At 66.1% G+C, this 56,638-nt stretch carries 52 protein-coding genes (1 of these 52 cut by a window edge); 24 read left to right on the forward strand and 28 right to left on the reverse strand.

Annotated elements, in window-relative coordinates; all coding sequences use genetic code 11:
* On the forward strand, positions 1–540 hold a 540-nt coding region (locus tag ABIA70_RS16750), incomplete at its 5' end, for a BCCT family transporter (protein ID WP_354148711.1).
* Between the two features lie 99 nt (positions 541–639).
* Here ABIA70_RS16750 and ABIA70_RS16755 read toward each other — a convergent pair.
* The gene (locus tag ABIA70_RS16755) at positions 640–2,268 is read right to left on the reverse strand and encodes a helix-turn-helix domain-containing protein (protein WP_354148712.1); all 1,629 of its coding nucleotides are present in this window, start codon (positions 2,266–2,268) and stop codon (positions 640–642) included.
* A gap of 107 nt (positions 2,269–2,375) precedes the next feature.
* On the opposite strand from ABIA70_RS16755, the gene ABIA70_RS16760 reads away from it, so the two are divergent.
* From ABIA70_RS16760 to ABIA70_RS16775, 4 genes are all read left to right on the forward strand, one after another.
* Entirely contained in the window at positions 2,376–3,905 is a 1,530-nt protein-coding gene (locus ABIA70_RS16760; RefSeq protein ID WP_354148713.1) for a purine-cytosine permease family protein, read from the forward strand.
* Between the two features lie 18 nt (positions 3,906–3,923).
* Positions 3,924–4,883, forward strand: a complete 960-nt coding sequence (locus tag ABIA70_RS16765; protein WP_354148714.1) for a polysaccharide deacetylase family protein — start codon at positions 3,924–3,926, stop codon at positions 4,881–4,883.
* 121 nt (positions 4,884–5,004) lie between these two features.
* Positions 5,005–6,600, forward strand: coding sequence for a succinic semialdehyde dehydrogenase (locus ABIA70_RS16770; RefSeq protein WP_354148715.1), 1,596 nt, complete (start codon positions 5,005–5,007; stop codon positions 6,598–6,600).
* Positions 6,601–6,664: 64 nt separating this feature from the next.
* Positions 6,665–7,546, forward strand: coding sequence for an SDR family oxidoreductase (locus ABIA70_RS16775; RefSeq protein WP_354148716.1), 882 nt, complete (start codon positions 6,665–6,667; stop codon positions 7,544–7,546).
* Positions 7,547–7,548: 2 nt separating this feature from the next.
* On the opposite strand, the gene ABIA70_RS16780 is transcribed toward ABIA70_RS16775, so the two are convergent.
* Positions 7,549–8,178 carry a cation efflux transmembrane domain-containing protein gene (locus tag ABIA70_RS16780; RefSeq protein WP_354148717.1) on the reverse strand — a complete coding sequence of 210 codons (630 nt, stop codon included), beginning with the start codon at positions 8,176–8,178 and terminating at the stop codon, positions 7,549–7,551.
* A complete protein-coding gene (locus tag ABIA70_RS16785; protein ID WP_354148718.1) occupies positions 8,175–9,182 on the reverse strand; it encodes a ribokinase in 1,008 nt (335 codons plus the stop codon). The genes ABIA70_RS16780 and ABIA70_RS16785 overlap by 4 nt, the downstream gene beginning before the upstream one ends.
* A gap of 100 nt (positions 9,183–9,282) precedes the next feature.
* Here ABIA70_RS16785 and ABIA70_RS16790 point away from each other — a divergent pair, with 100 nt between their 5' ends.
* The 3 genes from ABIA70_RS16790 (at position 9,283) to ABIA70_RS16800 (ending at position 13,140) form a co-directional block, all read left to right on the forward strand.
* Positions 9,283–10,392, forward strand: a complete 1,110-nt coding sequence (locus ABIA70_RS16790) for a GTP pyrophosphokinase (RefSeq protein WP_354148719.1) — start codon at positions 9,283–9,285, stop codon at positions 10,390–10,392.
* Between the two features lie 65 nt (positions 10,393–10,457).
* The gene (locus ABIA70_RS16795; protein ID WP_502917225.1) at positions 10,458–11,852 is read left to right on the forward strand and encodes a glycosyltransferase family 87 protein; all 1,395 of its coding nucleotides are present in this window, start codon (positions 10,458–10,460) and stop codon (positions 11,850–11,852) included.
* Positions 11,853–11,913: 61 nt separating this feature from the next.
* Positions 11,914–13,140, forward strand: coding sequence for a glycosyltransferase 87 family protein (locus ABIA70_RS16800; RefSeq protein ID WP_354148720.1), 1,227 nt, complete (start codon positions 11,914–11,916; stop codon positions 13,138–13,140).
* A gap of 30 nt (positions 13,141–13,170) precedes the next feature.
* Here the strand turns inward: ABIA70_RS16800 and ABIA70_RS16805 are convergent, their stop codons facing one another.
* Entirely contained in the window at positions 13,171–13,473 is a 303-nt protein-coding gene (locus ABIA70_RS16805) for a DUF4193 domain-containing protein (protein WP_354149032.1), read from the reverse strand.
* A 167-nt stretch (positions 13,474–13,640) separates the two neighbouring features.
* On the opposite strand from ABIA70_RS16805, the gene ABIA70_RS16810 reads away from it, so the two are divergent.
* On the forward strand, positions 13,641–14,372 hold the full coding sequence (locus ABIA70_RS16810; RefSeq protein ID WP_354148721.1) for an SDR family NAD(P)-dependent oxidoreductase: 732 nt from the start codon (positions 13,641–13,643) through the stop codon (positions 14,370–14,372).
* A gap of 355 nt (positions 14,373–14,727) precedes the next feature.
* Here ABIA70_RS16810 and ABIA70_RS16815 read toward each other — a convergent pair whose 3' ends face one another.
* A complete protein-coding gene (locus tag ABIA70_RS16815; protein WP_354148722.1) occupies positions 14,728–14,907 on the reverse strand; it encodes a hypothetical protein in 180 nt (59 codons plus the stop codon).
* Between the two features lie 227 nt (positions 14,908–15,134).
* Between ABIA70_RS16815 and ABIA70_RS16820 the strand changes: the two genes are divergently transcribed.
* A complete protein-coding gene (locus ABIA70_RS16820; protein WP_354148723.1) occupies positions 15,135–15,821 on the forward strand; it encodes a peptidoglycan-binding protein in 687 nt (228 codons plus the stop codon).
* A 35-nt stretch (positions 15,822–15,856) separates the two neighbouring features.
* Positions 15,857–18,271, forward strand: coding sequence for a hypothetical protein (locus ABIA70_RS16825; protein ID WP_354148724.1), 2,415 nt, complete (start codon positions 15,857–15,859; stop codon positions 18,269–18,271).
* 18 nt (positions 18,272–18,289) lie between these two features.
* Here ABIA70_RS16825 and ABIA70_RS16830 read toward each other — a convergent pair whose 3' ends face one another.
* The 8 genes from ABIA70_RS16830 to ABIA70_RS16865 form a co-directional block, all read right to left on the reverse strand.
* Positions 18,290–19,273 carry a cyclase family protein gene (locus ABIA70_RS16830; RefSeq protein WP_354148725.1) on the reverse strand — a complete coding sequence of 328 codons (984 nt, stop codon included), beginning with the start codon at positions 19,271–19,273 and terminating at the stop codon, positions 18,290–18,292.
* Complete coding sequence (locus ABIA70_RS16835; RefSeq protein ID WP_354148726.1) at positions 19,270–19,524, reverse strand: hypothetical protein; 255 nt, start codon at positions 19,522–19,524, stop codon at positions 19,270–19,272. Before ABIA70_RS16835 ends, ABIA70_RS16830 begins: the two co-directional genes overlap by 4 nt.
* A gap of 13 nt (positions 19,525–19,537) precedes the next feature.
* The gene (locus tag ABIA70_RS16840) at positions 19,538–20,875 is read right to left on the reverse strand and encodes a TRAP transporter large permease subunit (RefSeq protein ID WP_354148727.1); all 1,338 of its coding nucleotides are present in this window, start codon (positions 20,873–20,875) and stop codon (positions 19,538–19,540) included.
* A gap of 79 nt (positions 20,876–20,954) precedes the next feature.
* Positions 20,955–21,734 carry an NAD(P)-dependent oxidoreductase gene (locus ABIA70_RS16845; protein WP_354148728.1) on the reverse strand — a complete coding sequence of 260 codons (780 nt, stop codon included), beginning with the start codon at positions 21,732–21,734 and terminating at the stop codon, positions 20,955–20,957.
* A 19-nt stretch (positions 21,735–21,753) separates the two neighbouring features.
* Positions 21,754–22,383 carry an RraA family protein gene (locus ABIA70_RS16850; RefSeq protein WP_354148729.1) on the reverse strand — a complete coding sequence of 210 codons (630 nt, stop codon included), beginning with the start codon at positions 22,381–22,383 and terminating at the stop codon, positions 21,754–21,756.
* 35 nt (positions 22,384–22,418) lie between these two features.
* Positions 22,419–23,426: a tripartite tricarboxylate transporter substrate binding protein gene (locus ABIA70_RS16855; RefSeq protein WP_354148730.1), complete on the reverse strand. Its 1,008-nt coding sequence runs from the start codon at positions 23,424–23,426 to the stop codon at positions 22,419–22,421.
* Between the two features lie 58 nt (positions 23,427–23,484).
* Complete coding sequence (locus ABIA70_RS16860; protein ID WP_354148731.1) at positions 23,485–24,987, reverse strand: tripartite tricarboxylate transporter permease; 1,503 nt, start codon at positions 24,985–24,987, stop codon at positions 23,485–23,487.
* A gap of 2 nt (positions 24,988–24,989) precedes the next feature.
* Positions 24,990–25,493 carry a tripartite tricarboxylate transporter TctB family protein gene (locus tag ABIA70_RS16865; RefSeq protein WP_354148732.1) on the reverse strand — a complete coding sequence of 168 codons (504 nt, stop codon included), beginning with the start codon at positions 25,491–25,493 and terminating at the stop codon, positions 24,990–24,992.
* A gap of 120 nt (positions 25,494–25,613) precedes the next feature.
* On the opposite strand from ABIA70_RS16865, the gene ABIA70_RS16870 reads away from it, so the two are divergent.
* Entirely contained in the window at positions 25,614–26,417 is an 804-nt protein-coding gene (locus ABIA70_RS16870) for an IclR family transcriptional regulator (RefSeq protein ID WP_502917226.1), read from the forward strand.
* A 39-nt stretch (positions 26,418–26,456) separates the two neighbouring features.
* On the opposite strand, the gene mptB is transcribed toward ABIA70_RS16870, so the two are convergent.
* Entirely contained in the window at positions 26,457–28,082 is a 1,626-nt protein-coding gene (mptB, locus tag ABIA70_RS16875; RefSeq protein WP_354148733.1) for a polyprenol phosphomannose-dependent alpha 1,6 mannosyltransferase MptB, read from the reverse strand.
* 214 nt (positions 28,083–28,296) lie between these two features.
* Here mptB and ABIA70_RS16880 point away from each other — a divergent pair, with 214 nt between their 5' ends.
* The gene (locus ABIA70_RS16880) at positions 28,297–29,832 is read left to right on the forward strand and encodes a SulP family inorganic anion transporter (RefSeq protein WP_354148734.1); all 1,536 of its coding nucleotides are present in this window, start codon (positions 28,297–28,299) and stop codon (positions 29,830–29,832) included.
* A 7-nt stretch (positions 29,833–29,839) separates the two neighbouring features.
* On the opposite strand, the gene ABIA70_RS16885 is transcribed toward ABIA70_RS16880, so the two are convergent.
* The 3 genes from ABIA70_RS16885 to ABIA70_RS16895 are packed head-to-tail and all read right to left on the reverse strand — an operon-like array spanning position 29,840 to position 33,013.
* The gene (locus ABIA70_RS16885) at positions 29,840–30,982 is read right to left on the reverse strand and encodes a GGDEF domain-containing protein (protein WP_354148735.1); all 1,143 of its coding nucleotides are present in this window, start codon (positions 30,980–30,982) and stop codon (positions 29,840–29,842) included.
* A gap of 49 nt (positions 30,983–31,031) precedes the next feature.
* Positions 31,032–31,685, reverse strand: a complete 654-nt coding sequence (locus ABIA70_RS16890; RefSeq protein WP_354148736.1) for a response regulator — start codon at positions 31,683–31,685, stop codon at positions 31,032–31,034.
* Positions 31,685–33,013 (reverse strand): sensor histidine kinase, encoded by a 1,329-nt coding sequence (locus tag ABIA70_RS16895; RefSeq protein WP_354148737.1) that lies wholly within the window; start codon positions 33,011–33,013, stop codon positions 31,685–31,687. The genes ABIA70_RS16890 and ABIA70_RS16895 overlap by 1 nt, the downstream gene beginning before the upstream one ends.
* A gap of 163 nt (positions 33,014–33,176) precedes the next feature.
* Between ABIA70_RS16895 and ABIA70_RS16900 the strand changes: the two genes are divergently transcribed.
* The 3 genes from ABIA70_RS16900 to ABIA70_RS16910 are packed head-to-tail and all read left to right on the forward strand — an operon-like array spanning position 33,177 to position 36,276.
* Positions 33,177–34,346 carry an FtsX-like permease family protein gene (locus tag ABIA70_RS16900; RefSeq protein ID WP_354148738.1) on the forward strand — a complete coding sequence of 390 codons (1,170 nt, stop codon included), beginning with the start codon at positions 33,177–33,179 and terminating at the stop codon, positions 34,344–34,346.
* A gap of 38 nt (positions 34,347–34,384) precedes the next feature.
* On the forward strand, positions 34,385–35,152 hold the full coding sequence (locus ABIA70_RS16905) for an ABC transporter ATP-binding protein (RefSeq protein WP_354148739.1): 768 nt from the start codon (positions 34,385–34,387) through the stop codon (positions 35,150–35,152).
* 32 nt (positions 35,153–35,184) lie between these two features.
* On the forward strand, positions 35,185–36,276 hold the full coding sequence (locus ABIA70_RS16910; RefSeq protein ID WP_354148740.1) for an SDR family oxidoreductase: 1,092 nt from the start codon (positions 35,185–35,187) through the stop codon (positions 36,274–36,276).
* Here the strand turns inward: ABIA70_RS16910 and ABIA70_RS16915 are convergent.
* The 7 genes from ABIA70_RS16915 to ABIA70_RS16945 form a co-directional block, all read right to left on the reverse strand.
* Entirely contained in the window at positions 36,266–37,399 is a 1,134-nt protein-coding gene (locus ABIA70_RS16915) for a Gfo/Idh/MocA family protein (RefSeq protein ID WP_354148741.1), read from the reverse strand. The two genes, ABIA70_RS16910 and ABIA70_RS16915, sit on opposite strands and share 11 nt — an antisense overlap.
* On the reverse strand, positions 37,384–38,082 hold the full coding sequence (locus ABIA70_RS16920) for a ThuA domain-containing protein (RefSeq protein WP_354148742.1): 699 nt from the start codon (positions 38,080–38,082) through the stop codon (positions 37,384–37,386). The genes ABIA70_RS16915 and ABIA70_RS16920 overlap by 16 nt, the downstream gene beginning before the upstream one ends.
* Before the next feature lie 96 nt (positions 38,083–38,178).
* The gene (locus ABIA70_RS16925) at positions 38,179–39,681 is read right to left on the reverse strand and encodes a pectate lyase family protein (RefSeq protein ID WP_354148743.1); all 1,503 of its coding nucleotides are present in this window, start codon (positions 39,679–39,681) and stop codon (positions 38,179–38,181) included.
* Positions 39,653–41,653 carry a pectinesterase family protein gene (locus ABIA70_RS16930; protein ID WP_354148744.1) on the reverse strand — a complete coding sequence of 667 codons (2,001 nt, stop codon included), beginning with the start codon at positions 41,651–41,653 and terminating at the stop codon, positions 39,653–39,655. Before ABIA70_RS16930 ends, ABIA70_RS16925 begins: the two co-directional genes overlap by 29 nt.
* 99 nt (positions 41,654–41,752) lie before the next feature.
* Positions 41,753–42,649 (reverse strand): carbohydrate ABC transporter permease, encoded by an 897-nt coding sequence (locus ABIA70_RS16935; RefSeq protein ID WP_131684218.1) that lies wholly within the window; start codon positions 42,647–42,649, stop codon positions 41,753–41,755.
* Positions 42,650–42,659: 10 nt separating this feature from the next.
* Entirely contained in the window at positions 42,660–43,613 is a 954-nt protein-coding gene (locus tag ABIA70_RS16940; RefSeq protein WP_131684217.1) for a carbohydrate ABC transporter permease, read from the reverse strand.
* A gap of 47 nt (positions 43,614–43,660) precedes the next feature.
* Entirely contained in the window at positions 43,661–44,965 is a 1,305-nt protein-coding gene (locus ABIA70_RS16945) for an ABC transporter substrate-binding protein (RefSeq protein WP_354148745.1), read from the reverse strand.
* A gap of 297 nt (positions 44,966–45,262) precedes the next feature.
* Between ABIA70_RS16945 and ABIA70_RS16950 the strand changes: the two genes are divergently transcribed.
* From ABIA70_RS16950 to ABIA70_RS16960, 3 genes are read left to right on the forward strand one after another with little or no spacing between them, the layout of a single operon-like run.
* Positions 45,263–46,180 (forward strand): DUF6807 family protein, encoded by a 918-nt coding sequence (locus ABIA70_RS16950; protein WP_354148746.1) that lies wholly within the window; start codon positions 45,263–45,265, stop codon positions 46,178–46,180.
* Positions 46,177–47,751, forward strand: coding sequence for a glycoside hydrolase family 43 protein (locus ABIA70_RS16955; RefSeq protein ID WP_354148747.1), 1,575 nt, complete (start codon positions 46,177–46,179; stop codon positions 47,749–47,751). Before ABIA70_RS16950 ends, ABIA70_RS16955 begins: the two co-directional genes overlap by 4 nt.
* A 17-nt stretch (positions 47,752–47,768) precedes the next feature.
* A complete protein-coding gene (locus tag ABIA70_RS16960; protein ID WP_354148748.1) occupies positions 47,769–48,788 on the forward strand; it encodes a LacI family DNA-binding transcriptional regulator in 1,020 nt (339 codons plus the stop codon).
* An 18-nt stretch (positions 48,789–48,806) separates the two neighbouring features.
* On the opposite strand, the gene ABIA70_RS16965 is transcribed toward ABIA70_RS16960, so the two are convergent.
* From ABIA70_RS16965 to ABIA70_RS16975, 3 genes are all read right to left on the reverse strand, one after another.
* Positions 48,807–50,234, reverse strand: a complete 1,428-nt coding sequence (locus ABIA70_RS16965) for an MFS transporter (RefSeq protein WP_354148749.1) — start codon at positions 50,232–50,234, stop codon at positions 48,807–48,809.
* A 91-nt stretch (positions 50,235–50,325) separates the two neighbouring features.
* Positions 50,326–51,630 (reverse strand): MFS transporter, encoded by a 1,305-nt coding sequence (locus ABIA70_RS16970; RefSeq protein WP_354148750.1) that lies wholly within the window; start codon positions 51,628–51,630, stop codon positions 50,326–50,328.
* On the reverse strand, positions 51,627–52,085 hold the full coding sequence (locus ABIA70_RS16975; protein WP_354148751.1) for a MarR family winged helix-turn-helix transcriptional regulator: 459 nt from the start codon (positions 52,083–52,085) through the stop codon (positions 51,627–51,629). The genes ABIA70_RS16970 and ABIA70_RS16975 overlap by 4 nt, the downstream gene beginning before the upstream one ends.
* 173 nt (positions 52,086–52,258) lie before the next feature.
* Here ABIA70_RS16975 and ABIA70_RS16980 point away from each other — a divergent pair, with 173 nt between their 5' ends.
* On the forward strand, positions 52,259–52,963 hold the full coding sequence (locus ABIA70_RS16980; RefSeq protein ID WP_354148752.1) for an alpha/beta fold hydrolase: 705 nt from the start codon (positions 52,259–52,261) through the stop codon (positions 52,961–52,963).
* Position 52,964: 1 nt separating this feature from the next.
* Complete coding sequence (locus tag ABIA70_RS16985) at positions 52,965–53,570, forward strand: hypothetical protein (RefSeq protein ID WP_354148753.1); 606 nt, start codon at positions 52,965–52,967, stop codon at positions 53,568–53,570.
* On the opposite strand, the gene ABIA70_RS16990 is transcribed toward ABIA70_RS16985, so the two are convergent.
* Complete coding sequence (locus ABIA70_RS16990) at positions 53,530–54,762, reverse strand: multidrug effflux MFS transporter (protein ID WP_354148754.1); 1,233 nt, start codon at positions 54,760–54,762, stop codon at positions 53,530–53,532. The genes ABIA70_RS16985 and ABIA70_RS16990 overlap by 41 nt on opposite strands.
* Before the next feature lie 135 nt (positions 54,763–54,897).
* Here ABIA70_RS16990 and ABIA70_RS16995 point away from each other — a divergent pair, with 135 nt between their 5' ends.
* The 3 genes from ABIA70_RS16995 to ABIA70_RS17005 all read left to right on the forward strand — a co-directional run.
* Positions 54,898–55,812, forward strand: coding sequence for a helix-turn-helix transcriptional regulator (locus tag ABIA70_RS16995; protein ID WP_354148755.1), 915 nt, complete (start codon positions 54,898–54,900; stop codon positions 55,810–55,812).
* A 139-nt stretch (positions 55,813–55,951) separates the two neighbouring features.
* Positions 55,952–56,173 (forward strand): hypothetical protein, encoded by a 222-nt coding sequence (locus ABIA70_RS17000; RefSeq protein ID WP_354148756.1) that lies wholly within the window; start codon positions 55,952–55,954, stop codon positions 56,171–56,173.
* 213 nt (positions 56,174–56,386) lie between these two features.
* Positions 56,387–56,638 carry the 5' portion of a trypsin-like serine peptidase gene (locus ABIA70_RS17005; protein ID WP_354148757.1) on the forward strand. Its footprint extends 735 nt past the window's final position, so 252 of the gene's 987 nt are visible here — the first part of the coding sequence; its start codon is at positions 56,387–56,389; its stop codon lies beyond the right edge, outside the window.

The raw sequence follows: 56,638 nt of genomic DNA on the forward strand, positions 1-56,638 counted from the left end.
AAAAACCTCGGCATGCCCGGCTGGCTCACCGCCGCCGTCATCGTCCTGGCCATGGTCCTGGTCGCAATCTTCTTCATCACCGGCGCCGACGCCGCTTCCATCGTGATGGGATCACTAAGCTCCAACGGCGCCGAACACCCCCGCCGCGGAGTAGTGATCTTCTGGGGCACCCTCACCGGCGCCGTCGCCGCAGTCATGCTCCTCGCCGGCGGCGACGAACCCTCCGAAGCCCTCGCCGGCCTGCAACGCATCACCATCGTCGCAGCCCTGCCCTTCATCCTCGTCATGCTCCTGCTCTGCTTCGCCCTCACCAAAGACCTGCGCCGCGACCCCCTCTCCCTCCGACGCCGCCTGGCCACATCCGTCGTCGAACGCGCCATCAAAACCGGCATGGAACAACACGGCGGCATCCAATTCGACCTCGTCACCAAACACGACTGCGCCGACACATGCCCCGACCCCGACTCCCACCAAGGCGGCACCCACACAGGCACCATCCTCACCACCACGCCCCCGCAACCAAACCCGAACACACACTAAACCCACCACCAACAAACACCCCGCCCCGGTGGCACACGGCCCCCAGCCCGTGCCACCGGGGCACACCCCCACCCCCACGCATGGTAAACAAATCCACGTTCACCCGCGGACCGGAAGCGTGGCGCTGGTTGCCTGCTGCGCGCCCTGGTTGAGGCCAGAAGTTACCGGGCCGGGCAGCCGCACAAGCCTCGTCGCGAGGTGCAGCGCCGCCAGCCTGCCGGTGCCGCGGGGGTCGCCGCCGCAGAGTGAGAAGATGCGCTGCAGACGCTGGTGCATCGACTGGCGCTCCAGATGCAGTTCCCGCGCAGCCTGCGCCGTGTTGCAGCCTGAATCCAGCCAGACCCTGAGCGTCTCCACCAGCAGGGACCGGCGCTGGGCATCGTAGTCAAGGACGGCGCCCAGCTGCTGGCGGACGAAGTCGGTGCGCAGTCCTTCGCCCAGGGAATGGAAGGCGAGCCGTTCCACGGCGAAGGCCTCGGCGTCGAGGGCAGCGCCGGACTGTCCGGGCCGCGCGCGGCCCGGCCCGCCGTCGGCAGCCAGTTCCAACGTGAGCCGGGCCTCCGTGAGGGACCACGGCGCGGTGGAGATGCCCGAGGCCACCGGCCCTACCGCACTGACAATCCCTTCCGCCGCGGCAATCGACTGCAGCCCGGCCACGATCGCGTTCCGGTCCTCCTGGACGTTGTCCGGGTGCAGGGCAACCAGCGCAAGCAACTCGGCGTTGTCCGCGTAGCTGACGCTGTGCTGCCCCACACGGTCCAGCAGGTGTTCCACGTTCGTGCGGATCTGCCGGGACCCCGCGGAACGGACAACAACCGCCACGAGCTGCGCGTACACCGCGATGCCCGCGGCCGGCGCGAGCTGCTGGAGCCGCCAGTTCTGTGTTCCGGAATCGACGGCGCGGATCAGCGCCGCACCCGCCATCTCCTTGAGGCCGGGCGGCATCCGCTGCAGCAGGGCAAGCGCCAGGATGTCCACCGAGCGGGATCCCGCGATCCGGGCCAGGTTGACGTCAGCTTCACCGCGGACGAAGAGGGTAAGGCGCGCAGAAGGTATGCCCCGGACAGCGACGTCAACATGGATGTCGCGGACATGATCCTGCCCGGCCCCGGCCGGTGCATCGTTTTGGGACTGCCCGGCTTGGGCCTCCTCAGAATGACCGGCCGGCAATGCGCTGGCAAGGGTAACCCCCGCGGTGGACGTCAGGACCACTTCCGAACCGGTGGCATCCGCCAGCACGGCCAGGACCCGGTCGAGGCTGCTGCCATGGGCCAGCTCCACCGCCATCGCATGGCTGGTCTGGTCCGCCTGCTGCAGCTGGCCGGCGGATTCGCTCACCAGCAGTGAGTTGATGGCTTCCATGACACCCACAAAGGGCACCTGCTTGCGAAGCTCCACGAGCGGAAGCCCGGCGGCCTGCGCTGCTGAAACCATCGACGACGGGATGGAGGGCAACGCCGCCCCCGTCTCTATCGCGAGCGCGGCCACCCCCCGCTCCGCGAGCTCCCAGATGTAGCCGATCCGCCTTTTATCAGTTGCCGAGGCCAGCGCCTGGCCGCCGGTGAGCAGCAGTTCCCCGCCCCCAAGTAACGGGGCGATGTCCAGAACCTCACTGGAGTGGATCCAGCGGAGCTGCGTCTCTGCCGCGATCGCCGCGCTGGCGCGGATCACGGGATCGGCGGGGGTGAGGGTGGAATGTTTCAAAACATCCAGCAACCGTATAGACATGACACTCCGTCAGGCAGAACAACAGATTTTAATACACATGGTATATGGCAGTTGTGGCATGGGCCACATAATCTGGATCTATCCCTTTTACTCATGGAGGCTCCCCCATGCACGACAACCTCTCCGCAACACAGTCCGGGCCGGCAACGACGCCGACCGAAGACTGCGAAGCCTGGCTTCAGCCCATTCCCGAGTCCCAGCGCACGCACAAAGTTTCCGGCCAGTTCTGGATCTGGGCCGGCGCGAACCTTGCACCGATCAACTGGGTGCTCGGTGCGCTCGGCATCCATCTCGGCCTCGGCTTTGCCGACACGGTCACCGTCCTGGTTCTGGGGAACCTGATCGGCATGCTGCTGTTCGGCTGCTTTGTCCTGCTCGGCCAGAAGACCGGCGCCACCGGCATGGTCCTGGCCCGCGCCGCCTTCGGACGCCGCGGCAACTACCTCCCCGCAGCCATCCAGGCGCTCCTGGTGATCGGCTGGTGCGCGGTCAACACCTGGATCATCCTGGACCTGGTCATGGCCCTCTTCGGAACACTCGGCTGGGTTGATCCCGAAGCCCACAACTACGCCTGGAAGATCGGTGTGGCCACCGCCATCATGGCCGCACAGGTTGCCATCGCCTGGTTCGGCTACAAGGCCATCGCGGCCTTCGAAAAGTGGACCGTACCGCCCACCATCATCATCCTCGCCGTGATGTCCGCAGTGGCATGGTTCGGCATGAAGATCGACTGGGGCTACGCCGGCCCTGCCGGTCAGATCCTCGAAGGTTCAGACCGGATCGCGGCCATGAGCGCCGTGATGACGGCAATCGGCATCGGCTGGGGCATCACCTGGTTCACGTACGCCGCCGACTACTCCCGGTTTGTCAGCACCGAAGTTCCCAAGAAGAAGGTCTACCTGGCCTCAGTATTGGGCCAGTTCATCCCCGTGGTGTGGCTGGGCATCCTCGGCGCCAGCCTGGCCACCAACAGCGGTGAGATCGACCCCGGAAAACTCATCGTCCAGAACTTCGGAGTCATGGCACTGCCCGTCCTGCTGATGGTGCTGCACGGACCTATCGCCACCAACATCCTGAACATCTACACCTTCTCTGTGGCCACTCAGGCGCTGGATATCACCATCAGCCGCCGCAAGCTCAACCTGTTCGTCGGCGTCTTCTCGCTCGCCGCCGTCGTGTTCTTCATCTTCCAGGAAGACTTCGCCGCCGTCCTGGACGCCTGGCTCATCGGGCTGGTGGCATGGGTTGCCGCCTGGGGCGGAGTCATGCTGGTCCACTACTTCTGGATCGATAAGAAATGGCCGGGCAACCCGGAGCGGCTGTTTGACGCGGTCGGTACCAAGCGCCTCCCCGGCGTCAACTGGGCAGGGGTCATCTCCCTCCTTGTAGGCATCTTCGCTACCTGGCTGTTCATGTACGGACTCGTTCCGGCAATGCAGGGCCCCATCGCCGTGGCCCTGGGCGGCTGGGACCTGTCATGGCTCGCAGGCGGCCTGGCCAGCGCCGGCTGCTACGCCCTCCTGGGCCCGGCGTACCACCGCAGGCACCTGGACTCCGCACTGCCGGCCGCCACCGTTGCCCAGGCCACGGCAGACCTGCGCTTCACCACCCGGTCCAGCGCACCTGCCGAAATCTGAACCATAGGAACCCCTGATATGACCTTCGACGCATTCGCCGACTCCGCCCACCCGATCACCTGGCCCGAGGGCAAGCAGGCAGCCGCCTCCTTCACCTTCGACGTCGACGCCGAATCCTGCACCATCGCGCACGATCCGAAGAGCACCAAGCGGATGTCCCTCATGACCCACCAGTCCTACGGACCCAAGGTTGCCGTTCCGCGGCTGCTGCAGATCCTGCAGCGGCAGGACATCCGGGCCACGTTCTTCGTCCCCGGCTTCACCGCCGAGTGCTACCCGGACACCGTCCGCCGCATTGTGGACGCCGGGCACGAGGTGGCGCACCACGGCTACCTGCACGAACCGATGCAGGGCATCGACGCCGAGACGGAGGGCCGGTACATCGACCGGGGGCTGGAGGCACTGGCCAAGGCTGCCGGCGTCGAGCCTGTTGGCTACCGCGCACCGTGGTGGGAACTGAACTGGCACTCCCCCGCACTGCTCGCGGACCGCGGTTTCCTCTACGATTCGAGCCTGCTCGACGGCGACGCCCCCTACCGCTTCAGCGTCGCCCCGGGTGACAGCCGGGACATCGTGGAGATCCCGGTGGACTGGGCCCTGGACGACTGGGAGCAGTACGCCTTCTATCCGGGCGTGACCGGCAGCGGCGTCATTGAGAGCCCGGCCAAGGTGCTTGAGATGTGGACCCTCGAGGCCGAGGCCCACCACGCGCAGGGAAGCTGCTTCGTCCTGACCAACCACCCGTTCATCTCCGGCCGGCCCTCCAAGGCAGTCGCCCTGGAAAAGCTGATTGAACGGGTCAAGTCCATGGACGGCATGTGGGTCACTACCATGGAGGAGATCGCCCAGCACACCCGGCGCACCGTCCAGGAGGTCCACGGGCACGCCCGGATCGAGGTCCCGTCCTTCCCGGACACGGGTGCAAGGTTCACGCCGTCCACGCTCCGCCAGACAAAACCAACCGCCAGCCTCGGCTGAGCTGCCGGGACACGAAAACTCCCGTCGGATTCCTTCCGGCGGGAGTTTTCCTGTTTCCGGCCCAGGACGCGGCGTGGCGGTTAGGCTCAGGAGTGTTATTGCCGGATGAGGGGAACGCACCATGACCAGCACGACGGAACCGGGCCCGACGTCGGCGCTTGAGAGCCGCGGGTGGCGCGCCCCTGCCAGCGCTTCCGGTCTCGCCTCACTCGTGACCGCCGCCCGTGGCCGGCCCACCCAGGCATCGCACGCTCCGTTCGACGGCAATCTGGTGGGCGAAGTTCCAGCCTGCACAGCGGACGACGTCGATGCCGCCGTCGTCAGCGCCCGAACTGCCCAGCGCACATGGGCAGCGGTTCCGCTGAACGAGCGCCGCGCGGTCATCCGGCGGTTCCGCGACCTCCTCCTGGAGCGGGAGCCGGAGGTCCTGGACATGGTCCAGGCCGAAAGCGGAAAGTCACGGCTCAGTGCGTTCGAGGAACTTGCGGACGTCGCCCTGACCGCCAGCTACTACGAGCGGACTGCCCCGCGGTATCTCCGGCCCGCCCGCCGGAAGGGGGCTGCGCCCCTCCTGACCAGCACGGTGGAACACCGCCTGCCCAAGGGCGTGGTCGGGATCATCAGCCCCTGGAACTATCCCCTGACCCTCGCTGTTTCGGACGCCCTTCCCGCCCTCCTCGCCGGCAACGGCGTTGTGCTCAAGCCGGATTCGCAGACGCCCTTCACTGCGCTGCTCGCCCTGGAGCTGCTGCGGGAGGCAGGGCTTCCGCAGGACCTGTTCCAAATCGTCACGGGGCCCGGGCCGTTGCTGGGTTCGGCCATCATCGAACGCGTGGACTTCGTCATGTTTACGGGCTCTTCGGCCACCGGAAAGATGGTGGCCACGCAGTGCGCCGGGCGGCTCATTGGGTTTTCGGCCGAGCTTGGCGGGAAGAATCCGATGCTGGTCCTTGCCGACGCGGACGTTGCCAAGGCAGCCCGGGGCGCCGTGCATGCGTGTTTTTCCAACTCCGGCCAGCTGTGCGTCAGCATTGAGCGGATTTACGTCCACCGCGACGTCTTCGAGCCGTTCCTGGCAGCCTTCACAGCCGAGACCCGGGGAGTGCGCCTTGGTGCGGGGCCGGATTGGGACGTCGGGATGGGGTCTCTGATCAGCACCAAACAGCTGGAGACGGTCAACGCCCATGTCCAGGACGCGGTGGCCAAGGGGGCGCGGCTCGTCACCGGAGGCCGCGCGCGGCCGGATCTCGGTCCGTTGTTCTACGAGCCCACCATCCTCACCGGCGTGACCGACGAAATGCTCCTCGCGCGGGAGGAGACGTTCGGGCCCGTTGTTGCTGTGTACGCGGTGAAGGACGACGCCGAAGCCGTGGCCCTGGCCAACGACTCCGAGTACGGACTCAATGCCAGCGTGTGGTCTGCCCGCCACGGCGTCTCGATGGCCCGGCGCCTGCTGGCCGGGACGGTCAACGTCAACGACGGGTACGCCGCAACCTGGGCGTCCCATGATGCCCCGATAGGCGGCATGAAGGAATCCGGAACGGGGCGGCGCCACGGCCGGGAAGGCATGCTCAAATACACGGAGGCGCAGACCGTGTCCCTGCAGCGGCTGCTCCCGGTGGGCCCTCCTCCCGGAATGAAGAACGAGAAATACGCCCGGATCATGAAGGCAGCAGTTAAGGTCATGAGCCGGTTCCCCCTGAGCGGCATGAGTTAAGGCATGAGTTTCCCACGGCCGCATACACCGGCGCCGTCCCAAACGAACCACCAGGAGACCTGATATGGCCCATGGAACCAAGCTGTCCGGCAGCACCGTACTGGTCACCGGCGGCGGGAGCGGACTGGGCCGCCGCATGGCCCTGTTGGCCGCACGCCGCGGCGCCCGCGTGGTGATCTGGGATCTGGCGGCCGACGGCGGCAGGAATGTCCGCGATGAAATCCGCGCCGGGGGCGGCGCAGCCGAAGCGCAGACGGTCAACATTGCGGACAAGGAGGCCGTGCAGACCGCAGCCGCCGAAGCCGGGCCCGTTGACGTGCTGATCAACAATGCGGGTGTGGTCAGCGGCCAGCTTCTTCTTGACGCTGCCGACGAGGACATCGAACGGACCTTCAACGTCAACGTGCTTGCCCTCTACTGGGTGACGCGGGCTTTCCTGCCGGGGATGACCGGCCGTGGAAGCGGAACGGTGGTCACCATCGCGAGCGCGGCAGGGCTGGTGGGGGTGGCCAGGCAGACGGATTACTCAGCCAGCAAGTTCGCGGCGTTCGGATTCAACGAGTCGCTGCGCGCCGAACTTCGCGCGGAGCTGCGCAGCGGGGGGAGCGACGGTGCCGGGGTCAGGACCATGGTGGTGTGCCCCTACTACATCGATACCGGCATGTTCGACGGCGTGAGGACCCGGTTCCCGCTGCTGCTGCCCATCCTCAAGGAGGAAGAGGTGGCGGCGAAGATCCTGGACGGGATTGAGGCCGGCCGCGAGAAGCTGGTTTTCCCGCCGCTCGTGAACCTGGTTCCGGCGGCCCGTATCCTTCCGGTCGCAGGCTTCGACCGGCTGATGGATTTCCTGGGCATTAACCGGACCATGGACCATTTCACCGGCCGGCCCGGGGACAAAGGCCCCGCAGTTGAGCAGCCGGTCAAGACCGGCCCGAACGTGGAGTAGTTTCAGTCGATTTCCTCCCCGGCCAGCGCCTTTGCGGCCAGCCGTTCTTCCTCCGCCGTTTCCCAGACCTCTTTTGCCGCGCGGATATTGAGGAGGACGATGACCGTGCCCAGCACCAGATCGGGCCAGCCGGAGGCCGTCCAGATGGTCAGGACGCCCATGGCGATGATGGCCACATTGATCAGCACGTCGTTGCGGGCTGAAAGGAACGCCGCCTTGGACATCGAGCTGCCGTGGTGCCGGAACCGGGCCAGGACGAGCGAACACGCCAGGTTGACGATCACCGCACCGCCAGCGGTCACCATCAGCGACAACGGGTCCGGGGGCTCCGGATCGGTGAACTTGATGACCGCCTGCCAGCCCGCCGCCAACGCCGGGACCAGGATGAAGAGAGCCATCGCCTTCCCGGCAAGTGCTTGGCGGTGCAGTGACCAGCCCAGTGCCAGGAAGATCAACAGGTTGATCGCAGTGTCTTCGAGGAAGTCCACGCTGTCGGCAAACAGGGATACCGAGCCGATCGCCAACGCCACCGTGAACTCGACGAAGAAATACGCGAGGTTCAGCCCGGCGACGAGCAGAACCGCGCGTTTAAGCCGCCGGCTAAGGTCCTGGGCGTCCTGGTCAGTGGTCATCGTGGCCCTCTCTCGAAGAACGTTTGTACATCAGCCGCCTCCGGATATGCCGCCTGGGTCCCTTTGCTGGTGGTGGCCAGGGCCGCCGCAACGGAGGCGAAAGCAGCCGCGTCGGCCAGCGTCGCGCCGGCCGCCAGCCTGAAGGCAACGGCTCCGGTGAAGGCGTCACCGGCGCCCGTGGTATCCACGGCCTTCACCTCTGGGGAGGACACCCGGAGCACGCGCCTGTCCTCTGTCGCCAGGGAATCAAGCACCACCGATCCCTGTGGACCCAGCGTCACCACGGCCTGCCTGATTCCCCGGTCGGCGAACCGCTCCCGCACGTTATCCCATTCGGCACCGGCGGCATCAGGTCCGGGGAAGGCGCCGTCCCCGAGGAAAAGTGTGGCCTCGTGGGTGTTGACCAGCAGGACGTCGGTCAGTTCTGTCACGGCTGACGGAACCCCGGCGTAGGGTGAGAGGTTCAGCAGCACTGTTGCGCCGGCGTCGTGCCCTGCCTGTGCAGCCGCCAGGACAGTGGCCATGCTGACTTCGAGGCAGAGGCAGACGACGGCGGCGCCGTCCAGTACGTCCGCTGCCGCCGCCACGTCCGCCGGCGACAGGGTGCCGTTGGCGCCGGCCGAAATGATGATGGTGTTTTCGCCGTTGGCGTCGACGGCGATGACCGCGACGCCCGTCTCCGTTCCGGCACGTCGGACGTGCCCGACGTCGACTCCCGCACCGACCGCGGAGGACAGCAGCAGGTCAGCGTTGGCGTCATCCCCCACTGCCCCGACCAGGCTCACGTCGCCGCCCAACAGGCTGGCAGCGACGGCCTGGTTGGCGCTCTTTCCGCCGGGACTGACAGCGAATCCGCGGCCGCGGACCGTCTCCCCCGGACGTGGAAGACGCTCGCAGTAGACCGTGAGGTCCGCATTCAGGGATCCGACGACGACGATGCGCCCGGCCCCGACTGCGGCGGCGTGTCCGTCGGAGGACTGGGCGGGGCCGTGACCGTTGCGCATGAAGTCGACCGTACCGCACGGTGCGCGGCGGAACGGTCACACCTCCACCAAGACGTCGCCGTCACGCGTTCCTGTCACACCCCCGCCGTAAGCTGGGGACATGCCGAGTAACTGGGACAGCCTGGACGTCAGCCTCCGGGAATCCGTGGAGGAGAACGTCGCCACCTATGAGCGCGTCCGCCCTGCCCTGAAACTGGTCACGCGTGATGTCCTCCATATCCTCCGGGGCATGCTCAAGGACACCGAGGTCACGCCGCTGTTCGTCACCGGCCGCACCAAATCGGTGGAGTCGTTCCGGGAGAAGATCTCAAGGATCGAGGAGCCGCTGGAGCCCGGCGGGCCGCCGGTGCTGAAGTTCCCGGACCCGTTCCGCACCCTGAACGACATGGTGGGGGTCCGCGTCATCACCAAGCTGCCCACGGAGAACGCCCTGGTGGCAAACATCATCAAACGCCAGCGCCAGGTGTTCGACTGCCGCGGGGACCGGGAAAAGGACATCGGCTCCATCGAGTCAGGCACGTACGGCTACTCCAGCCGGCACCTGATCCTGCGCACCATCCAGAATGAGGCCGTCAAGGAGTACCAGTCCGTCTTCAACCCGGATGTCCAGCCCAACGGCAGCTATTTCTTCGAGTGCCAGATCCGCACGGTCTTCGCGCACGCGTGGAGCGAGATCGAGCACGACATCCGCTTCAAGGCCGAGGACCCGCGCGCCTGGACACCGCACTTCGACCGGCAGTTCACCGCCACCGCGGCCATGCTGGAAACGGTGGAAAGCGCCTTCGCGGACCTGCACGAACGCTACGAGGAAGTCCGCAGCTACTGGGACATGGAAGGCGAGGGTGCGGCGCCGCTTACCCCCAACCGGATCCGCGATGTCTGGCGCACGCTGCTGCCGCACGTGGACCGCAAAGTCGATGACGACTGGGGGTGGGCAGCTGAACTGATGGCGGCCCACGGCCTTAACCAGACCATGCAGCTGGCCGCCCTGCTCAGCGCCCAGCGGATCACGGAAGTCCGCAGGGCGCTCGATCACCGCTACTCCCCCGGCCCTGACCGCCTGCTGGATGACCTGCTGCTCTGGCAGTACGGCACCAGGCACATCGACCTCACCGCCGAGGCGCCCGACGTCGTCCCGCACCCGCGGCGCGACAGCCTCCTGCGGCGGCTCAAGCAGATCGAGCGGTACCGGCACTCCAAGTCACCGTAGGGCGGGATTATTGGGCACTGCCGGCATTCAACTACCCTTGACACAGGGCTGTTGCAACGGACCCGATGCTCCCGGTTCCAGCCCAGCGGCAAGATCCGGCACCTGTTCTGCCCCTCTCTGACAAGGATTCCGCCATTTCCACGGACGCATTCTTCGGTACGCTCACCCGGATCCGCAACGTCATCCTTCCGCCCGCCGCACGGTCCTGGCTTAACACGCCGCGGGGCCTGCTGGTGGGCTACATCGCCGTGCACCTGGGCTTCCTGATATTTGCAGCCCTGCTCTCGTCACGCGGCGAAGCCTTCAGCGACACCTTCATCTACCGCGAGTGGGCGCTGGCCGGGTTCAACGAGGCAAACCTCAGCGGCGGGCCCAGCCCCTGGGTCTACCCCATCCTGGCGCTGATCCCCATGGCCGTCGCCGGCCTGGCCGGGCCCGGCCCCTTCTTCTTCCTCTGGGTCTTGATGACCAGCCTGCTCAACGGGTGGGGCCTGCTGAAGCTCACGGACCGCGGCCGCAACCAGGGCGCAATCCCCGCCGGCTGGTGGTGGCTCGTGTTCACCCTGCTCCTGGGCTGGCTGGGCTTCGCCCGAGTGGACGGCCTGACAGCGCCGATCGTGCTGGTGGCCCTGGCCTACGGAGTGCAGCGCCCGTTCATCGCGTCCGTCCTGCTCAGCATCGGCACCTGGATGAAGGTCTGGCCGGCCGCCATCATGCTGGCGCTCTTCGCCGTGGTCAAGAACCGGCTGCTGGTGGTGCTTGCCGGCGTCGTGACCTCCGCGGCCGTCGTCGCCCTGGCCGCCGTCCTTGGCACTGTGCCCAGGCTCCTGAACTTCCTCACCCAGCAGGGTGACCGCGGCATGCAGCTCGAGGCCACCTTCACCACCCCGTGGCTGTGGCTTGCCGTGCTGAACGTCGGCGATTCCCGGATGTATATGAACACTGACATCAACTCCATGCAGGTGGACGGGCCCGGTACGGCCGTCATGTCCTTCCTGATGCAGCCGCTCCTCATCCTGGCCGCCCTCCTCGTTGCCGGCCTGACGTTCTGGGCACTGCACAACGGCAAAATCAACGGCAGCAGCCAGCCCGACGGCGGCGTAGACCGCACGGAACTGCTGCTCGCCGGGGCCCTGACCCTTGCCACCGCTTTTGTGGTGTTCAACAAGGTGGGCTCCCCCCAGTTCATGGTGTGGCTGGCCCCTGCCGTGGCGGTCGGCCTGGCGCACAGCTGGCGCGAATGGCGGGTTCCGGCGGCAATGCTGATCGCCATCGCCGTGGCCACGTTCTTCATCTACCCGCTGTTCTATGACGCCCTCAGCCACAACAACCCGCTCATGGCCGGGGTTCTGACCATCCGCAACGTACTGCTGGTGGTCCTGTTCCTGTGGTCGGTGCGCCGCCTGTATTCACTGGGCAAAAAAACTTCCGTGTCAGTCCCCGCGCTCAAGGAGTCCTGACATTTCCACGAAGTTCTTTGACCGGCTGGTCCGCGTCCGCGGCACCCTCCTGCCCGCGCGCGTGGTGGACTGGTTCGCCCGCCCGTCCAGCGTGTGGTGGGGATTTGCCGTGGTCCACCTGTACTTCCTGGGCTGGATGGCGTCCTTCTTCCTCAACGGCGACACGTTCAGCGATACCGAGCAGTACCGCCAGTGGGCCCTGGATGGTTACAACCCGGAAAGCCTCGACGGCAAGATCAGCCCCTGGGTCTACCCGGTGCTGGCACAGATCCCTATCCTCCTCGCCGGCATCGCGGGTCCGGACCTGTACCTCCTGGCCTGGTTCCTGATCATCACGGCCCTCAACGCCGTCGGCCTCGCTTTCCTGACCCGCGGACGGCGGAAGGTGCGGGCCATTGCCCCGGCGTGGTGGTGGCTGTTTTTCACCGTCTTTATGGGTTACCTGAGCTTCGCGCGGGTGGAGGGCATCACGGCGCCCATCGTGCTGATTGCCCTGCTCTACGCCGCCGAGCGCCCCGTGGTGGCCGGGATCCTGCTGAGCGTTGCCACGTGGATCAAGGTGGCTCCGGCGGCTGTCCTGGTGCCCATCATCATTGCCAGCCGGAAGCGCCTTCAGGTGCTGGCCTCCGGGGTGGCGGTCACCGCCGTCGTCGGTCTGGGCACCTGGCTGACCGGCGGCCTGCCGCACATCCTGGACTTCCTGACCAACCAGGGCGAGCGCGGCATGCAGCTCGAAGCCACGTTCTCCACGCCCTGGGTGTGGCTCAGCGTGTTCCATATTGCGGGCTCCAGGATGGCGGACAACACGGCCATCAACTCCACCGAGGTCTACGGCCCGGGCGCGTCTGTGGCGGCTTTCCTGATGCAGCCGCTGCTGATCCTCGCGGCGGTGGTGGCCGCTGTGCTGCTGATCCGTGCGCTGAAGCGCGGAGCCGAGCGGGAAGAACTTTTCCTTGAGGGTGCCCTCATGATGACCACCGCGTTCATCGTGTTCAACAAGGTGGGGTCGCCGCAGTTCATCATCTGGCTCGCGCCGGTGATCATCGCCGGCCTCACCCACGACTGGGACCGCTGGAAGGTCCCGGCCGCCCTGCTGATGGGCATCGCCGTCACCACGTTTGTGATCTATCCGCTGTTCTACACACCGCTCATCCACGCGCACCCGGTCATGGCTGCCATCCTCACCACCCGCAACGTGCTCCTGGTGGTGCTGCTGTGGTGGTCGGTGAAGCGGACCGCGGAGCTGGGGCGGAAGACGCCGGTTGCGCCGGAGGCCAAAGCTGCCTGAGCCTGCGGGGCCCGGCTGGAGGCGTGGGTCTTAGCCCTCGCACTCGATGCAGTACTTGTGGCCGTTGCTCTCCCGCGCGAGCTGGGACCGGTGCCGGACCAGGAAACAGGAATAGCAGGTGAACTCGTCCGCGGCCTGGGGAATGACCTGGACGATGAGCTCTTCGTTGACAATCTCTCCCCCGGGGGTCATGCCTTCATCGAGTGCATCGGCCTGGTCCAGTTCGCTGACGACGCTGCGGGCATCCGGCGCGTTCGCGGACTGCAGTGCCTCCAGGGAACGGTCCTGGGATTCCTTGACGTCGGAACGGACTTCGTCGTAATCGGTTGCCACTTGGGTGATTCTCATTTCTGACGTATTTGTTTTTCTTTTCTGACGAGACTGCAACGTACACCACCCCGCCGTTGTTCCCGTACCGGAGAACCGGGTGCGACGCAGGCGGTTGCGCCGGATTGTCCGGAAAGTTGTGCTGCCAAACTTACTGGGGAGAAGAAGGAGAGATGATGCGTGTTTTCATTACAGGCTCCGCGGACGGACTCGGGCGGGCCACGGCGCAGTCCCTCGTCGACGACGGCCATGAAGTCATTGTGCATGCCCGAAGCGCCGTCCGGCTGGCTGCAATGCAGGATCTCCTTGACCGCGGGGCCACGGGCGTGGCCGGTGACCTGTCGGACATGGAGGAAACGCGCGGGGTCGCAGCCCAGGTGAACCGCGGCGGCCCTGTGGACGCTGTAATCCACAATGCGGGCGTTTACAACGGCCCTCACATCTTCCAGGTCAACGTGGTGGCCCCCTACCTTCTCACCGCGCTCATCCACCGCCCTCGCCGGCTGATCTACGTCAGCAGCGGCATGCACCGCGGCGGCAGCGCAGCCCTGCCCGGAAGCGGGCACACCGGACAGTCACAACGAACCACCTACTCCGACAGCAAGCTTTACGTCACCGCCTTGAGCGCCGCCGTCGCCCGTTTATGGCCTGACGTACTCAGCAACTCCGTGGATCCTGGCTGGGTGCCCACCAAGATGGGCGGTCCCGGCGCTCCGGATGACCTGCGGCTGGGCCACCTCACCCAGGAATGGCTCGCCACGAGTGAGGACCCGGAGGCGCTGACGAGCGGCGGCTACTGGTATCACCAGCACCGGCGGAAAGCGCACCCCGCGGTTTACGAGCTGGGGTTCCAGGACACGCTGCTGAATCACCTGGCCGGCGTCACGGGCGAGCGCCTCAGCTGAGTCGGCTCTTTCGGGGGAAGAAGCGCCTGGCAAAAGTCCAAACTCAACCTTTTGACTGGCCGCCGAACCCGCCTGCTTCGGCGCGGTTGTGGCCCCCCCAATTTTGGGCCACAACCGCCGGTTCACCCCAGCCCCGTAGGGACTGCCACAGATTCCCCCTCACCTGCCCGACGACGCAGTTCCTCTTCAACCAAGGAGAGAAGCTGCCCCGCCTCCTCTAACTCAATGAAGCCCTGGGACCACTGCAGCGTCTCGTAAAGGCTGAGAAGACTGGCTGTAGGGACAACGCATCTTCCGGCGTCTGACGGGCGGTTCTCTGGTTCTTGAGCGGTGTGGTGGTCCACTCGAACCGGCCTCACGTCGGGCATACAAGCACCGTCCATGCCTGGTGGTCGCCCGCAAAGGACGCCGGGTGGTCGCCTGCAAAGGACAAGGTGATGAGGTGGTTGCCGTCCTTGACGGTGCCGGCAGGTACCCGAGTGAAGGCCCGGACGGCAAGGCCCAAGGCAACAGTCATGGCTTTGGTTGGAGTCACGAAGGCTGGATCCCAAGACAGAAGGGGACGGCCGTTTCCTGACCCACTGTCAGGCTAGCAGGACACCCTGATCCAGGAAAGGCTTCGCGTCCGGAAGACGGGCCCTGAAGGCCTGCGAAGCCCCGATATATCCACGAATGATCATCATGCTTAGTATTGTGTTGTTCTAGGCACATGGGAGATCTGCTCACTGGGGGCAGCGGCGACTGTGCCGGATGGAGTTATGCATGAGCACCGAACAGGGATTGACCCCGCTTACTGATGAAGAACTGATGGCTCAGGGCGGCACGGCACTGCCGGACAAGGAAGTCGCTTCTGTCCTGGACCTGAACGCCGACCTGGACCTGGGCATTAACGCAGCGGCACCGATCGATCTCGCTGTGGCGGCCAATGCCAACGTCGCAGCCCCGATTGATGCGGCTGCCTCTGCGAACATCCTCTCCTTCGGGTCCGAATCGCAGGCCCTTGCTGACCAGGGAGTGATCATCGATCAGGGCATCACGGCGGATGCCACAGCAGACTCCGCGCAGGACAGCACTATTGACCAGGGCACGGATACGGCTGCCGGAGACGGCACCGCCGCTGACGCCGGAACCACCGATGGCGGGCTCCTTCCCGAGGACGGAGCGGCGGGTGTTGGCGCGTTGCCGGTGGATCCCTCCGCCGCCCTGGACGGGGACCTGCTGAACGTCAATGTGGACCTGGCCGCTCAGGCTGACATTGCAGCGCCGATCAACGGCGCTGTGGCAGCCAATGCCAACGTGGCGGCACCGATCGATGCCGCTGTTGCGGCCAACATCGGTTCCATCGACAGCGACGCCTTTGCTGTGGCGCAGCAGGACGCCATTATCAGCCAGCACATCGACGGCAGCGCAACCGCCTCCGCCGACCAGCAGTCCGATCTCCGGCAGTAGAGAACTGACGCCACCTCCCACGTGAACAAGCATCCATGAGCACAGTGCACGGCGGGCCGTCCCGGCTGGACGGCCCGCCGCCTTCTCCTGCGTCCCCCACCGCCGGGCTTGCGGTCCATCCGACCCCTGTCCCGGTCCGAGCGGACGGCATAGAGCTGATCGGCGAAACGAAAGGTTCGGGCTACCGTGAACCGCCGTCGCTGGTCCGCAGGGCAGATGGCCAGGCCATTGCGCTCACCCGCCTGCTCTACCTCGTGTTGGAGGCCATCGACGGTCAACGCACCGCCGATGACGTTGCCGACCATGTGAGTGCCCGCTTCGGAAAGCTCGTCAGCGGGGACAATGTCCGCACCCTGGTCTCCTCCCAGCTGCTCCCGCTGGGCTTGCTCCGGCTGGCAGACGGTTCACAGCCGGAAGTGAAGAAGGCCGATCCACTGCTGGGCATGCGCTTCCGCTACACGGTGACGGATCCGGAGAGGACCCGCAAGCTCACGGCCCCGTTCGCGGTGCTCTTCAGCCCGCTGATTGTTGCAGCTGTGTGCGCAGCTTTCATTGCCGTGTGCTGGTGGGTTCTTATGGTCAAGGGACTGGGATCCGCAACCCACGATGCGTTCGCCAACCCGGGACTGCTCCTGCTCGTCCTTGCCGTGACCGTACTGTCTGCCGGGTTCCACGAATTCGGTCATGCCGCCGCTGCCCGCCGCGGCGGGGCAACGCCCGGAGCCATGGGTGCCGGCCTCTACCTGATCTGGCCCGCCTTCTTCACGGATGTCACAGATTCCTACCGGCTGGGCCGTGGCGGCCGGATCCGCACCGATCTGGGCGGGCTGTACTTCAACGCGATCGTGTCGGTGGCCATCATGGGTCTCTGGTGGGCGACCGGCTTTGATGCCCTGCTGCTGGTGGTGGTCACCCAGATCCTCCAGATGGTCAGGCAGTTGCTTCCCTTGGTTCGGTTTGACGGGTACCACATCCTTGCCGATGCGACCGGTGTCCCGGACCTCTTCCAACGCATCAAGCCGACCCTGCTGGGGCTGCTGCCCTGGCGCCGGACTGACCCCGAGGCGGGGGTACTTAAGCCTTGGGCGCGTGCGGTTGTCACCGGCTGGGTGCTGGTCACCGTGCCCCTGCTGCTGGTGAGCCTGGTCCTGATGGTACTTTCCCTGCCGCGGCTCCTGGGCACGGCGTGGGCAAGCGTCCTCCAGCAGCAGCTCAAGCTGTCTGAAAGCCTGATGGCCGGGGATATCGCCGGCGCCGCGGTTCGTGCCCTGGCCATCGCAGCCGTGGCCCTGCCCGTTATGGGCATGTTTTACATCCTTGTCCGGCTGATCCGGCAACTGACCACCGGACTCTGGAAAAAGACCCGTGGCAAGGCCTTCCACCGGGCCACCGCTATGGCCGCCGTCGCGGCAGTGGCGGCCGGTCTGACGTGGGCCTGGTGGCCGAGTGCGGAATCGTACCGGCCGGTCCAGCCGTACGATCGCGGCACACTGGCCGACGTCACCACAGCCATTTTCCCGGCGTCCGATTACACGGCCCTGCGGGAAGGCCAGGCCGGCAAGACGGTCGCGCTCTGGCCTGCGGGTACCCCCAAACCGACCCGGGAACAGCCCCAGCTCAGCATGGTCCTGGTGCCTAAAGCAGGGGCCGCAGGTGCCGCGCCTGACACTGCGGCCGCGCCGGCGCCGTCATGGGTGTTCCCGTTCAACCTGCCTGCGGCGCCGGCAGAGGACGGCAACCAGGCCCTGGCGGTAACCACCGAGGACGGTTCCGTTGCCTACGACGTCGCGTTCGCGCTCGTGTGGGCCGAAGGCGGCGGACCCGTGGATACCACCAATGAGGCCTATGCCTTCGCCAGCTGCGCTGACTGCACAGCGGTGGCCGTGGGCTTCCAGGTGGTGCTGATCGTGGGCCAGGCAGATGTGATTGTCCCGGAGAACCTGTCTGCGGCCGCCAATTACAACTGCGTCCGCTGCCTGACGTACGCGCTGGCCAGTCAGCTCGTCCTTACCTTGGACGGACCGCTGAGCGATGCCGGCATGGCCAGGCTCAACGCCCTGTGGGCGGAGATCGCCGAGTACGGCCGCAACCTGCAAAACGTCTCCTTATCCGAAATCCAGGGACGTCTTAACACCTACAAGGAACAGATCCTGGAAATCGTCCAGACCGACCCCAGCGCCGCAAAAGGCACGGCAACTCCCGCAACGCCGGGCTCTGCAGCCACGCCCACGACGTCGACGCCGTCACCGGGTGCAACATCCGGAGTTGGCCTGGTTCCTTCCCCTGCCGCCTCCGCGCCGGCACCCGTGCCATCTGGAACGGCGACGGCGGCACCCGGCACGAGCGGCGGGATTGCAGAAACAACCCCTGCAACAGAACCTCCCGCCGCGGAGCCGACAGCCACTACCCTGGTGATCCCGGTACCGGCTCCCACGACGACTGGAGGGTGAGTAACCCATCCGTCCCGATCAGGTCAGTGCGGTGGCGTTGGCGGGTGACCCGGTGCCTCCGGTGATGTTCAGGGGCTTGATGCTGATGAAGGCGTCCCAGTTTCCGGTGCCCCGCATGTGGCGGCTAAGAGGTCCAAGCCGCCACAGTTCCCCCAGGGGCATGCCAAGTTTGGCGAGAAGTTGCTGGTGCATCATGCCGTGGTCATTGACGGCGCTTTCAGCGTAAGGGCTTCGCGGTACCACTGGAAGGCACTCCACGGCGAAGGTATCGGCAGCGATGACGGAGAGGCGGTTGTCCCATGCCCAGGCAATGAATTCCTGCGACTGGGCAATGCCTGTGGCGCGGCGGTTGTCCCGGGCCTGCTGCTTTTCCGCGGTGGTCAGGGCAAGAAACCACTCGCACCAGCCGGTGTGGAGCATGAGGATGTCGCCCTGCCGGAGGCTGACAGATTGGGCCTCGACCACCGCCTGGATCAGGCTGAGTTCCAGCGGTTCGCCGCCTGCGTGGTCGATGGGAGTGCCCTGGCCGGTCCGGTAGCCATCGAGGTCGATCAGCACTCCCCGTCCGGCGATGGGATGGTCCGCCCATTCCTGGATGCCAAGATCCGGCGTGCCTTCCCGGATCCGGTCATCCGCAGTGCCGTTGTAGAAGCCGACGTCGTCCGCCCGGCGGTGCCTCAGCCCGTCGATCTGGCTGGATCCCTGCAGGTAGTAGCCGTCCAGGAAGTCGTCACGGTGGGCGGGATGGGAGGAGTAGATGGTGTGGCGGGGCGCACTGCGTTTCAGCGACATTCCGGGGTCAAAGGCATCTGCCGGATAGTCCAGGCCGAACACGGCCCCTGTCCGGATGCAGGTTTTCGCCTCAAGGACCGTGTCCTGTGTGATGAACGACGGCGTCCCGCGGTCCGGTTCGGGGAAGAGTCCCCAGGACGTTCCCGCCAGCACACCCTCACGTTCAAGCAGCCCGGCGAAGGTCGGGTAGGTTCCCGGTTGCGATGTCAAAGGGTCCTGGCTTCCTGTGGCTGTTCCTGGTCCTGCCGGCGTTTGTAGCTGAGGAGGAAGCCGGCGACCGCGCAGACGGAGGCGGCGATGCACATGGGGATCTTGACGGTTTCGTTGAAGAACGCCAGCCAGCTCCCCTGCCCAAGAATCAGGGCGACGGCCTGCCCCAGCACGAAGACAATGCCGCCGAGGAGAAGGGCTGCCAGGGTCAGGACGAAGAGTACTTCGATGGCTCTTCGGATCTTATGCATGATTGTGGGTTCCTTAGATCGGCAGGATGCCGAGGATGATCAGGACGCCGATGCCGAGCAGCGGCAGGGCGTAGTGCGTGAGCAGCCGGGCGAAGGTCTTGATGGGGTCCACGTCGGCGATGCCGCAGGCCACATACAGGGGCGCGCCACCGGGCGGGACCGCGGCCTCACAGGAGGAGAAGACCAGGACCGCCACCGCTGCCGTGGTTGCAGGCACTCCCGCGGCCACCAGCGTTGCGACGCCGACAGTGCCGACGGCGGCCATCGTCGCCGTTGCAGAGAGCGGGGCCGCGACGGCAATGACGATCAGGCCGATCAGGATCGCGAGCAGCCACAAAGGAAGGTTCATTCCGTTCAGCAGCGCAGTCATCTGCTTGGGAAGGCCAGTGGCGGCGAGGGCATTAGCCCCGGCAAAGGCAAACACCACCGTGACTCCGACGATGCCAAAGCGCGGTGCAGAATTCTGGAGCAGCGCCCACCATGCGCGTCCCGCCGTCGGGAGCTTCTTCCTGCCCAGCAGTGCCCCTGTGATGATCAGGACCACCGGGATCCAGACGATGACGCTGACCGCCCGGGTGACGTCCGCCCCGGTCCAGCCGGACAGGGCGTCGGCAAGGGCGCCGGTGGTGATGACCAGCGGGATGGCCACCACGACGAACAGCAGCATGGTGGCCCACCCGCGCCCGAACGCCGCCCGGACGGACAACCGGTGGGCAGCGTCCAGCGGGGTCATTCCGCTTTTGCGGACCAGCAGCCACGTCACGATCAGGCGGTGCAGGAAGCACCACAGCCCGCCGAAAAGCAGCGGCAGGACCAAAGCGTTGATGTCCAGCAGCGGCCCCACCGTGGCGGATCCGACAAGTACGAACATCGAGGCGCTGAACGGAAACGTGATCCCCATTCCGGCGTTACCGGCGACGAGGGTTGCCGCGGAAGGCTTGTCCAGCCGGGACTTTTCCATCCACGGAATGGTGACGGATCCGACCGTTGCGGCGATGGCGGCCTGATTGTGGACCACTCCGCCCAGGCCCGCCGATGCCACCGTGGAGACCCAGGCCGGTCCGCCTTTGACACCGCCGATCAGGGAGTTCAGCAGGTCGATCATCCGGTCAAGCACCCCGGTCCGGTCCAGCAGATACCCCATAAAGACGAAGGCCATAGTGGCGTAGACGATCTCGTCCGTGATGGCCGAGTAGAGTGCCGCCCAGCCGATCTGGCCCGCCGCGGCGCCGGTGAACGGGAGCACCACCAAAAACCCGAGGATCATTGCCTCCCCGACGCTGCGCTTGATCACTGTGGTCCACAGCAGGATGACCGTCAGGTAGGCCCCGAGTGCCCAGATGCCGATCATGCTGCTGCTCCTGTCGGCGGAATGCCGTTCGTGTGGTTGGTCAAGTGACCCCTGTCCATGATTGTGCCCGACCCCGGGGTCAGCGCAAGGCGGGTGCCGGTTCCCGGGCAATCCGGGTCAGTGCTGTTGCGGATGCGGTGGTCATCTCTGCCGGCACTCCAAGATCGGAAAGGTAGCTCGCGGTGTCCTGCATTTCCTTGGAACGGCGCAAGGCATGCTTGGCCGTGCCGTTAAGGAACCTGTCGATGACCGCCTGGCCGTCTCCGGCCAGTTGGCTGGCGATCTGTCCACGGATCCACGGCTCGAGCCCTGCGGCCCTGCCTGCCTGGACGGCCTCGACAACCACCGAGGCCATGCCCTTCATCAGGACGCTGCGGAGGAGTTTATGGGCCATGGCTGCCCCGGGCTCCCCCTCGGCGATCTCCACATCCATACCCAGAGGCGCCAGCAGGCGGGCGACCGCCCGGGCGCCCGGTCCACTCACCATCAGGGGGGTTTTTTCCCCGAGCGCGGAGACCGGTCCGAGGATGGCGACGTCGGCGAAGTCCGCCTTGCTGGGCAGCTGACCCAGCTCGCGCATCACGCCTGGGGAGGATGAGGTGAAGTCCGCATAACAGCTGCCTTCCGACAGGACCGGCAAGCACTCCCGGGCAACGCTTCGCGCGGCGGCTGCTCCCGTAAGGACGAGGACAACATCCGCCCCTGCGCAGGCTTCGGCGGCGGTGGCTGCCCGGGTGACACCGGCAGGAGTAGACGGCGCAACGGGGTCAAACCCGTTGACGGTATGGCCGGCGGCGGTGAGCGCAGCGGCATAGGTGGCTCCGGCTTCACCCAGGCCGATGATGGTGCACGCTGTCATGAGTTCGCGTCCTTCTTGCTTAGTTGCGTGCCGCGACGATGGCGGCCCGGCGGTTGGTTTCGTCGGTGAAGACTGCTTCGCCGGCGTCGGCTACTGCGGCTGCCTGGTCCCGGGGAATGACGACGACGCCGTCTGAGTCGCCGATGATCACGTCGCCTGGGAGGACGGGGACGCCGCCGAATGAGATCGGCGTGCCCAGACGGAACGGCCCGTTTTTGTAGGGGCCGGCAGGGGTGGTGGAGCGGGCGAAAACCGGCAACCCGATTTCGGCGAGGGCTTCGGCGTCGCGGGCTGCCCCGTCCAGCGCGAAGCCGGCGATGCCGAGGTTGATGGCCCGTTCGCCGATCAGTTCCCCGAGGAGGGCGCGGGACTCGTCGCCGCCGCCCGAGACAACGATGACATCTCCGGGGCGGGCGTGCTCCAGTGCCTTGTGGATGCCCTGGTTGTCGCCAGGCCGGGTCCAGACGGTGAAGGCCGGTCCCGCGATCCGGGCTCCCGGCCAGATTGCCTGGATCGCCGAGTGCGCGACGCCGAGGCGATCCATGGCGTCGCCGATGTTGGCCGCGGGAAGCTTCGCAAGCCGGTCGACGATGTCCTTGTCCGGCCGGGGAAAGTCAGCGTCGAGGGTGTCGATTGCTGGGGTTGTCATGTTGGCGCCTTTTCTTGAGGAGTGCAATGGCGGGGTCAGTTGGTTTTCTGGACCAGCGGGAGGGCCTTCTTGAAGTCCTCTTCCTGGGCTGCCCAGAACTGCTCGTAGCCAGCGGCCGAGAGATAGCTGGTCTGGAGGCCCAGCGCGCTCATCTTTTCCTTGACGGTAGGGTCCTCGACTGCCTTCTGGATTGCGGCTTCGAGCTTCTTGGCGATGGCGTCAGGGAGCCCGGCGGGGGCGGAGTAGCCTCGCGCAGTACCTGCCTCAAGGTCATAGCCGGATTCTTTGAAGGTGGGGACGTCCGGCAAGGAGGGTGCGCGTTCTGAGGTCATGACGCCCAGGACGCGTGCTTTGCCTTGCTTGGTCAGGTCGGTGACGTCGCTGACGTTGGCGACGAGGATGTCCACGTGCTTGCCGAGGAATGCGGTGGTGGCCTGTGAGGCGCCTTCGGAGAAGTGGACCGGGGCGAACTCGGCGCCGACGCTTTCCTGGATCTGGGCCAGGGCAAAGTGCTCGCCGGTCTGGAGGCCGGTGGTGCTTGCGGTCATGGACTTCGGGTTGGCTTTGGCGGCGTCAAGGAGGTCCTTGAGTGTCTTGTAGGGGCTGTCGGGCTGGACAGCGATGACAGTGGGGTCGATGACCTGGCGGCCGAGCGGCTGGAAGCTGCTGCGCGTGTATTTTGCGCCGCGGGCCGGGTCCAGCGGCGAGACGACCACGGACGGGGAGCCGGTGGCGCCGATGGTGTAGCCGTCCGGTTTGGCACTGGTCATTTGGGTGTAACCGATCTGTCCGCCGGCACCAGGTTTGTTGATTACTTCGACATTGGTTCCCAGTTCCTTCTCCAGGATTGGCTGGATGAGCCGGGCGGCCGTGTCGACGGCTCCGCCGGAGGAGAAGGCCACGACGAGGTCGATGGACTTGCCCTTTTTCGGGAAGTCGTCGGCGGCGGCGGTGTTCGTGGCCCCGGCGTTGGCGCCGCAGCCGGTGAGGGCGATGAGAGTGGCTGCGGCGAAGGCTGCAGCGATGCGGGTACGGGTAATCATGGTGCTTCTCCTTTGAAGGGGTGTTCAGGTCAGGCAGAGGGGTGGACTGCTCGGGCGGTTAGGTTTCGGGGTCTTCGTTCAAGGCCTTGGGTTTCCGGAGCTTGAGCAGCGGGCTGAAGACAATGAGGATGCCGAGGCCGATCAGGACTGCGGAGATGGGGCGGCCGGTGAAGATGCTGAAGTCACCCTGGGAGATTTCGAGGGACTCGCGCAGTGAACGCTCCATGAGCGGGCCGAGGACCAGGGTCAGCACCATGGGTGCCAAGGGGATCTCAAGGTGCCGCAGGGCGAGGCCGAGGAGTCCGAAGCCGATCATCACGAAGACGTCGAAGACGCTGAAGTTGATGGTGTAGGCGCCGATCACCATGAACAGCAGGATGAGCGCTGTCAGGATCGTGGACGGGACGCGCAGGATGGAGACCCACAGTCCCACCAGCGGGACGTTCAGCAGGAGCAGCAGGAGGTTCCCGATGAAGAGGCTGGCGATGATCGCCCAGGCAATCTCGGAGTGTTCCGTGAACAGTGTCGGGCCCGGGGTGAGGCCCTGCTGGAGGAAAGCTCCCATCAAAACAGCGATCGTCGGCGAGGCCGGGATGCCGAGCGTGAACAATGGAATCAGCGCGGCGTTGGCATGGGCGTTGTTGGCTGTTTCAGGGCCGGCGACGCCTTCGATTGCGCCCTTGCCCAGCTGGTTGCGGTGACGGGAGAACTTCTTTTCCGCACCGTACGCCAGCAGGGATGATACGGATCCGGTCATGCCCGGGATGAGGCCCAGTCCGAAGCCGATGCCGGTGCCGCGGGCCATGGCCGGCGCGCTGCGGCGCCACTCATTGCGGGTGGGGAGCAGTGAGCGCAGGTTCGGGGCATGCACGGTGGGGGCGGCAGTGTCCTTGCGGTAGGAAAGGAGTTCCGAGAGTCCGAAGACACCCACGATTACCGCAACGAAGCTGACGCCGTCCAGGAGCCTGTCCATGCCGAAGGTGAACCGCGGGGCACCGGCGACCGGGTCAATGCCGACCATGGCGATCAGCAGGCCGAGGGCGCCTGAAATGACGGCCTTGACCATTGATTTGCCGGCGAGTGCGACCAGGAGGGAGATGCCGACCACCATCAGGGCGAAGAATTCCGGCGGTCCGACGAGCAGACCCAGCTCCCCCAGTGGTTTGGCGGCGGCAACCAGACCAATCGTTGCGATGGTTCCGCCAACAAAGGATCCGACGGCGGCGATGGTCAGCGCAGCCCCGGCCTTTCCGATTTTCGTCATGGCGTAGCCGTCGATGGTGGTGATCGCGGACGCTGCCTCCCCCGGAGTGTTCAGGAGGACGCTGGTGATGGTTCCCCCGTACGCGGTCCCGTAGAAGATGGCACACAGCATGATGATCGCGCCGGTCGCATCGAGGTTCAGGGTGAGCGGTATGAGCAGTGCGACACCGGCGACGGGGCCGATGCCGGGCAGGACCCCGATGATGGTGCCCAACAGGCACCCGAGGAAGGCGAAGAGCAGGTTCTGCCAGGTCATGGCGGCAGCGAAGCCGCCCATAAGTTCGTTGAGGGTATCCACGTCTAGAGTCCGATCGTGTTCAGCACGGGAAAGGCGGAAACTGGCAGCGACACGTTCAGGCCGTAGTAGAAGGCGTAGTACGCCCCGACGCTTCCGGCGAGGGCCGTTATCAGGGAAGAGACCCACGTTCTGCGGCCGCGCAGTTTCAGGTGGTACAGCAGGAACAGGAACATGCTCAGCTGGAAGCCGAGGAGGTCCATCAACGCCGCGAGGATGGTCAGGCTCAGAACGACCGCGATCACCAGTCCCCGGTCAACGCCTTCGGCGGTCTCGCTGGGGCGGCGGAGTTCCTGGCTTAGCCAGAGAACTGACATGGCGGCAAGGACTGCCCCCATGGCAAACGGGAACAAACCCGGACCGGGGCCCAGGGAGGTCCAGAGGCCCAGTTCCACCGAGCTGACCAGGACGTAGACGCCGACGGCGGCAAACGCACCAATGCCCGCCAGCACGGAGGGAGCAACCCGTACCTTGCTCCCGGGTTTCGTCAACAGTGACTCCGTTGTCATCGGTTCCTTCTAACTGTCCGTTTGATTCATTTCATACAGTGAAACTATATTGCGTACAGAGAAATAGTGACACTAGACACAGGTACTGTCAAGCGCAAGGGACTTACATAGAATGAAAGGATGACGACGGCGACCTCCACCCACTCGGGCGGCTCTGCGGAAGACGGCCCGAAGGCCTCAAACATGCGGTCCCTCTCCCGGGCCCTGGAAGTATTCGCAGAACTCCAGCGGGCGGAGCGCCCCCAGCGGCTCAGCGACCTGGCCAGGACGTGCGGCATGAGCCTGCCCACCACCCTGAGGATCCTGCGGGTGCTTCAGGACTTCGGGATGGTCAGCCAGACGGATAAGTCCTACCGGATCGGGCCGGCCGTTCTTCCGGCAGCCCGGAGTTTTCTGGAGAATGATCCCCTTGTTGTCGCCGCCCGCCCCGTCTTGCAGCAGGTGGCATCGCAGACCGGGCTCACGGCATCGCTGTACACACGGCTCGGGTTTGAGCGGATCCTGGTGGCCCGCGTCGACGGCGAGGCCCCCCTGAGGTACGACCTGCCGCTGGGCAAGCGGCTCCCTCTTTCAGCAGGCGCTGCCGGCAAGATCCTTCTCACCTCAGCCTCTGACGACGAACTCCGGCAGGTAGTCGCGGCAGCGATCGCCGCCGGTCAGGAAAAGTCCACGTTCACGCCTGAAATACTCCGCTCCCGGCTGCCCGAGCCGGGCGCTGACTATGCCTACTCCGCCGACGAGCGGGCCACGGGGGTCCTGTCGGTGGCCGTCGCCGTGCCGAACAGGACGGGCCGGCCCAGCGAATCCATTTCCCTCACCAGCCCTGTCGAGGCTGCCAGCGAAGCCACACTGAAGGCCGGCGTGCCGGAGTTGCGGCGTGCTGCGGGGAGGCTTTCTGAGCTGCTCGAAGGTTCCGTTTACTAGCGGGATCCCCCGGCGCCGCCAATCAGGCGTTCGACCGGCTCAGCGGGCGCGGATGCCCCGCCACTGGGCCCGCACCCAGTGAAGCGCCCGCCTCGCGGAGTCCGAGGGCTTGGCCTCGATCAGCAGCTTACGGGTATGGACGTCGAGGAACAGCAGGTAGAACGTGAACAGCAGCGCCGTCACGAAGGCCAGCGACGATGCGTCAATGGGCAGCTCCACGAAGGACCAGACGGAAAGCTGGTCCTGCGCGCCGAACACCACAAAGAACGTGACGCCGACGTAAAGGCTCCGGATCTGCCAGTCGTTGCGGATGCCCGTGACCGCCAGGAACGGCAGGAACCAGAGGATGTACCAGGGCTGGATGATGGGTGAAAGCATCACGACGGCGGTGAATGCCAAGGCCATCCGGCGCACCGCCCGCGAATAATCGCCACGGAACATCAGCAGCAGGACCAGCGCGATGGCCGTCCATTTCATGCCGGTGCGCAGCAGGTCGGCGAACGTTCCGCCGGGCAGTCCCAGCACGTTTCCGAGGAACTCCACCTGCTGCCCCAGGAAGCCTGACGGCGAATAGCCGGTGTAACCCGGCGTCGGGTCCATGATGGCCCACACCCAGCCCATCCCGAGGTTGTACGGCAGCCCGCTGACGGCCAGCACCCCGAAACTGATTCCCGCCGTCGCGCCCCAAATGAGGAACTTGCGGGTCCAGGAGGCGCCCGGCCCGGCCCACATGACCCCGATGAACGGGAGCAGCAGCACGGTGATCGGCTTGATCCCGATGGACGCCGTGACCAGCAGGATGCCCATCAGGTAGCGCTTCGTCGCCGCGAAGTAGACGCCGGCGACGGCGAGGCCCACCACGAGTGCGTCGTTATGGGCGCTGGCGACGAAACTGATCAGGAACAGCGGGTTGGCGACGGCGATCCAGAGTGCGCGGGCACCGTTGATGCCATGGAGTTCGGCCAGCTTGGGCACGTAGATGACGCAGAGGACCACCCCGACGCCGGCGAGCAGGCGGAAAAGCAGGACGGAGACATCCGGTTGTGCTCCAGTCAGGCCCACCACGCCGCGGGCAAGCCACAGGAAGTAGGGTCCGTAGGGCGTCCGGGCTTCTGCCCAGGCAGGATCGGCGCCGAGCGAGAACCAGTTGTTCAGCGTGGAGATGCCCACGTTGTAGGGGTTCTGGCCCTCCATGACCAGGCGGCCCTGGCCGGTATATGCGTAGACGTCCCGGGAGAAAATGGGGACGGCAAGCAGGAGGGGAAGGGACCAGGCGGAGATGGCAATCACCACCGAGCGCAGGGACGGTCCGCTCCAGTCGCCCAGCCTTTGTCCCAAACGCAGCCAGGACCGCATCAGCAGCATGGCCCCTACCGTCAGCAGGACGGTGGACAGCGTGACGCCCCAGCCCTCGGTCCGCAGGGCGATGACCACGGGCTGGCGGATCATGGGTGAGCCGTTGGCGATCCACCCCGTACCGATCGAGCCGACGAACATCATCAGCGCGCCGAGGAACCCCTGCCAGGTGGCGATATAGACCCGGCGTTTGGCCGGCGGAGCGGAGTCAGGCGCAGCAGAGTTCGGGAGTACCGCCGCGGCTGCCGTCTTTTTGGACGGCCCAGGGGAACTCTCCGAAGTGCTCAGGTGTGACCCGCCTGCCGTCATGTTATGTGTGGTCCCCTACTTGCGTTACGGCGCTGGCTGGACCAGCTATAGGCCGCCCTTCAACCACGCCATTTTAGCAGTTGGCTTACGGCATGCCCCAGAATGTTAGGGGCAGCCGCGCCCCCTCATTTCCCGGTGTGACGCCATGCCGCCGCATCCCGGATGAAAACCGAAGCCGCCGCCGCGCACTTCGACAGCACGATTGGACCACGCCATGGCCGCACGAACCGTCCCGGACGCCCGGACCGGCACGCCCCAGCAGCTCCAGTCTGTCCGCGCCACCCTCCGCTCTCCCCGCCGGCTGAAGACCGAGGCGCTGGCGGGCCTTGTGGTGGCGCTGGCCCTGATTCCGGAGGCCATCGCCTTCTCGGTGATCGCCGGCGTCGACCCCCGGATCGGACTGTTCGCCTCCTTCACCATGGCGGTGACCATCTCCTTTGTGGGCGGCCGGCCCGCCATGATCTCCGCGGCGACCGGCGCCGTGGCGCTCGTCATCGCGCCGCTCATGCGAAGCCACGGTCTGGACCACCTCATCGCCGCGGTGGTCCTGGCCGGGGTATTCCAGATCCTGCTGGCGGTCCTCGGCGTCACCCGCCTCATGCGGTTCATCCCGCGCTCGGTGATGGTGGGGTTCGTTAACGCCCTGGCCCTCCTCGTGTTCATGGCCCAGCTCCCCGAGCTGATCGGCGTGCCGTGGATGGTGTACCCGCTCGTGGCGGTGGGCCTGGTCATTGTTGTGGGACTGCCAAGAATTACGACGGCGGTACCCTCACCTTTGGTGGCGATCGTGGTGCTCACCCTGTTTGCCGTGCTTGCAGGCGTCGATGTGCCCACCGTCCAGGACAAGGGACAGCTGCCGGAGAGCCTGCCATCCCTGTTCATCCCCAACGTGCCGCTGACCTGGGAAACGCTCCAGACCATCGCCCCCTTCTCACTGTCCATGGCGCTGGTGGGGCTGCTCGAATCGCTGATGACCGCCAAGCTGGTGGACGACATCATGGACACCCGCTCCAACAAAACCCGCGAGTCCTGGGGCCAAGGCGTGGCGAACATCGTCACCGGCTTCTTCGGCGGAATGGGCGGCTGCGCCGTGATCGGCCAGACCATGATCAACGTCAAGGGCGCCGGAGCCCGGAGCAGGGTGTCCACATTCCTGGCCGGGGTCTTCCTGCTGATCCTCGTAGTGGTGCTCGGGGAGGTGGTGGGCCTCATTCCCATGGCCGCCCTGGTGGCCGTGATGATCTTCGTTTCCGCCATCACGTTCGACTGGCACTCCATCGCTCCCCGGACCCTGCGCCGGATGCCCAAATCCGAGACGGCCGTCATGCTGATCACCGTTGCAGTGGTGTCGGTGACGCACAACCTGGCCATCGGCGTCGGGGCCGGTGTCCTGGCGGCCATGGCCCTGTTCGCCCGGCGGGTGGCGCACTTCGCCACCGTGCAGCGCACCGTCGTCGAACTTAACGGCGAGACCGTGGCCACCTACACCGTGGACGGCGAGCTGTTCTTCGCCTCCTCCAATGACCTCTACACGCAGTTCGAGTACGCCCTGGACGCCGGGCCGGGGATCAGCCGCGTGGTGGTGGACCTGCACGCCTCGCACCTCTGGGACGCCTCCACCATCGCCGTGCTCGACGCCGTCACGGAAAAGTACCGCCGCCAGGGCCGGGAAGTGGAACTGATCGGGCTGAACGAGGCCAGCATCCAGATGCGCGAACGGCTGGCGGGGAAGCTCAACGCGGACGGCTAAGCGGCATTCAGTCGCTGTGCACGGTCCGGTTCCGGCCCTGCGACTTGGCCATATACAGCGCCCGGTCCGCTGAAGCGATGAGATCCTCCACGCCTGAGGTCCCGGCGTCGTACAGGGCGACGCCGTAACTGACGGTGGGCATTTCCAGGGCTCCGGCGGTGGGGACCTGGGCGAGGTGGCGGCTGATCTCACCCGCAATCTTTTCCGCCCGTAACGCGGAGGCGCCCGGCAGCAGGAGGACGAATTCCTCCCCGCCGTACCTGCCCACCAGATCCGTGGACCGGACGGTGTCCAGGCAGGCACCGGCGAAAGACTGCAGGGCGACGTCGCCGGCGGCGTGGCCGTGGGTGTCGTTGACGGCTTTGAAGTGGTCCAGATCCGCAAGGATCAGGGCACCCGTTCCCTGGGTGAACGCCCGGTCGCGGAGCAGTTCCGCGGCCATGTCCAGGAACGCCTTGCGGTTGAGGAGCCCGGTGAGATCGTCCCGGGTGGCCACCATCCGAAGGGTCCGGGTCTGCTGTTCATTGCTGAGGGCCGACATGCTGGAGGACACCACCACCAGCAGGACCATCGTCACCAAAGTGGTTACTGCGGAACCGAAGTACGTGACAAAGGTCGGCCCGTTTTGGCCCTCCAGCAGGAAAGCCACCAGCCGGCCGAAATAGAACACGGACATTCCTGCAGCCGCGGCCGCCAGCGGAACGCGCACCCGCGAATATCCGGGCTCCAGCCGCCACAGTTCACGGCTGGTGAGCCCGATTGTCAGGCACATCGCGCCAAGGAACACCGGACCGCCTGACCAGGTGTTGGTGCCGGGGTTATCGAGTGCGGATGCCACGAGGGTGACGAGTGGAACCCCGGTAAAAAGCCACCGCTGCGGCCGCACTTCCCGGAGCGATCTGGCGCCTGCCCACACGGCCACGCCGCCGTGGACCAGCAGGACGTTGCCCAGCGGATTGGCCCACCACTGGTGGGGTGTTCCATCGAGGAGGAAGGAGGCGGATCCGGCAAGGAAGAACACCAGCGCCAGGCACCACCAGCCACTGTACGGGGAGCGCGTGTAGCGGTAGGACGAAAAATAGAACAGCAAGCCGAGGACCAAAGCCATGATGCCGAAGGCGACCCGCAGCGTAGCTGTATCCAGGACCATTTCCGAAGTTCCCCTGACGACGAAGTGCTGAACGCCCAGTATCGCACCGTTAGTGGCCAGGAGTGCGGATGATCCTTCGCTGCGCGGCCAGGGCGATCGCGGAGGTCCGGTTGTCCACGCCGAGCTTGCCGTAGATGTGCACCAGGTGGGTCTTGACGGTGGCCCCGGAAATGAACAGCCTCCGGGCGATGGCGCGGTTGGTCAGCCCGGTCGCCAGCAGTTCGAGCAGCTGCACTTCGCGGGCGGTCAGGGCTGTTTGCGGGCTGCTGATCCGCGACATCAGCAACGCGGCAACCTTCGGCGCCAGCGCAGTCTCGCCGGCCGCTGCCGACAGCACGGCCTGGCGGATCTGTTCCGGCGGCGCGTCCTTGAGCATGTACCCGCTCGCGCCCGCCTCCACCGCCGCCAGGATGTCCGATTCGGTGTCATACGTGGTCAGGATCAGGACCGGCGGAGGGGAATCCAGCTGCCGGATCGCTGCCGTGGCAGTGATCCCGTCCATTCCGGCGCCCATCTGCAGATCCATCAGCACCACGTCCACGCGCTCCCCCAGGGCCCGGAGCCGGGCAAGCTCGCGCAGCGCGGCGTCGCCGTCAGCGGCTTCGGCCGCCACGCTGAAGTCTTCGAATTCGGTCAGCATGGCGCGCAGCCCGGCGCGGACCACGGGATGGTCGTCAACCAGCAGAATACGCAAGCTCACCATCAGGGCTGCTCCCCCGGACCGGACAACGCATCTCCCGTGAGCCGCAGCCGGATGGCGACGACGGTCCCCTCGCCGGGTGCCGATTCCACCTCCAGTGAGCCGTCCAGTTCGCCCACGCGGTCAGCCAGCGAGCGAAGGCCGAAGCCGCTGCCGTCCGCCCGGCCGGCCACGCCGGAACCCGCCGCTTCCGGCGAAAAGCCCGTGCCGTCGTCGTACACGTCAAGGGTGACCTCGTCACCGAGGAACGCCAGGGTGACGACGGCGGTGCTTGCCTTCGCGTGCTGCCTGACGTTGGCGAGGCTGGCCTGGGCGGCCCGGCGCAGGGTGACGCTGTACTGCGGCGGCAGCTCCGCGGGATGGCCCACCAGCTCGAACCGGCAACGCAGCGCGTCGCCCCGGGCAGCGGCCAGGGTTTCGGTCTCCCCGCAAAGCCGCTGCAGGCTTTCCGCGAGCGAGGACTCCTGCAGCCGCGGTGAGGTGAGCCCGCGGACAAAGCTGCGGGCCTCAGCCAGGTTTCCGGATGCCGTCTGCTGCACCAGCGCCAACCGCTCCGCAGCGGTGGCAGGATCGCCGGCGGCAAGGGACTTCTCCGCGGCCCGCGCCACCAGCAGAATGCTGGACAGGCCCTGCGCCAGGGTGTCGTGGATTTCGCGGGCCAGGCGCTCCCGCTCGGCCACCACACCGGCCTCGTGCTGGGTGCTGGCCAGCTCGGCACGGGTCCGCCGGAGTTCGTCCGCGGCCAGCCGCTGCGCCTCGCCCTCCAGGAACAAAGCCCGGTAAGCGAGGCCGGTGACGACGGCGAACCCTGCACCCAGCAGCGGTCCCAGGACCATGGGCAGGGTGGGCGCCGGCAGTCCGCTGGCCAGCCACTGCGAGGCAATCACGGCCGCGGTCATCACGGTGATGGTGAGCAGGGCAATCCGGCGCGGCAGCACATGCAGGTGCAGGAAGAACAGCGGGAAGGCCAGCCAGGAAAAATCGGAACTGCCCGCCAGGAGCACGGCCCAGAGTGCCGTCACTAGGGTCAGCCACAGGACGGCGTAAGGGTGCGGGTTGAAGCCGGAACGGCCCGCGGCGTACCGCTTCTCCAATACGGTGCCGGCGACATAGGCCACCGCCAGGGCAACGGCGAGCGCCGACCAAACGTAACGTTGGGCTCCCACTGGAGCGCCGCCGTCGGCCGCGCCGTCCCCCAAGGCGCCGTCCCCGAGATGGAGGCGCAGGATGGCCACCAGCAGGAGCACCGCGAACCCCACATGCAGCGTCACCCGCAGGAACCGCAGGATGGCGGCACCCGACGGCGTGGTCTGTGGGTCCGCGGCAAGCATTTCATCAGCTTATGCGCCTCCGGGGAAGGGCGGATCAACCAAAAGGTTGACCGCAGCCTCAGCCCTTCGTCCCGCCAGGCTCATCCAAGTCCCCGATGTGGGCCGGGGCTCCGGAAAGGACAGTGGATAGAGAAGGAATTCCCCCGATCGAAGGAAGTACAACGTGTTTCTCGCAATCCGCGACATCCGGTTCGCCAAAGGACGGTTCGCCCTCATGGGCGGCGTCGTGGCCCTGGTGACGATCCTGCTGGTGCTGCTCTCCGGGCTCACCGCTGGCCTGGGCGACCAGTCCACCTCCGCCATCGGAAAGCTGGGCGCCGGATCCGGTTCCGGCGGCGTCTCCGGTGCCGGGTCCCGGCCGGTGGACAGTATCGTGTTCGGCGCGCCGGGCACCAACGAGCCCACGGCGTCCTTCACCGAAAGTGAAGTGACGGCCGCGCAGGTGGACAGCTGGCAGCATGTCGCGGGGGTGGACCGGGCCGAAGCCCTGGGAATCAGCCAGTCCCGCCTCCAGGGCGGCGACGGCGGTACCACCAACGTGGCGGTGTTCGGCGTGGCCGACGGCGGGCAGCTGGCGCCGGCGCCGGTCCGGGAGGGGTCGGTGGTGATCGGGTCAACCGTGGCGGCAGATCTGTCGCTCGACGTCGGGGACACCGCCACAGTGGGCGGCACCGAACTGACTGTCACCGCCGTCGTGGCCGACCAGTGGTACTCCCACACCGGGGTGGTGTGGACGGCCCTGCCGACGTGGGCCGAGGTGACCCACCTTGCCCCGGCCGGCAGCGCAGCGGGCAACGTTCCGGGCAGCGGCCCGGGCATCCTGCCGGTCGCCACGGTCATCGCGGTTACGTACCAGGAGGGTGCCGTGGTGGACGAGACGGCGGCGAACGCGCAGGCGCGCACGGTAAGCACCAGCCGCACGGGTTCGTTCCAGGCGCTGGGCTCCTACAAGAGTGAGAACGGTTCCCTGATGCTGATGCAGGCGTTCCTCTACGGTATTTCGGCGCTGGTGATCGTTGCCTTCCTGACCGTGTGGACGGTGCAGCGGACCCGGGACATCGCCGTCCTCAAGGCCTTGGGTGCTTCCGGCGGCTACGTGCTGCGCGATGCCATCGCCCAGGCTGCCCTGGTGCTGCTGGCGGGCGCGGGCCTTGGCGGGGCAATCGGCCTGCTCGGTGGATTCGCCGCAGCCCAGGCCGCGCCGTTCCTGATCACGCCGGCCACCACCCTGCTTCCTGTGCTCGGCATTGTGCTTCTGGGGCTGGCCGGTGCCGCACTGGCGGTCCGCCGTGTCACTGCCGTCGATCCGCTGATTGCCCTCGGCGGAAACTAATCCCTCTTCCTCCACTTCGTCCCGAAAGGAACTCCCCCATGTCTGTCACCTCACCCCTTGCTACCTCAACCACCGGCTCAACCCTCAACCACCCGCTGGCCCTCAGCAACGTCACCCTCGAATACCCGGACGGGGGCGGCACCATCAAGGCACTGGACAACGTCAGCCTAAGCGTCGGCGCGGGCCGAATGGTCTCGCTCGTGGGACCGTCGGGCTCGGGCAAATCCAGCCTGCTGGCCGTTGCCGCCACCCTGGTCCGCCCCAGCCGCGGGGACGTGATCATTGACGGGACCAACACCTCCGGCCTGCAGGACAAGGAACTGACCGCACTGCGCAGGGATACGGTGGGCATCATCTTCCAGCAGCCCAACCTCCTGGCGTCCCTGACCGCCGTCGAACAGCTGATGATCGGCGCGCACCTGCGCGGAAACTCCCTGAAGGCCGCGCGTTCCCGGGCTGCCGGGCTCCTGGATCTGGTGGGTCTGGCAGCGTCCGCGGACAAGCGGCCGCACCAGCTATCCGGCGGCCAGCGGCAGCGGGTGAACATCGCCAGGGCACTGATGGGCAGCCCCAAGGTGCTGCTCGTGGATGAGCCGACGGCGGCACTGGACCACGCTCGGAGCGCCTCGATCGTGGGCCTGCTGCGCCGGGTGACTGACGAGTTCCAGGTGGCGACGGTGATGGTCACCCACGACACCGAATTCGTCCCGCTGACCGACGTCGTCGCGGTGATGCGCGACGGCCTGTTGGCCGCACCGGCGTCGGCGGTTGGAATATCTGCCAGTGGCGGTGGCTTGTCGCTCTAGGGACACGGGCAACAAACACCAGGAGGAGCTCCATGACCATCGGCGCAGGTACAACAGTGGGCACGCAGCGCACGGCTCTCGTAGTGGGGGCCACCGGCATCGCCGGATCTGCCCTTGTCGAGAGCCTGACGGCCGAAGGGTGGGCCGTTCTGGCCCTGTCCCGCCGGCCCGGAGCGGAGCGCCCCGGGGTGCGGTGGCTTTCCGCGGACCTGACCTCGGCTGCGTCACTGACCGAAGTGCTCGGGCCGGAGAATCCCTCGCACGTTTTCTTCACGGCCTGGTCCCGGCGTGACACAGAGGAAGAGAACATCGCCGTCAATGCCGGCATGCTGCGCGATCTTCTCGCTGCTCTCCGGGGCAAGGACGTGGCCCACGTTGCCCTGATGACCGGCCTCAAGCACTACCTCGGCCCCTTCGAGGCGTACGCAGCCGGAAAGATGGCCGACACGCCCTTCCACGAGGAGGAACCGCGCCTGCCGGTCCCGAACTTCTACTACGCCCAGGAGGATGAACTCTGGGCGGCGGCCGCAGAACAGGGGTTCACGTGGTCTGTGCACCGTGCGCACACGGTGATCGGGCATGCGGTGGGCAACGCCATGAACATGGGCCTGACGCTCGCCGCCCAGGCAACCCTCTGCAGGGAGAACGGGGAGCCGTTTGTCTTCCCGGGCTCCGAAACGCAGTGGAACGGGCTGACCGATATGACCGAGGCCGGCCTGCTTGCCGAACACATGATCTGGGCATCCACCACGCCGCAGGCCGCCAACGAGGCATTCAACATCGTCAACGGCGACATCTTCCGCTGGCGCTGGATGTGGCCGAAGCTCGCAGCCTGCTTCGGCGTGGAGTGGGAGGGATACGAAGGCCAGCCCCGTCCCCTCGAGCAGTCCATGGCAGGGCGGGAGGACCAGTGGAGGGAGCTTGCCGGGCGCCATAACCTCAGCGAGCCGGACCTGGACCGCGTGGCCTCCTGGTGGCACACGGACAGCGACCTTGGGCGCGGCATCGAGGTGGTGACAGACATGGGCAAGAGCCGGGATGCAGGGTTCACCGGCTACCGGCGGACTCTTGACGCCTTCACCGCGCTCTTCGACCGCTACCGGGCCGAGAACCTCATTCCCTGACCATGGCGCTGCCGGAAGGCACTGGCACCGCCGGGTAGGCGATGTCCGCGAGCGCAACAGCCGGCGGGCGTCCGGCCGTGCTCCGGATTGCCACCGCCCACCCGGTATGCGCGGAGTCCAGCAGGGACTCCATGATCTCCAGCACGTGGTACGCCAGGGCGCCCCCGGCCCGGGGCTCCTCCCCCGGCGGCGTCGCGGCGAGGTCGGCAATGCCGTAGCCGCGTCCGGAGCCGAGGTACCCGGCCGAGACCGGCAGGGTCACCCAGTCGTCGGCGCCGAGCGCGAAGAGCCGGACGTCGCCGTCGAAATGGTTGGGGTCGGGGACTGCGAGTGAACCCTGCTGGCCGTGGACTTCGATGTTTGCGGACGTCGACTGGACCGCGTCGAAACTCATCACGAGAGTGGAAACGGCGCCCGAGGTGTGCATCAGGACGCCGGTCACGTGCGTGTCGATGTCCACGGGTACGGTCTGTCCTTCACGCGGCCCCGAGCCGATGGTCCGCTCGCTGCGGCCGGCGCTGGCGGCGCCGATGACCGAAGTGACCGGGCCGAGCAGGGTGACGAGCGCGCTGATGTAGTACGGGCCCATGTCCAGCAATGGGCCACCGCCGGGCTGGTAGTAGAAGTCCGGATCCGGGTGCCAGCGCTCGTGCCCGGGCGTCAGCATCACCGCGGTCGCAGCAACCGGCGCGCCGATGAGGCCGTCGTCGATCGCTTTGCGCGCGGTCTGGATGCCGGTGCCGAGCACCGTGTCCGGGGCGCAGCCGACGAGAACCCCGGCCTCCCGGGCGGCGTCGAGCACTTCGCGGGCTTCCGCGGTGGTGGCGGCCAGCGGCTTCTCGCCGTACACGTGCTTGCCGGCCGCGATAGCCCGGAGCGCCACGCCGGCGTGCGCGGCGGGGATGGTCAGGTTGAGGACGAGGTCGACGTCGTCAGCGTCCAGGAGCGCGTCCACCGGCACCGCCCGCACGCCCGGGTACGCGTCCGCGACGGCCTGCGCGCGGGCTGGATCGAGGTCCGCCACGGCCACGAGAAGGACATCCTCAAGCCGGCGGAAGCTCTCCAGGTATTGCCCCGCGATCTTCCCGCAGCCAATGATGCCAACTTTTACCGGCTTGCCCACAGCAAACCCCTTTCGATGATGGTGCGGACGTTATTGTCCTCGAGGACATCGGTCTGGTGGCCCGGCGTGCACACGAAAATCCGGCCCTTGCCCCACTGCCGGGTCCAGATCGCCGGGGAGGTGACTTCGCGGTGCCACGGGTCCCACTCCCGGACCGATTGGGTGGTGGTGGCGAGGACGTCGATGTAACTGTCCGTGAGCACCCAGTACTGCTCGGTGACAAGGCCGAAGTCGGGGATGCCGCGGGTGATGGGATGATCGGCGGCAGCCGGGAGCATGGTGACCGTATAAGGAACGTAGTTGTCCGAGCGTTCGCCGGTCCGTTCGTCCGGGTGCTTCCCGGGATGGCAGGCGAACTGGCCACCGATCAGATGCAGGTAATCCGCGCTGTTCCGGTACGAATCGGCGATCCCGCCGTGCCAGCCGGCCAGGCCGGTGCCGTTTTCGACGGCGGTGTGAAGGCCCCGCAGTTCGTCCTTCTCGATGGTGGACATGGTCATGCACTGCATGATGAGGTCCACCCCGGCCAGGTAATCGGCGTCGGCATATATTTTGGGTGATTCCTCAACCCTGACGTCGTAGCCGTGCTCTTTGAGGTGCGGGATGAACAGCTCGGTGGCTTCGACCGGCTGGTGCCCGTCCCAGCCGCCGCGCACCACGAGGGCAGTCTTGGTGGTTTTCATTGGCCTCATTCTTATGGTTTGAAGCGGCGGAACAGCGTTCCCGCGCGGCCGCCTGCCCGGTCTTCCCGGGCAGGCGGCCGCGGAGGGATGGCCCTCCTAGCCGGACGTGCCGTTGAGAACTGACACGTTCGAGTAGGTGACGTTGTGTCCTGTGGCCTGGAGGACGTGGCCGCCCTGCGGCGCGTCGGAAGTGACGGTCAGGTCCCGTACGGTCGAGTTGTCCGCTGCCACCAGCAGGGTGACTCCCTCGCTGTTGGTCAGCACCACGTCCGCGGCCCTTCCTGTTGCCCCCGCCAGGGTGACGTTGCGCCGGTCACCCCAGATGATCGAGGGCTCATGGTAGATGCCGGGCTGCAGCAGGACGGTCACGTGCCCCGGATTGTTCGGTGGTATTGCCCCCACGGCCGCCCGGATGCTGGCGTAGTCACCCGTGCCGTCCAGTGCCACGGTGAGGAGCTTCGCCGGCGCCGGTTCCGTCCCGCCCAACGGACCTCCGAACGCCCGCACCAGAGCCGGGACCGCCCGGGCGGGCGAGAGCTCGTAGGGGTACGCCGCCACGGGATCGAAGGACTGGCCCCGCTCCACGCCGGTGTTGCCGCTGCACGCCTCGAAGACATTGTCCCGGGCCACCAGTTCGCCGCCCGGGCCCTGGTGATGGAGCGGGTTGCGGACGCTCCGGAAGTAGTTGCCCTCCACCACCAGCAGCGCCGCGTTCCGGCCCAGCATCCCGTAGCTGGAAATGTTCTCCAGGTAGTTGTTGTAGACGTGCGAGGCTGCCGTGTTGTCCAGGCTGGCGTTGCGCTGGTGGGTGTTCCGTATCCAGTTGTGGTGCAGCGTCACCCGGGTGACAACATTCTGCGTCCAGCCTTCACCCAGTGCCTTGTTGTGGTCAGCAAAGACGTTCCAGGACAGGGTGACGTTGTCGCAGTCCTTGCGGATGTCCACCAGGCCGTCGCCCAGCCGGGTGAAGTGCATGTGGTCCACCCAGACGTGCGTAGAGGTGTCCATCTGGATGCCGTCCCTGTCGTTGTCCGGCCGCTTCCCAACAAAGTCGCCCGGGATGTAGGAGTCCCTGACGGTGAAGTTGCGGAAGACCACATTGGAGACATTGATGAGCTTGAAGCCGGCGTTCACCACCGCGGCTCCTTCGCCGGCCCCAAGGAAGGACTTGTTGGCTGTGACAGTCAGTTTCTCGTACTGCGCGAACACCAGTTCGCCCTCGATGATCACCACCAGCGGCTCCGGGCTCTTGGCGAAAGCCCGGAGCTGGTCAGGCGTGGCGGCGCGGACCACCAGGCCGCCTGCCCCGCCGGTGGTGCCCGCGCGGCCGTGGGCTGCCACGCCGGCAAACCCTTCCGGCCCGTCCGTCCACGCCGTGCCGCCGAGCGCGCGGCCCACCGGCAGGCCGGCCTCCGCAAAGTCGTCGGAGCCGACGGCGGCATCCAGTCCCGCTGGACCCGCCGCCTTCGCTGCCGGGCCGAGCAGGCCCGACGCAGCTACAGCGCCCGCTGTCAGGCCGGCTGCCAGGAGGCTTCGCCGTCGGACGTTGACCGAAGGTACCTGCGCCATCTCAGCCACGTCCTTTCGGGGTCCAGTCACCGAGGAAGGCTTCCTTCGTGAACGTGAGAGCATCCGCGGGCGAGAGCTGGGGATGGAATTCATTGACGTACGCGCCGGGTCCGGTGTTGTTGAATTCGGCGAACCGTCCCTCGGTCCAGGCGTGGCCGCTCATGTCGGCCCAGCCCTGCACGGCGATGTGGTTGCCCAGGACGGAGTCCCGGATCACTGCCATCGGGTGCGCGGCCGGGTCACTGCTGGCAAACCATGGACGGCCCAGGCTGACTGTGCCGGGAGCGGCGTCGGAAGTGAGGGTGCTGTTCACGATCAGGATGCCGTACGGGTTCGAGTTCTTGGTGCTCGGGGCCACGATGTAGCCGTTGTTGGTTGCGCTGGCACGGTCAAGGGAGTGGATGGTGCAGCCGTCCAGCACTGCCGTGCCGCGGCCGTAGATGAAGTCCACGTCACCCTCGATGTAGCAGTTCTTGAGGTAGGTGCGTGCTGTGGCGTCGCGGCCGGTGGTGTCCGCGAGGTACGTGTCCTGGTTCCCCAGGAAGCGGGTGCCGTCGAACGTCACTTTGTCCGCCACGGTCCGAACGGCGAGCGCCTGGCTTCCGCCGTTGGCGGCTTCGTCATAGGAGTTCTCTACGGTGAGGTTCCGCACCGTAGTGCCCTCGGCGAGGACGTTGAGGGTGGCGCTGCCGCCGGCACCCCAGGTGCCGCCAAAGAATTTCATGCCGTTGGCCGGGAGGTCGTAGGTGATGACGACGTCGGCCGGGTTGGCTGTGGCGCCCTGGATGGTGAGGTTGGGGCGGTCCGCCCAGATGTTGACGGATTCCCGGTAAGTGCCGGGTTTGACCGTGATGGTGCGAGGGAGGGTGCTGCCGCTGGGCACCGAACCGATGGCGGCCTGGAGGCTGCCGAAATCGCCCGTGCCGTCCAGGGCAACGGTGACTTCCGTGGTGTTGTTCGGCGCGCTGCTCCCGCGGGGCCCGGCGCCGGCGGCCACAAGCTCCGGGACCCGGGCGGCGTCGTCCTTTTGGTAGGCGTAGTACTGGGTGGGATCGAAGGCCGCGCCCACGTTGTCCTTCCGGCCGCGGGTGCCGTTGAAGATGTTGTCCCGGTTCACCACCTCGGTGGCGGGATCCTTGGCCACTACCGGATCCTGGACGGCGGTGAAGGTGTTGCCCTCGAGGACCACCTTGGCGGCGTTGCGGCCCATCATTCCGTACTGGCCGATGTCCTGCAGGTAGTTGTTGTAGACGTGGGCAGCCGCGGTGTTGTCGAGGCTGAAGTTGCGCTGGGTGGTGTTGCGGATCCAGTTGTGGTGGATGGTCATCCGGGTCACCGCGTTCGCGGACCAGCCGACGCCGAGGGCCTTGTTGTTGTCTGCGAAGACGTTCCACGAGTAGGTGACGAGGTCTGAGTCCTTGCGGGTGTCGATCAGGCCGTCGCCCATCCGCTGGAACTTCATGTGGTCAACCCAGACGTGGTGGGTGGTGTCCAGCTGGATGCCATCGCGGTCATTCTCCGGGCTCTTGCCGTCCCAGTCCCCGGGGATGTAGGAATCCCTGACGGTAAAGTTCCGGAAGATGACGTTGGAGACGCTGATGAGTTTGAAGCCGGCGTTCACCACCTCCGCATCCGTTCCCACCCCGATGAAGCTCTTGTTGGCCGCCACCGGGATCTTGATGTAGTCAGCAGCGGTGAGGGTGCCGCGGATGAAGATGATTAGAGGTTCGGTTGCCGCCGCATAGTCCTTGAGTTCCTGGATGGTGGCGGCCGTGACGATCCTGCCTGCCTGGCCGCCGGTGGTTCCGGTCAGGCCGTAGCCGGGAAGGGAAGCGAACCCGTCCGGCGTCTCCTTCCACATGGCCTCGGGGGTACCTTGAACGTCCGTACCGGCTTTGACGGTTTGGGTATCGGCAGGGACCGCATGCGCGGCCGGGATCGCCGTGAGGCTCCCCAGCATCACGACGGCGGTGGCCGCGCCGAGTAGGCGTCGCAAACTCATGCAAAACTCCTTTGTTTTGTGTCCGGGCAGCCTCCAGCCAGGACGTGTTCATTGAAGGGTGTTCAGTCAGCGATGCGTACGGAGAAGTGCGGGGCGGAACTACTTGAGTCCGGTGGTGGCGATGCCGTTGATGAGGTACTTCTGGCCGGCGATGAAGAAGCCGATGATGGGGGCGATGGACACCACTGACATGGCGAACATGGGGCCCCACATGCTCTGGCCTTCCGAGTCCATAAACGCCCTGAGTGCAAGGGGAACCGTGTAGAGGTCCTGATTCTGGATGTAGAGCAGCGGTCCGAAGAACTCGTTCCAGGTTGAGATGAACGTGAAGATCGCGGTGGTGGCCATGGCCGGGATGCAGAGGGGCATGATCACCCGGAGGAAGGTGCGGAACGGTCCGCAGCCGTCGATCTGGGCGGCGTCGTCCAGTTCCTTGGGGAGCGCCTTCATGAACTGGACCATCAGGAAGATGAAGAACGCGTTGGTGGCCATGAAGTTCGGCACGATCAGCGGCAGGTAGGTATCGAGCCAGCCCAGCTGGGAGAAGATGATGTACTGCGGCACCAGGAGCACGTGGCCGGGCAGCATCAGGGTGCCCAGCATCAGGGCGAAGAAGAGCTTCCGGCCGGTGAACTCCATCCGGGCGAACGCGTAGGCGGCCAGGGCGCAGGAGAAGATGTTGCCGATGATCGAGAAGACGACGACGATCAGGGAGTTGATCAGGTAGACGTGGAACGGCTGGTTCAGCGCATTCCAGCCCTGTTCGTAGTTGCTGAAATCCCAGTTCTCCGGCCACAGGCCGAGCTGGCGGAAGATGTCGTTACTGGGCTTGAAGGAGCTGGAGATCAGCCACAGCAGCGGGTACAGCATGACCAGGCCCACCAGGCACAGGATCAGGTGGCGGGAGAAGCGGGTTCCCGGCGTGCCGGTCAGCGCATCTTCCGGAGCTTCTTCCTTTTTTTGCTTGTTCTTGACGGGTAGTTCGAGGAGAGCCATAGCGGTTGCCTTAATTGTCGTAGAAGACCCAGAACTTGGAAGCGATGAAGTTGATGGCCGTGAAAATCGCAATAATCATCAGCAGCAGCCATGCCATCGCGGAGGCGTAACCCATCTCGAATTCGGTGAAGCCCTTCTGGTACAGGTACAGGTTGTAGAACAGCGTTGAATCCGCCGGGCCGCCTGTGCCGCCGCTCATCACGTAGCCCTGGGTGAAGGTCTGGAAGGACCCGATGAGCTGCATGATGAGGTTGAAGAAGATGATGGGGCTGATCAGCGGCAACGTGATGGCGCGGAACTGCCGCCACTTCGAAGCGCCGTCAATGGAGGCGGCCTCGTAGTACATGGTTGGGACCTGCCGCAGGCCGGCCAGGAAGATCACCATGGGCGAGCCGAACGTCCACACGTTCAGGACGATCAGGGTGCTCAAGGCAAACTCGGGGTCGGTGACCCAGGCCGGTCCCTGGATGCCGAACCAGCCCAGGAATCCGTTGACGATTCCGTCGTTGCCGAAGATGTAGCGCCACAGCATCACGATCGCCACGCTGCCACCCAGCAGGGACGGCAGGTAGTACACGGACCGGTAGATCGAGAGGCCGCTGAGTCCGCGGTTCAGGACCAGTGCCACCAGCAGCGCGATGGCCAGCGAGATCGGCACAGAGACGAAGGTGTAGATGAACGTGACCTTCAGGGACTGCAGGAGCCGGGGGTCCTCGAACATGGCCTGGAAGTTGGCCAGCCCCACGAAGTTCGGCTCGGTGAAGAGGTTGTAGTCCGTGAAGGCCAGGTACAGCGAGGCGAAGAACGGGATGATCGTAAAGAGCATGCCGAGGAACCACGGCAACAGGAAGAGGTAGCCCGAGCGCTGGTTGGTGCGCCGGGAGGGGCCCCGCTTCGGTTTGCCCCGCCCCGGCGCTGCGAGGGTGGCGGCAGCGCCGGAGGCCTGCTTGGTCAGCACTGACATGGTGTCAGGCTCCTATCTGCTTGGCTGGGTGTCTGAGCGCGGGGCGGCTACTTGTTGATGGCGGCATTGCTCTTCTCGAGGAAGGTCTTTGCTGCGTCTGCCGGGGTGATGCGGCCAAATTCGACTTCGGTGCCGAGCTGCTTGAGGGTGTCCGCAACCACGCTGGCGCCCTTGGGGTAGACATAGGCGGGCGGCAGGTCGTCCTTCTGGATGTCAGCCACCATCTCAACGAACTTGGTGTCATCCGGCCCCAGCTTGGACAGGATGGCCTCGGTCACGTCCGGGTTGATGGGCACACCGCGCTGGGTCAGGGTCTGGGCGGCGCCATCGACGTCGTTGATCAGGAAGTTCAGCAGCTTGGCGGCTTCCTTGGGGTGCTTCGACTTTGCGGCAACGGACCAGAGCATGCTGGGATCCGCGGAATAACCGCGGCGCTTTTCAGTGGTCTCACCGGGCATCCGCAGCAGGACCAGGTTCCCGCCGGAGGCCTCGTTGTAGCCCTTGAAGTTGTTGATGGGAATGATCTGGGAGGCGACAGTTCCCTTGGCGAGGTAGGACTGCGCGGGCGAACCGCCGATCTGCTCGAAGAATCCGGCGGGCGGGTAGCCGCCGGCCTGGCGCAGGTCCACGCTGTACTGGAACCATTCGCGGATGGTTTCCTCGCTCACGCCGAGCTTGTTGTCCTTGGTGTAGAAGTCCTCGCCGCGCTGCCGGGCGAACAGGATGGGGCCCGTTTCGGTGGCGACGTCATACCCGGCACCGTAGATTTTTCCGCCGGTCTTCTGCGACACCTCGGTGGCGAACTTGGCGTAGTCCTCCCAGCTCCAGGTCTTGTCATCCGGGATGGTGACGCCGGCCTGGTCCGTGATGGTCTTGTTCACCACCATGCCGATGAGGTTGACGCCGGTGGCCAGGCCGTACAGTTTGCCGTCCACCTCGCCGCGGCTCTGGATGGTTCCGGGAATCTTGGCCAGATCGATCTCCGGCAGTGTCTTCAGGTCTGCAAGTGTGCCGCGCTGGGCGTATTCCAGCAGGGTCCGGTTGGCCATGTTCAGCACGTCGGGGGGATTGCCGCCGGCGAACCGGGTTGCCAGCTTGTCCGCGTAGGGACCGCTGTCCTGGTATTCGCTCTTGACCGTAATCCCCGGGTTCTTCTCCTCGAAGATCTTGATGGCGGCGTCGGTCATCTTGGCGCGGTTGGAATCACCCCAGTAGACGAAGTTCAGTTCCACGTTGCCGCCTGCCGAAGGCGTGGATGCTCCGCCGCAGCCGCTCAGGGCAAGGCCAGCCGCGGTGATCGCTGCTCCCAGGATGATTCTGCGCGGGATGCGGGTGTTCGCTGTCTTCTTCATCGAATGACGCCTCTCTAGGGATGTCCGGGCTGCCTCCTGGCGGCTTAAAGAGCGCCTCGGAGGCAGGAAAGTTTCTGAAGCAAACCACTAACTTCACTCCACGGTGTGAGATCTGCTTGCAGCTATCAGAAAAAGTGAGTAAACGATTTCTAGCAACAAACCACTGTGACTGTCAACACAATTTTTTGAAGGCAATCAGCAAAACTAGCACAGAAACTTTCTGTACTACTTGCCGAAGATTTCTGTGATGGCTATGCTAATCCCCACATCACCGGTCACCAACCAACAGGAGGTCTTGTGGCCACCCACGCGCTCCCGGCGGAAGCACCTCGCGGCCCTGCAGACTCCGGGCAGCAGCTTGCGACCCACGTCACTACCCTGCGGCAGCCCGCCACCAGCTCGCCCCGCCCGTTCCTCCATCCGGTGCGTTCCCTCGCGGGCGCAACCGTGACCGAGGCCGGGCCGGCGGACCACCCGCATCACCTGGGCCTGTCCGTTGCCTTCTCCGACGTCAACGGAACCAACTTCTGGGGCGGGTCCACCTTCACCGCCGCCACCGGCCCCATGCTCCTGGCCAACCACGGCCGGCAACTCACCCAGGGCTGGCAATCATCCGAGAACGAAACGGGCGCAACAGAAGAGGGCGGCGTCTCCTGGCGGTCGGAATCGGACAACGAGCTCGCCGTTGAGCAGCGGCGCATCGAGCGCTTCGTCCACCCTGAAGCCGGAAGCTGGAGCCTTTCCCTGGCATCGGTGATTTTCCCGGCGGCGGGCGTCGAGCAGCTGCTGGTGTCGTCGTCGGCCGTCAAGGGCAGGGCAGGCGCCGGGTACGGCGGAATCTTCTGGAGATTTCCGCGGGGAACCGGGGATCCGCACATCCTGTCCGCCGCGGGCAGCGGCGCAGACGCCGCCCACGGGTCAAGGTCGCCGTGGCTCTCGGTCACCATGCACATCGATGGCGCGCCGGTCAGCGTTGTCCTAGCCCAGGACCCCGATTTCCCGCTCCCGTGGTTCATCAGGGCAGAGGGCTACCTGGGGGCAGGACCGGCGGTTGCATGGTCGGATGCGGCACAGGCGGACCGCAGCCACCCGCTCAGGCTCAGCCTGCACGCCGTGATCCACGACGGCCCCGTGCCCACGGCAGCCCGCGCCCTTGAACTTCTCCGGCACCACCCACGAACCAGCAGCCCCGGCACATCCGACAGGACACCATGACAACCCGGATCACCCCCCTCTACTCCAATCCCATCCTCAACGGCGACTGGCCGGACCCTGATGCGGTGCAGGTGGACGGCACCTACTACCTCATCGCTTCAAGCTTCAACCGGGTTCCCGGGCTGCCCGTCCTGAAATCGGGGAATCTCGTGGACTGGGAACACGCCGGCCACGCCCTCGCCGAACTGCCGCAGGGCAGCCACTACTCGCTGGTGCGCCACGGGAGCGGGGTGTGGGCGCCTGCCCTGCGCCACCACAACGGCCGTTTCTGGATCTTCTACCCGGACCCGGACCACGGCATCTTTGTCCTCAGCGCCGAACGCGCCGAAGGGCCGTGGACCAGGCCGCACCTGCTGTACGCCGGGCGTGGAATCATCGATCCGTGCCCGCTTTGGGACGACGACGGCGAGGCCTACCTTGTCCATGGCTGGGCGCACAGCCGGGTGGGCGTCAAAAACCGGCTGACGGTCCACCGCATGAGCCCGGACGCGGACCGGCTCCTGGACCACGGCACCCACGTGATCAACGGGACGGACCTCCCCGGCTACACCACACTGGAAGGACCCAAGTTCTACAAACGCGATGGCTGGTACTGGATCTTCGCGCCCGCGGGCGGGGTGGCCACCGGCTGGCAGTCGGTTTTCCGCTCCCAATCCCCGTTCGGCCCCTATGAAGGGCGCAAAGTGCTGGAACAGGGAAGTTCCCAGGTCAACGGCCCCCACCAGGGCGCCTGGGTCACCACGCCCGAGGGCCAGGACTGGTTCCTGCATTTCCAGGACCGCGGCCCCTACGGCCGGGTGGTCCACCTCCAGCCGATGGGCTGGGGCGCGGATGGCTGGCCGTGGATGGGAACACCGGCGGACGACGGCGGCCCGGGGACTCCCGTGGCCAGCCACCCTTACCCGGCCGGAACAGTGATCAAAGAAGCGGCGCCGCCCGCCGGCGACACCTTCGAATCCCCCGGGCTGGGGCCGCAATGGCACTGGCAGGCGAACCCTGTGGATTCTTGGTCACGCCAGCCCGGCGGCGGGCAGCTGGTGCTGTGTCCGCAGGCCAACGATCCCGGGAACCTTCGTGAGCTGCCCAACGTACTGGGCCAGATCCTGCCCGGCACGCCGTCCGTGTTCACCACCACGCTGGAACTGGACGGTGTTCCGGTGGGTACGCGGGCCGGCGTCATCGTCCTCGGGCAGCGGTATGCATGGCTCGGGATCACCAAAACCGCCGACGGCTACATCCTCGGGAGCGGCACGGGCGGCGATTCCCCGCACGAGCTGCCGCTGGGCCGGCCCGTCCCGTTGACGGGGGCGAGGATCGAACTGCAGATCCGCACGGACGGCACCCCGCGCTCCACGTTCGCGTGGCGTGCCGGGCGGACTGACCCCTGGGAAGTCCAGGGGTGGAACTTCGAGGTGGTGGAAGGCAAATGGATCGGCGCTGAACTGGGAATCTTCACGGCTTCGCCGTTGGGATCACCGGAAAGCGGCAGTGTTATCGTTGGTCCCGTGCGGGTTGAGACTGCGCCGGTCCGCCGGGCATTTGCCGCGCATCTCGCCGCCGCTTCCCGATGACCCCAAGGACTGCTCTTTTGACCGCCACTCCGCGCCCCAAGATCGCAGATGTGGCCGCCGCGGCAGGAGTCTCGGTCCCCACCGTATCCAAGGTCCTCAACGGTCGGGCGCATGTTTCCGAAGCCACGCGCGCCAAGGTCCGCCAGGCGCTCGAGGAGCTGGACTACACCAAACGGAATGTGCCAGCGGACCAGCCCGGCCTGCTGCAGCTGGTAGTCAACAACTTCGATTCCCCGTGGGTGCTGGAGATTATGGCCGGGGCCGAGGATGCCGCCGCCAGGCTGGGCTACTCGATCGTTTACACGCGGGCCGAACACGCCACTGCCGAGTCCTGGCGGAAACTCCGGGAGTCCTCCGCCAACCGGCTGGCAGGCGTGGTGCTCCTGGCTCCACGCCGCGGTTCCCGGCTGGTGACCACCCTCCGCAGCCTCAATATCCCCGCCGTCGCCGTTGACCCGGAAGGCACGGAGGGGCTCACCATCCCCAGCGTCAGCCCGGCGTCGTTCTCCGGAGCCCTCGCCGCGGTGGGCCATCTGCTGGAACTGGGCCACCGCCGGATCGGCATCATCACCGGCCGGGGCCACGGGTCCGGACACAGCCGGGCACGGTATGCCGCGTACGCCGCCGCACTGCACGAAGCGGGACTGCCGGTATTTCAGGAGCTGGTGCGCGACGGCGACTTCAGCATCGAAGCGGGCGTCCGCCACGGCGGGGATCTTCTCGACCTGCCGGAGCCTCCCACGGCGATATTCGCAGCGAATGACCTGCAGGCCCTGGGCGTCATGAACGCAGCCACCGGGCGCGGGCTGAAGATTCCGGCGGATCTGAGCGTGGTGGGTTTTGACGATATTGCCCAGGCAGCCCTGACATCGCCGCCCCTCACCACGGTCCGGCAGCCCCTGGCCCAGCTGGCGTCCATGGCTGTGAGCATGCTTACGGAACAGTTCGACCAGCACCGACCGGCCTCGCCGGCTGCCCTGGAATTGGCCACGGAAATGGTGGTGCGCGGCAGCACCGCCCCGCCCCGCGTAGGCTAATTCGGTTCCGCAAGCTGACTAAGGTTCCGCCGTCGTGCGGTTCTCCGCCGCCTCTGCAGCGGCCCGCGCATAGGACTCCGAGACGCGGCGGTAGACCGGGGTCAGGAAAGCCAGCAGCGCGGCGATGATCATGATAATCCCGGCTACCAGGAACACGAGGGCGATGCCGCGGGAAACGCCCTCGCCCAGCAGCGGGGCGAGCTGCGCGGCGCCGTCGGCGGACCGCGCGTACGGGATGATCCAGAACTGGGCAATCGGTGCGATGAGGAACGCGGTGACCGGCGCCGCCGCCGATTCGAACGCCATGGCGAATCCGAACACGCGGCCTTGCCGGGGCAAGGGCACCACCTGCTGGATGACCGTCTGCTCGGCAGCCTCCACGAAAGGCACCAGGACCAGATACAACCAGATGCCCGCGACGTACAGCCAGGCCCACTCCCGCAGCGTGAACACCGCCCCCAGTGCCCCCATCGCGATGACCGCGATGAGCATGGTGCGCAACGGGTTGGACCCCAGCCCGAACTTGCCGATCAGTGCGCCGCCGATGATGAACCCTGTGCAGCCGAGCGCAAAGACGGCCCCCCACACCTCCACCGGGAACATCTCCAGGCCATACGGATCCATCAGTGCCATGTAGACGCCGCCGATGAAGTTGTTGAACGTGGAGAACAGGATCAGTGCGAACAGGCCGGAAATGGCCAGCACCGCGGCGAGGGAGCCGCGAAGGTCGAACCCGCCCTGCGCGTCCGTGGCGGCGGCGCGCACCTCTTCGGGCATCCGCAGGGTCAGCAGATGGGCGAAGGCCAGTGCCGTGAGCACCAACGAGACGACGATCGTCCAGCCCATCCCCAGCAGCCCGACGGACAGCCCGGACAGCACTGAGGTGATAATGAACATCAATCCCTGGACCATGCCCACCAGACCATTGGCTTTGTCCCGCCGGTCCGGCTCGATGAGGATGGTGACCGTCGTGGACAGGGCGATGTTGCGCATGTTTTCCACCACCGCACCGATCAGGATGATCAGGGTGAGGAACCAGAACCACGGCTGGGTGAGGTCCAGCATCAGCGCCGCAGGTGTCAGCAGGAACAGGACCCCGGACAGCACGAACATCACCAGGGTGAAGCCGGCGGCAAAGCGCATCACGGCCAGCTTGCGGTAGCGGTCCACGAAGGTGCCGAAGCTGATGCTTGAAAGGGCAATCAGGAGCATGTATGCACCGCCGATCACTCCGGTGGCGATCACGTTGCGCGTCTCCAGGTACACCCAGAAGGTCAGGGCGAACCACAGGTAGCTGGTGGTGATGTTGGCGACGCCGGTGTTCATCAGGATGCCGGCGAACGTGCGGGACCGCTGCGCCGGACCGCGGACAGACGCGTCGACCGCGGCGGCGGCGGCGGGGGCGGCCTCCGTGGCCTGGGAAGGGACCGGTTTATGCTCGGTCATGCGGTCCAGTTTACTGAGGACTCTGGGGCTCGGACAGGTTTTCGCGTGGTACAGGAACGTACGACGGCGGGAGGTCCCCGCCGTCGTACGTTCATGAAATTCCCTCGGCCTGGCCCGCGCCCTCCGGGCCCTCAGCACGCCGGTTGAGTGAGCGCTTGCGCACCATCACAGTCCGAAGTTGCTGCGGAAATGTCAGCCTGCTCCTCCTGCTGACCACAATCACGGAGATCAGGCCGGTCAGCAGCACCACCGTACCGCCGGCGGCCACTGACCAGCGTGCGCCGAACTCGGTGCCGATCCACCCCATCAGCGGTGCGCCCAGGGCGGTGCCGCCCTGCAGGACTGCAAGGTACAGCGCGAGAACGCGCCCCCGGAATTGCGGATCCACCGACAGTTGGATGCTGGTGTTGCAGCTGTTCAGAAAGGTGATGGCGGCCAGGCCCACCGGAATAAGGACGGCTGCATAGAGCCAGAATGACGGCGAAACGCTGGCTATCAGCGTGAACAGGCCCAGGGCCAGGGCGCCGCCGAGCATGAACCGGATCCGCGGACCGGACCTGCGTGCTGCAAGAAGTGCTCCCGCCAGCGTCCCGATAGCCATGACAGAACCCAGGAGCCCGAATTCGCCCGCACCCATCCCGAATTCCGCCGTCGACATCAGGGCGTTGATGATGGGAAAGTTCATGCCGAAGGCACCCAGGATCCCCACCATGACGAGGATGAGCACCAGGTCCGGACGCTGACGGACGTAGCGCAGTCCGTCTGCCACCTGATGCTTGCCGCGGACAGCCGGCGTGGAAGGGGCAAGTTCCGAGGTCCTGATCCGCCACAGCGAAAGGAGGACTGCGGCGAAGCTGGCCGCGTTGAGCAGGAACACCGGCCCGGTGCCGATCCACGAGATGAGCAGGCCGGCGACGGCGGGGCCGGTGAGCCGTGCCGTGTTGAACGACGCCGAGTTCAGCGCCACTGCATTGGCGACGTGTTTCTGACCCACCAGTTCGGAGACGAACGCCTGGCGCGCCGGTCCGTCAATGGCGCTGGCCAGTCCGAGGCACAGAGCCGCCAGATAGGCCTGCCACAGCTGCGCCGTCCCGGTCAGCACCAGGATTCCTACCAGCAGGCCAATCAGACCCATGGCTGACTGCGCCCACACCAGGATCACGCGTTTGCGGTAGCGGTCCGCGAGCACTCCCGCATACGGACCCAGCAGGAGCATCGGCAGGAACTGAAGTCCTGTGGTGATGCCGACGGCGGTGCCTGAATTGTCCGTGAGAACGGTCAGCACAAGCCAGTCCTGGGCGATCCTCTGCATCCAGGTTCCGATGTTGGACACGAGCGCCCCGCCCGCCCACAGCCTGTAGTTGCGGTTTTCGAGTGCCCGGAACATCGCACTCATCGGGCGCTCAGCTCCTGCATGATGTGCGCGGCCCGGCTGAGGGTGCGCCGGTCCTCATCGTTGAGCCCGGCGACGCGTTGGGCCAGCCATGCCGTCCGCTGGCTGCGGGCCTCGGCCAGTACGGCCTCACCGGCCGGCGTGATGCTCACCTGGATCTGGCGGCCGTCCTCCGGATGGGGGGACCGGGACGCGAATCCCTGGTCCGTGAGCGCATTGACGATCCGGGTCATCGACGGCGCCTGCACGTGTTCCTGCTCAGCCAGTTCGCGGAGGGTCTGGGATTTGACGCGGAGGTGGGCGAGGACCGTGTACTGGCCCGGCGTGATCACATCCCCTGTTGCCTCAATGCGAAGCCTGCGGGACGTGCGCATCACAGCAGTCCGAAGATCGATCGCCAGGACGTCCGGCTGGATGGTGTCATGCAGTTCGGGGTTCATCTGGTTGGTCGTGGTCATCGGGCCTTCGGCTCTCCCTGCAATATTGTTAGCAGTGCTAATTAGTCCTGCTAACTATTATTCTCCTGTTTCGCGGAAAGGGCCAGTCCGCCGGTGCGTGCGGAGATCCAACGCCGATGCACCCCGGCCGACCGGCCCTACCCGCTGTCAGTGCCGCGGAGTAGGGTGCCGTCATGGACATCATCCTGGTACCCGGTTTCTGGTTGGACGCCTCATCGTGGGAGAAGGTGACGCCGGCCCTGGAGGCTGCTGGCCACACGCCCCATCCGCTCACCCTCCCCGGCCTTGAATCGAAGGACGCAAAGCGGGCCGGCATCACCCTCAAGGACCACATCAACGCCGTCGTCAAGGCTGTGGATGCCCTCGAAGGACAAGCTGTCCTGGTGGGGCACTCCGGTGGCGGTGCGGTCATCCACGGGGTGGCGGACGCGCGGCCCGACCGCGTGGCGCGGAACATCTACGTGGACAGCGGACCCCTGGGTGAAGGGGGCGTCATCAATGACCAGCTGCCGGCACACGGCGACGACGTCCCGTTCCCCCCATGGGACGGCTTCGAGGAAGCTGATCTGGTGGATCTCACCGACGACCTCCGCGAAGCTTTCCGCGCCCGCGCCATCCCAGAGCCCAAGGGTGTGGCCTACGGCAAGCAGCGCCTTCATGACGTCCGCCGGTACGAGGTCCCGGCAACTGTCATTTCCTGCCAGTTCCCGTCGTCGCTGCTGCAGGAATGGATTGACGCCGGCCACCCCTTCACTGCCGAGCTGGCCCGCATCCGCGACGTCGAATTCGTTGACCTGCCTACCGGCCACTGGCCCCAGTTCACCAAACCGGCCGAGCTCGGCCAGGCCATCCTGGCGGCAGTGGACCGCGCCACCTGACGTGGCCGCAGACGCCTTCCTCCGCCGCTGGTTCGTGTCCGTGACCCTTGCGGAAGCCGCGGGGTTTGCCATCCCCGCCACCGCGCTCGGCATCCTGGCCCTCCTCGCCGCGCCGGCCGGCGTCGTTTATCCCTCCATGGTGCTGGCCGGCGCATGCGAGGGCTGCCTCCTGGGATTCGGCCAGTCTGTCGGATTCGGACCGACGGTTCCCCGGGCGCGCTGGATACTCGCGACGACGGCGGGGGCAGCCGTCGCCTGGTCGATCGGGATGCTCCCCAGCACGCTGGGCGGCATCGATTTCGCCTCGCCCGGAGTGCTCGTTCTTGTCGCCGTGCTTGGGTCCGCCCTGCTGCTGTCGATCCCGACGCTCCAGTGGCTGGTCTTGCGGCGGCTGGTCCCCTACAGGCGCACAGCTTTCTGGATCCCGGTCAACGCCGGCGCCTGGGCCGTCGGCCTCCTATGGACCTTCGCGCCGTCCCCTTTCATTGACGAAACCACCCCGGTACCGGTGTTGTTCGCCGTCTATCCGCTGGCGGGACTGCTGATGGCGGCCACCGTGGCAGTGCTCACGGGATTTGCGGCCCGGCGTGTGGTTGCCGCCCCCTGACCAGCCCCAGGCAAAGAGCCGCAGCCGCTGCTGCAACGCAGCAGACCGTCCCGAAGGGAACCGCATCGTTGGCGCCGCCGATGCCGACCAGGGGCGCGGCGAGGCCGCCGAAGGCGAACCGGGCCAGCCCGAGCAGCGAGGAGGCCGTGCCGGCGATGTCCGGATATTCCTTCAGCGCAAGCGACGTCGCCGGCGGGCTGGTGACGGCCACGCCGCTGACCATCGTGAACAGGGACAGGACGATGGCGGTCAGGGGCAGGTGCAGGAGTGCGGTCGCGAGCAAACCCAGGGCGCCGGACGCAGTCAGGATCAGCCCAACGGTAAGCGTTCCCCGTTCGGACCACCGCTCGCCCAGGTGCCCCGCGATGAATCCGAAGATCATAAAGCCGAGGGAATTCAGGCCGAATGCGAGCGAGTAACCCTGCGGGGAGAGTCCGTACATGCCTTGCAGGATGTAGGTGGCTCCGCTTAGGTACGCGAAGATTGCCGAGTACGTGAAGCCGGTGATCAGCACCGCACCAACGAACACCCGGTCGGCGAGCAGCCGGCGGAAGTCGTTCAGCGTGTGCACGAAGCCACCGGCCACTCGCCGGTCAGCGGGCAGGGTCTCCTTGAAGATCACCGCCGAGGTCAGCAGTATGGCCACACCCACCGCGGCAAGGAACAGGAAGACTCCGCGCCAATCCGCCACGGTTGCGAGTTGCCCGCCAATGACGGGGCCGATGATCGCCGCAAGTCCGCCGAGCACCGTCAGGCGGGCGTAGTACCGAAGCAGCTTGCCGCCCGAGTAGACGTCCCGCCCGGCAGCCTGCGCGATCACAATGCCGACAGCGCCTGCCAGCCCCTGGACGAACCTGGCAATGATAAGGGTTTCGATGGTCGGGCTGACCGCGCAAAGTGCAGATGTGAGCGTGTAGGCAAGGACGCCGATGAGCAGCGGTGTCCGTCGGCCCAAGCGGTCCGAAAGCGGCCCGGCTATCACTTGGCCGATGGCCAGGCCGAGCAGACAGGCCGTGATGGTTAACTGGGCCGCCGACGTCGTGCTTTGAAAGCCGGCAGTGAGCGCCGGAAGGACAGGCAGGTACAGGTCCATGGAGATCGGCCCGAAAATTGTCAGCAGGCCCAGGACGATCGCCAGGGGACGGCCGACGGTCTGCTGCCGGACGGGCGTCGGAGTGTCGATGGCGGTCATAAGGGCTCCGTTCATGGGTCAGGTGTGGTTTCGCTTTCCATGCAACACGGTCCCGACAGTTCCAGCGAGGGCTCTGCTTATCCGGGTTCTGGCAGTACCTCCCTCAGCCCACGCACTCCGGGGTAGCGTGGATGAGTGGATAACAGGACGGAAATCCGCGAGTTTCTCGCATCGCGACGTGCCAAAATCACTCCGGAAGTGGCGGGGCTGACGCTCTTTGGCGGACGACGGCGGGTCCCCGGCTTGCGCCGCGAAGAGGTCGCCATGCTCGCGGGCGTCAGCGTGGATTACTACACCAAGCTTGAGCGCGGAAACCTGGCCGGCACCTCGGAAAGCGTCCTCGACGCCATCGCCAGGGCATTGAACCTCGATCAGGCCGAGCGGGAACACCTCTACAACCTCGCCCGCGCCTCCGGCCCGGCAAGCAAAACCCAGCGGCGTCCCCTCCAGAGCGGGGCCGTGCGCCCTGCCCTGCAGTTCATGCTTGATTCCATGACGGGAGCCCCGGCATTCATAGGCAACCATCACATGGATATCGTGGCGGCGAACCAGCTGGCCTACGCTCTCTACTCAGAGATGTACCGCAGACCCGCACGCCCGGCCAATCATTCCCGCTTCATCTTCCTGGATCCTAAAGCCCGGGAGTTCTATCCCAACTGGGAGCTGGCTGCCGACACCAACGTCGCCATCTTGCGCACGCAGAGCGGGCGGAACCCCTTGGATAAGCGGCTGTCCGACCTCGTGGCCGAGCTCTCGATGCGGAGCGGGGAATTCCGGTCCCGCTGGGCTGCCCACAACGTTAGGCGCCACTATGCAGGCACCAAAGTCTTTCGCCACCCCGTAGTGGGGGAACTCGAGCTCTTTTACGAGGCAATGGAGCTGGCCGAAGACCCCGGCTTCACCCTGACGGTTTACCCCGCCCTCCCCGGTTCCCCGTCCGATGAACGCCTCCGCCTGCTCGCCAGCTGGGCCGCTACTGAGCGGATTCAGGACATCGCCCGCGCACCCCAAGGACAAGCCATGCCGGGACGCGAGGAGTCACGTCCCTGAGAAAACGCCCGGAAATCCTGCCCCGCCCGCGAACCCTGGGCTAGCCTTGCCAACAAAGGTCCGGCAAACATCCCGGATCCTGACGACCAGGCAAAGCTGCCGGGTTATGACTGTTGGTTTGTTCGAGCAAAGGATGATCATGGCCGTTTCAATTGAGCTGGGCAAGAAACTCGACAAGAGCTTTGAGAACTTGAGCCTGGAGGAAGTTCTCGACGCTCCGCCGTCGGCCCTGGCCGGCCTCACGGAAAAGCACGCCGAACTCCTCGCCGGTCTGGGGATTAAGACCGTCCGCGATCTCGGCAGCAACAAGTACTTCGCCACCGCCGGGGTTCTGGTGGCCCTGTCCAACCACGTGGACTAATCCAACATTGGGCAAGCAGGTCCGGCCGGTGGCAACACCGGCCGGACCTGCTCCGGTTAAGCGCAGCCAGTGCGGTCGGCCGATATTCGAGGCGGCAAAGCGGCAAACAACAGATTTGTATTTCTGTTTACAAAATTGTCATAGCCGACTAAATTCTTACCATCCCCCAGCGGATCACATCTAGATCCGCTGCATGCGTCCGAAGAGGAAACTATGACAATTACCAGGACTCTGGCCACAAGCCTCATGAGCCTCTCAGCAGCAGCGTTGCTCGCCCTCTGCTCGGCGGGAGGAGCCGCCGCCGCGCCCCCCGCACCGGACAACGACGAATCCCGCGGCGTCAGCAGCTCAAAAGTCGCCGACTCCGCGGACGCGGGCTACTGGACGCCGGAGCGAATGCGCGCGGCGATTCCCGGGGATGTCCTGGCGAAGAAGGCACTGGACCGGCAAAAAACCAACAAGGCA

Origin of the sequence: Arthrobacter sp. 754 (assembly GCF_040548695.1) — a bacterium.
Taxonomy (GTDB): Bacteria; Actinomycetota; Actinomycetes; order Actinomycetales; family Micrococcaceae; genus Arthrobacter.

What these genes read in the sequence shown, in the direction of transcription:
- ABIA70_RS16840 (WP_354148727.1), bottom strand. Translation starts at nt 20,875, where the DNA reads ATGATCGGCATCTGGGCACTCGGGGCCTACCTGACGGTCATCCTGCTG.
- ABIA70_RS16935 (WP_131684218.1), bottom strand. Translation starts at nt 42,649, where the DNA reads ATGGCTCTCCTCGAACTACCCGTCAAGAACAAGCAAAAAAAGGAAGAA.
- ABIA70_RS16795 (WP_502917225.1), top strand. Translation starts at nt 10,458, where the DNA reads ATGCTCCCGGTTCCAGCCCAGCGGCAAGATCCGGCACCTGTTCTGCCC.
- ABIA70_RS16780 (WP_354148717.1), bottom strand. Translation starts at nt 8,178, where the DNA reads ATGACCACTGACCAGGACGCCCAGGACCTTAGCCGGCGGCTTAAACGC.
- ABIA70_RS16980 (WP_354148752.1), top strand. Translation starts at nt 52,259, where the DNA reads ATGGACATCATCCTGGTACCCGGTTTCTGGTTGGACGCCTCATCGTGG.
- ABIA70_RS16890 (WP_354148736.1), bottom strand. Translation starts at nt 31,685, where the DNA reads ATGGTGAGCTTGCGTATTCTGCTGGTTGACGACCATCCCGTGGTCCGC.
- ABIA70_RS16845 (WP_354148728.1), bottom strand. Translation starts at nt 21,734, where the DNA reads ATGACAGCGTGCACCATCATCGGCCTGGGTGAAGCCGGAGCCACCTAT.
- ABIA70_RS16975 (WP_354148751.1), bottom strand. Translation starts at nt 52,085, where the DNA reads ATGACCACGACCAACCAGATGAACCCCGAACTGCATGACACCATCCAG.
- ABIA70_RS16990 (WP_354148754.1), bottom strand. Translation starts at nt 54,762, where the DNA reads ATGACCGCCATCGACACTCCGACGCCCGTCCGGCAGCAGACCGTCGGC.
- ABIA70_RS16765 (WP_354148714.1), top strand. Translation starts at nt 3,924, where the DNA reads ATGACCTTCGACGCATTCGCCGACTCCGCCCACCCGATCACCTGGCCC.
- ABIA70_RS16770 (WP_354148715.1), top strand. Translation starts at nt 5,005, where the DNA reads ATGACCAGCACGACGGAACCGGGCCCGACGTCGGCGCTTGAGAGCCGC.
- ABIA70_RS16945 (WP_354148745.1), bottom strand. Translation starts at nt 44,965, where the DNA reads ATGAAGAAGACAGCGAACACCCGCATCCCGCGCAGAATCATCCTGGGA.
- ABIA70_RS16865 (WP_354148732.1), bottom strand. Translation starts at nt 25,493, where the DNA reads ATGACAACGGAGTCACTGTTGACGAAACCCGGGAGCAAGGTACGGGTT.
- ABIA70_RS16920 (WP_354148742.1), bottom strand. Translation starts at nt 38,082, where the DNA reads ATGAAAACCACCAAGACTGCCCTCGTGGTGCGCGGCGGCTGGGACGGG.
- ABIA70_RS16910 (WP_354148740.1), top strand. Translation starts at nt 35,185, where the DNA reads ATGACCATCGGCGCAGGTACAACAGTGGGCACGCAGCGCACGGCTCTC.
- ABIA70_RS16825 (WP_354148724.1), top strand. Translation starts at nt 15,857, where the DNA reads ATGAGCACAGTGCACGGCGGGCCGTCCCGGCTGGACGGCCCGCCGCCT.
- ABIA70_RS16855 (WP_354148730.1), bottom strand. Translation starts at nt 23,426, where the DNA reads ATGATTACCCGTACCCGCATCGCTGCAGCCTTCGCCGCAGCCACTCTC.
- ABIA70_RS16820 (WP_354148723.1), top strand. Translation starts at nt 15,135, where the DNA reads ATGAGCACCGAACAGGGATTGACCCCGCTTACTGATGAAGAACTGATG.
- ABIA70_RS16930 (WP_354148744.1), bottom strand. Translation starts at nt 41,653, where the DNA reads ATGAGTTTGCGACGCCTACTCGGCGCGGCCACCGCCGTCGTGATGCTG.
- ABIA70_RS16755 (WP_354148712.1), bottom strand. Translation starts at nt 2,268, where the DNA reads ATGTCTATACGGTTGCTGGATGTTTTGAAACATTCCACCCTCACCCCC.
- ABIA70_RS16880 (WP_354148734.1), top strand. Translation starts at nt 28,297, where the DNA reads ATGGCCGCACGAACCGTCCCGGACGCCCGGACCGGCACGCCCCAGCAG.
- ABIA70_RS17000 (WP_354148756.1), top strand. Translation starts at nt 55,952, where the DNA reads ATGGCCGTTTCAATTGAGCTGGGCAAGAAACTCGACAAGAGCTTTGAG.
- ABIA70_RS16835 (WP_354148726.1), bottom strand. Translation starts at nt 19,524, where the DNA reads ATGCATAAGATCCGAAGAGCCATCGAAGTACTCTTCGTCCTGACCCTG.
- mptB (WP_354148733.1), bottom strand. Translation starts at nt 28,082, where the DNA reads ATGACGGCAGGCGGGTCACACCTGAGCACTTCGGAGAGTTCCCCTGGG.
- ABIA70_RS16760 (WP_354148713.1), top strand. Translation starts at nt 2,376, where the DNA reads ATGCACGACAACCTCTCCGCAACACAGTCCGGGCCGGCAACGACGCCG.
- ABIA70_RS16850 (WP_354148729.1), bottom strand. Translation starts at nt 22,383, where the DNA reads ATGACAACCCCAGCAATCGACACCCTCGACGCTGACTTTCCCCGGCCG.
- ABIA70_RS16870 (WP_502917226.1), top strand. Translation starts at nt 25,614, where the DNA reads ATGACGACGGCGACCTCCACCCACTCGGGCGGCTCTGCGGAAGACGGC.
- ABIA70_RS16885 (WP_354148735.1), bottom strand. Translation starts at nt 30,982, where the DNA reads ATGGTCCTGGATACAGCTACGCTGCGGGTCGCCTTCGGCATCATGGCT.
- ABIA70_RS16955 (WP_354148747.1), top strand. Translation starts at nt 46,177, where the DNA reads ATGACAACCCGGATCACCCCCCTCTACTCCAATCCCATCCTCAACGGC.
- ABIA70_RS16810 (WP_354148721.1), top strand. Translation starts at nt 13,641, where the DNA reads ATGATGCGTGTTTTCATTACAGGCTCCGCGGACGGACTCGGGCGGGCC.
- ABIA70_RS16785 (WP_354148718.1), bottom strand. Translation starts at nt 9,182, where the DNA reads ATGCGCAACGGTCACGGCCCCGCCCAGTCCTCCGACGGACACGCCGCC.
- ABIA70_RS16965 (WP_354148749.1), bottom strand. Translation starts at nt 50,234, where the DNA reads ATGACCGAGCATAAACCGGTCCCTTCCCAGGCCACGGAGGCCGCCCCC.
- ABIA70_RS16940 (WP_131684217.1), bottom strand. Translation starts at nt 43,613, where the DNA reads ATGTCAGTGCTGACCAAGCAGGCCTCCGGCGCTGCCGCCACCCTCGCA.
- ABIA70_RS16905 (WP_354148739.1), top strand. Translation starts at nt 34,385, where the DNA reads ATGTCTGTCACCTCACCCCTTGCTACCTCAACCACCGGCTCAACCCTC.
- ABIA70_RS16895 (WP_354148737.1), bottom strand. Translation starts at nt 33,013, where the DNA reads ATGCTTGCCGCGGACCCACAGACCACGCCGTCGGGTGCCGCCATCCTG.
- ABIA70_RS16775 (WP_354148716.1), top strand. Translation starts at nt 6,665, where the DNA reads ATGGCCCATGGAACCAAGCTGTCCGGCAGCACCGTACTGGTCACCGGC.
- ABIA70_RS16790 (WP_354148719.1), top strand. Translation starts at nt 9,283, where the DNA reads ATGCCGAGTAACTGGGACAGCCTGGACGTCAGCCTCCGGGAATCCGTG.
- ABIA70_RS16970 (WP_354148750.1), bottom strand. Translation starts at nt 51,630, where the DNA reads ATGAGTGCGATGTTCCGGGCACTCGAAAACCGCAACTACAGGCTGTGG.